The organism is Bradyrhizobium sp. Unk1 (genome assembly GCF_059512345.1).
In genome coordinates this window covers 57,672-109,440 of record NZ_JCAMOP010000025.1, presented here as the reverse complement: position 1 = coordinate 109,440, position 51,769 = coordinate 57,672, and the positions used below count along the sequence as shown (strand labels likewise).

63 protein-coding genes, 2 pseudogenes and 1 riboswitch (1 of these 66 running past the window's edge) are annotated in these 51,769 nt (G+C 64.5%); of the genes and pseudogenes, 31 read left to right on the top strand and 34 right to left on the bottom strand.

The window, feature by feature from the left end:
• A protein-coding gene (locus tag AC5ZFO_RS29010; RefSeq protein WP_282521429.1) for a class I SAM-dependent RNA methyltransferase crosses the window boundary here: on the top strand, window positions 1-244 show its end. 1,004 nt of this gene lie to the left of the window's left edge; the window shows 244 of its 1,248 coding nt (coding positions 1,005-1,248); its start codon lies beyond the left edge, outside the window; the stop codon is at window positions 242-244.
• 40 nt (window positions 245-284) lie between these two features.
• Here the strand turns inward: AC5ZFO_RS29010 and AC5ZFO_RS29005 are convergent, their stop codons facing one another.
• The 5 genes from AC5ZFO_RS29005 to AC5ZFO_RS28985 are packed head-to-tail and all read right to left on the bottom strand — an operon-like array spanning window position 285 to window position 5,221.
• Window positions 285-1,136, bottom strand: a complete 852-nt coding sequence (locus AC5ZFO_RS29005) for an ABC transporter permease (RefSeq protein ID WP_496122881.1) — start codon at window positions 1,134-1,136, stop codon at window positions 285-287.
• 2 nt (window positions 1,137-1,138) lie between these two features.
• Window positions 1,139-1,987, bottom strand: a complete 849-nt coding sequence (locus AC5ZFO_RS29000) for an ABC transporter ATP-binding protein (RefSeq protein WP_282521431.1) — start codon at window positions 1,985-1,987, stop codon at window positions 1,139-1,141.
• Window positions 1,984-3,030: an ABC transporter substrate-binding protein gene (locus tag AC5ZFO_RS28995; RefSeq protein ID WP_282521432.1), complete on the bottom strand. Its 1,047-nt coding sequence runs from the start codon at window positions 3,028-3,030 to the stop codon at window positions 1,984-1,986. The genes AC5ZFO_RS29000 and AC5ZFO_RS28995 overlap by 4 nt, the downstream gene beginning before the upstream one ends.
• Before the next feature lie 38 nt (window positions 3,031-3,068).
• Window positions 3,069-4,289, bottom strand: coding sequence for a CaiB/BaiF CoA transferase family protein (locus tag AC5ZFO_RS28990; RefSeq protein WP_282521433.1), 1,221 nt, complete (start codon window positions 4,287-4,289; stop codon window positions 3,069-3,071).
• Window positions 4,286-5,221: a hydroxymethylglutaryl-CoA lyase gene (locus tag AC5ZFO_RS28985; RefSeq protein WP_282521434.1), complete on the bottom strand. Its 936-nt coding sequence runs from the start codon at window positions 5,219-5,221 to the stop codon at window positions 4,286-4,288. The genes AC5ZFO_RS28990 and AC5ZFO_RS28985 overlap by 4 nt, the downstream gene beginning before the upstream one ends.
• Before the next feature lie 169 nt (window positions 5,222-5,390).
• Here AC5ZFO_RS28985 and AC5ZFO_RS28980 point away from each other — a divergent pair, with 169 nt between their 5' ends.
• The gene (locus tag AC5ZFO_RS28980) at window positions 5,391-6,221 is read left to right on the top strand and encodes a GntR family transcriptional regulator (protein ID WP_496122880.1); all 831 of its coding nucleotides are present in this window, start codon (window positions 5,391-5,393) and stop codon (window positions 6,219-6,221) included.
• A gap of 48 nt (window positions 6,222-6,269) precedes the next feature.
• Here AC5ZFO_RS28980 and AC5ZFO_RS28975 read toward each other — a convergent pair whose 3' ends face one another.
• Window positions 6,270-6,872 (bottom strand): hypothetical protein, encoded by a 603-nt coding sequence (locus AC5ZFO_RS28975; protein ID WP_282521436.1) that lies wholly within the window; start codon window positions 6,870-6,872, stop codon window positions 6,270-6,272.
• Window positions 6,873-7,116: 244 nt separating this feature from the next.
• On the opposite strand from AC5ZFO_RS28975, the gene AC5ZFO_RS28970 reads away from it, so the two are divergent.
• Entirely contained in the window at window positions 7,117-8,175 is a 1,059-nt protein-coding gene (locus AC5ZFO_RS28970; RefSeq protein WP_282521437.1) for a class I SAM-dependent methyltransferase, read from the top strand.
• A gap of 28 nt (window positions 8,176-8,203) precedes the next feature.
• Here the strand turns inward: AC5ZFO_RS28970 and AC5ZFO_RS28965 are convergent, their stop codons facing one another.
• The gene (locus AC5ZFO_RS28965; RefSeq protein WP_282521438.1) at window positions 8,204-8,425 is read right to left on the bottom strand and encodes a VOC family protein; all 222 of its coding nucleotides are present in this window, start codon (window positions 8,423-8,425) and stop codon (window positions 8,204-8,206) included.
• 13 nt (window positions 8,426-8,438) lie between these two features.
• Window positions 8,439-8,552, bottom strand: a pseudogene (locus AC5ZFO_RS28960) (VOC family protein); the annotation flags it as partial.
• 221 nt (window positions 8,553-8,773) lie between these two features.
• Here AC5ZFO_RS28960 and AC5ZFO_RS28955 point away from each other — a divergent pair.
• Window positions 8,774-8,923 (top strand): annotated as a pseudogene (locus AC5ZFO_RS28955) (enoyl-CoA hydratase/isomerase family protein); the annotation flags it as partial.
• 13 nt (window positions 8,924-8,936) lie between these two features.
• A complete protein-coding gene (locus AC5ZFO_RS28950) occupies window positions 8,937-9,560 on the top strand; it encodes an enoyl-CoA hydratase/isomerase family protein (protein WP_496122879.1) in 624 nt (207 codons plus the stop codon).
• A gap of 32 nt (window positions 9,561-9,592) precedes the next feature.
• Here AC5ZFO_RS28950 and AC5ZFO_RS28945 read toward each other — a convergent pair whose 3' ends face one another.
• Both AC5ZFO_RS28945 and AC5ZFO_RS28940 read right to left on the bottom strand, forming a co-directional pair.
• Window positions 9,593-10,225, bottom strand: a complete 633-nt coding sequence (locus AC5ZFO_RS28945) for a hypothetical protein (RefSeq protein ID WP_282521440.1) — start codon at window positions 10,223-10,225, stop codon at window positions 9,593-9,595.
• A 178-nt stretch (window positions 10,226-10,403) separates the two neighbouring features.
• Complete coding sequence (locus tag AC5ZFO_RS28940; protein WP_282521441.1) at window positions 10,404-11,267, bottom strand: DUF1194 domain-containing protein; 864 nt, start codon at window positions 11,265-11,267, stop codon at window positions 10,404-10,406.
• A gap of 263 nt (window positions 11,268-11,530) precedes the next feature.
• Window positions 11,531-11,608: riboswitch (Fluoride riboswitch) on the top strand.
• 52 nt (window positions 11,609-11,660) lie between these two features.
• Between AC5ZFO_RS28940 and AC5ZFO_RS28935 the strand changes: the two genes are divergently transcribed.
• From AC5ZFO_RS28935 to clpS, 5 genes are read left to right on the top strand one after another with little or no spacing between them, the layout of a single operon-like run.
• A complete protein-coding gene (locus AC5ZFO_RS28935; protein WP_282521442.1) occupies window positions 11,661-12,908 on the top strand; it encodes an MFS transporter in 1,248 nt (415 codons plus the stop codon).
• Window positions 12,883-13,317 (top strand): fluoride efflux transporter CrcB, encoded by a 435-nt coding sequence (gene crcB, locus AC5ZFO_RS28930; protein WP_306664389.1) that lies wholly within the window; start codon window positions 12,883-12,885, stop codon window positions 13,315-13,317. The genes AC5ZFO_RS28935 and crcB (AC5ZFO_RS28930) overlap by 26 nt, the downstream gene beginning before the upstream one ends.
• Window positions 13,318-13,323: 6 nt before the next feature.
• Window positions 13,324-13,752, top strand: a complete 429-nt coding sequence (gene crcB / locus AC5ZFO_RS28925; protein ID WP_282521444.1) for a fluoride efflux transporter CrcB — start codon at window positions 13,324-13,326, stop codon at window positions 13,750-13,752.
• Between the two features lie 2 nt (window positions 13,753-13,754).
• Window positions 13,755-14,096 carry a DUF190 domain-containing protein gene (locus AC5ZFO_RS28920; RefSeq protein ID WP_282521445.1) on the top strand — a complete coding sequence of 114 codons (342 nt, stop codon included), beginning with the start codon at window positions 13,755-13,757 and terminating at the stop codon, window positions 14,094-14,096.
• A gap of 41 nt (window positions 14,097-14,137) precedes the next feature.
• Window positions 14,138-14,443 (top strand): ATP-dependent Clp protease adapter ClpS, encoded by a 306-nt coding sequence (clpS, locus tag AC5ZFO_RS28915; RefSeq protein ID WP_014497217.1) that lies wholly within the window; start codon window positions 14,138-14,140, stop codon window positions 14,441-14,443.
• Window positions 14,444-14,486: 43 nt separating this feature from the next.
• Here clpS and AC5ZFO_RS28910 read toward each other — a convergent pair whose 3' ends face one another.
• The 4 genes from AC5ZFO_RS28910 to fabI all read right to left on the bottom strand — a co-directional run bounded on the left by AC5ZFO_RS28910 (window position 14,487) and on the right by fabI (window position 18,377).
• The gene (locus tag AC5ZFO_RS28910) at window positions 14,487-15,677 is read right to left on the bottom strand and encodes an adenylate/guanylate cyclase domain-containing protein (RefSeq protein WP_282521446.1); all 1,191 of its coding nucleotides are present in this window, start codon (window positions 15,675-15,677) and stop codon (window positions 14,487-14,489) included.
• Window positions 15,678-15,757: 80 nt separating this feature from the next.
• Window positions 15,758-16,846 (bottom strand): chorismate synthase, encoded by a 1,089-nt coding sequence (gene aroC, locus AC5ZFO_RS28905; RefSeq protein ID WP_282521447.1) that lies wholly within the window; start codon window positions 16,844-16,846, stop codon window positions 15,758-15,760.
• Between the two features lie 89 nt (window positions 16,847-16,935).
• Window positions 16,936-17,535 (bottom strand): histidine phosphatase family protein, encoded by a 600-nt coding sequence (locus tag AC5ZFO_RS28900; protein WP_496122878.1) that lies wholly within the window; start codon window positions 17,533-17,535, stop codon window positions 16,936-16,938.
• A 14-nt stretch (window positions 17,536-17,549) separates the two neighbouring features.
• Entirely contained in the window at window positions 17,550-18,377 is an 828-nt protein-coding gene (gene fabI / locus AC5ZFO_RS28895) for an enoyl-ACP reductase FabI (protein ID WP_028148205.1), read from the bottom strand.
• Between the two features lie 171 nt (window positions 18,378-18,548).
• On the opposite strand from fabI, the gene AC5ZFO_RS28890 reads away from it, so the two are divergent.
• A complete protein-coding gene (locus AC5ZFO_RS28890; RefSeq protein WP_014497222.1) occupies window positions 18,549-19,037 on the top strand; it encodes a sigma-70 family RNA polymerase sigma factor in 489 nt (162 codons plus the stop codon).
• Between the two features lie 106 nt (window positions 19,038-19,143).
• Window positions 19,144-19,914, top strand: a complete 771-nt coding sequence (locus tag AC5ZFO_RS28885) for an anti-sigma factor family protein (protein ID WP_282521449.1) — start codon at window positions 19,144-19,146, stop codon at window positions 19,912-19,914.
• Between the two features lie 432 nt (window positions 19,915-20,346).
• Here AC5ZFO_RS28885 and AC5ZFO_RS28880 read toward each other — a convergent pair whose 3' ends face one another.
• Both AC5ZFO_RS28880 and AC5ZFO_RS28875 read right to left on the bottom strand, forming a co-directional pair.
• A complete protein-coding gene (locus tag AC5ZFO_RS28880; protein ID WP_496122877.1) occupies window positions 20,347-21,312 on the bottom strand; it encodes a DnaJ C-terminal domain-containing protein in 966 nt (321 codons plus the stop codon).
• A 108-nt stretch (window positions 21,313-21,420) separates the two neighbouring features.
• Entirely contained in the window at window positions 21,421-21,828 is a 408-nt protein-coding gene (locus AC5ZFO_RS28875) for an RT0821/Lpp0805 family surface protein (RefSeq protein WP_282521450.1), read from the bottom strand.
• 113 nt (window positions 21,829-21,941) lie between these two features.
• Between AC5ZFO_RS28875 and pdxH the strand changes: the two genes are divergently transcribed.
• Genes pdxH through AC5ZFO_RS28860 form a run of 3 tightly spaced genes read left to right on the top strand, consistent with a single transcriptional unit; the run spans window position 21,942 to window position 24,149 of the window.
• Window positions 21,942-22,583, top strand: coding sequence for a pyridoxamine 5'-phosphate oxidase (gene pdxH / locus AC5ZFO_RS28870; protein WP_282521451.1), 642 nt, complete (start codon window positions 21,942-21,944; stop codon window positions 22,581-22,583).
• A 25-nt stretch (window positions 22,584-22,608) separates the two neighbouring features.
• Window positions 22,609-23,361, top strand: a complete 753-nt coding sequence (locus tag AC5ZFO_RS28865; protein ID WP_282521452.1) for an SDR family NAD(P)-dependent oxidoreductase — start codon at window positions 22,609-22,611, stop codon at window positions 23,359-23,361.
• 17 nt (window positions 23,362-23,378) lie between these two features.
• Window positions 23,379-24,149 carry a class I SAM-dependent methyltransferase gene (locus tag AC5ZFO_RS28860; RefSeq protein ID WP_282521453.1) on the top strand — a complete coding sequence of 257 codons (771 nt, stop codon included), beginning with the start codon at window positions 23,379-23,381 and terminating at the stop codon, window positions 24,147-24,149.
• Window positions 24,150-24,234: 85 nt separating this feature from the next.
• On the opposite strand, the gene AC5ZFO_RS28855 is transcribed toward AC5ZFO_RS28860, so the two are convergent.
• Both AC5ZFO_RS28855 and AC5ZFO_RS28850 read right to left on the bottom strand, forming a co-directional pair.
• Entirely contained in the window at window positions 24,235-24,453 is a 219-nt protein-coding gene (locus AC5ZFO_RS28855; RefSeq protein WP_028148212.1) for a hypothetical protein, read from the bottom strand.
• A gap of 186 nt (window positions 24,454-24,639) precedes the next feature.
• Window positions 24,640-25,617, bottom strand: coding sequence for a magnesium transporter CorA family protein (locus tag AC5ZFO_RS28850; protein ID WP_282521454.1), 978 nt, complete (start codon window positions 25,615-25,617; stop codon window positions 24,640-24,642).
• A gap of 340 nt (window positions 25,618-25,957) precedes the next feature.
• Here AC5ZFO_RS28850 and AC5ZFO_RS28845 point away from each other — a divergent pair, with 340 nt between their 5' ends.
• Window positions 25,958-26,644 (top strand): L,D-transpeptidase, encoded by a 687-nt coding sequence (locus AC5ZFO_RS28845; protein ID WP_028148213.1) that lies wholly within the window; start codon window positions 25,958-25,960, stop codon window positions 26,642-26,644.
• Window positions 26,645-26,680: 36 nt separating this feature from the next.
• Here the strand turns inward: AC5ZFO_RS28845 and AC5ZFO_RS28840 are convergent, their stop codons facing one another.
• Window positions 26,681-27,802: an extensin family protein gene (locus AC5ZFO_RS28840; RefSeq protein WP_282521455.1), complete on the bottom strand. Its 1,122-nt coding sequence runs from the start codon at window positions 27,800-27,802 to the stop codon at window positions 26,681-26,683.
• Between the two features lie 64 nt (window positions 27,803-27,866).
• On the opposite strand from AC5ZFO_RS28840, the gene AC5ZFO_RS28835 reads away from it, so the two are divergent.
• Window positions 27,867-29,495 (top strand): fatty-acid--CoA ligase, encoded by a 1,629-nt coding sequence (locus tag AC5ZFO_RS28835; RefSeq protein WP_282521456.1) that lies wholly within the window; start codon window positions 27,867-27,869, stop codon window positions 29,493-29,495.
• Between the two features lie 268 nt (window positions 29,496-29,763).
• Complete coding sequence (locus AC5ZFO_RS28830) at window positions 29,764-30,618, top strand: DUF1499 domain-containing protein (RefSeq protein WP_282521457.1); 855 nt, start codon at window positions 29,764-29,766, stop codon at window positions 30,616-30,618.
• A 72-nt stretch (window positions 30,619-30,690) separates the two neighbouring features.
• Here the strand turns inward: AC5ZFO_RS28830 and AC5ZFO_RS28825 are convergent, their stop codons facing one another.
• The 4 genes from AC5ZFO_RS28825 to AC5ZFO_RS28810 all read right to left on the bottom strand — a co-directional run bounded on the left by AC5ZFO_RS28825 (window position 30,691) and on the right by AC5ZFO_RS28810 (window position 36,125).
• Window positions 30,691-31,608, bottom strand: coding sequence for an MBL fold metallo-hydrolase (locus AC5ZFO_RS28825; RefSeq protein WP_282521458.1), 918 nt, complete (start codon window positions 31,606-31,608; stop codon window positions 30,691-30,693).
• A 167-nt stretch (window positions 31,609-31,775) separates the two neighbouring features.
• Entirely contained in the window at window positions 31,776-32,990 is a 1,215-nt protein-coding gene (locus AC5ZFO_RS28820; protein WP_496122876.1) for an acyl-CoA dehydrogenase, read from the bottom strand.
• 137 nt (window positions 32,991-33,127) lie between these two features.
• Window positions 33,128-34,204, bottom strand: coding sequence for a 3,4-dihydroxy-2-butanone-4-phosphate synthase (ribB, locus tag AC5ZFO_RS28815; protein WP_028148219.1), 1,077 nt, complete (start codon window positions 34,202-34,204; stop codon window positions 33,128-33,130).
• Window positions 34,205-34,394: 190 nt separating this feature from the next.
• A complete protein-coding gene (locus AC5ZFO_RS28810) occupies window positions 34,395-36,125 on the bottom strand; it encodes a cation:proton antiporter (RefSeq protein ID WP_282521460.1) in 1,731 nt (576 codons plus the stop codon).
• A gap of 67 nt (window positions 36,126-36,192) precedes the next feature.
• On the opposite strand from AC5ZFO_RS28810, the gene AC5ZFO_RS28805 reads away from it, so the two are divergent.
• Window positions 36,193-36,720 carry a DUF3124 domain-containing protein gene (locus tag AC5ZFO_RS28805; protein ID WP_404979794.1) on the top strand — a complete coding sequence of 176 codons (528 nt, stop codon included), beginning with the start codon at window positions 36,193-36,195 and terminating at the stop codon, window positions 36,718-36,720.
• Between the two features lie 88 nt (window positions 36,721-36,808).
• Window positions 36,809-38,041: an aminotransferase-like domain-containing protein gene (locus AC5ZFO_RS28800; RefSeq protein WP_028158083.1), complete on the top strand. Its 1,233-nt coding sequence runs from the start codon at window positions 36,809-36,811 to the stop codon at window positions 38,039-38,041.
• Between the two features lie 8 nt (window positions 38,042-38,049).
• Here AC5ZFO_RS28800 and AC5ZFO_RS28795 read toward each other — a convergent pair whose 3' ends face one another.
• Window positions 38,050-38,322, bottom strand: coding sequence for a helix-turn-helix domain-containing protein (locus AC5ZFO_RS28795; protein WP_282521462.1), 273 nt, complete (start codon window positions 38,320-38,322; stop codon window positions 38,050-38,052).
• A gap of 156 nt (window positions 38,323-38,478) precedes the next feature.
• Here AC5ZFO_RS28795 and AC5ZFO_RS28790 point away from each other — a divergent pair, with 156 nt between their 5' ends.
• Both AC5ZFO_RS28790 and AC5ZFO_RS28785 read left to right on the top strand, forming a co-directional pair.
• Entirely contained in the window at window positions 38,479-38,931 is a 453-nt protein-coding gene (locus AC5ZFO_RS28790) for a hypothetical protein (protein ID WP_282521463.1), read from the top strand.
• Between the two features lie 152 nt (window positions 38,932-39,083).
• Window positions 39,084-39,308: a hypothetical protein gene (locus AC5ZFO_RS28785; RefSeq protein ID WP_282521464.1), complete on the top strand. Its 225-nt coding sequence runs from the start codon at window positions 39,084-39,086 to the stop codon at window positions 39,306-39,308.
• A gap of 67 nt (window positions 39,309-39,375) precedes the next feature.
• Here AC5ZFO_RS28785 and AC5ZFO_RS28780 read toward each other — a convergent pair whose 3' ends face one another.
• From AC5ZFO_RS28780 to AC5ZFO_RS28760, 5 genes are all read right to left on the bottom strand, one after another.
• Complete coding sequence (locus AC5ZFO_RS28780; protein ID WP_282521465.1) at window positions 39,376-40,194, bottom strand: aldo/keto reductase; 819 nt, start codon at window positions 40,192-40,194, stop codon at window positions 39,376-39,378.
• Between the two features lie 205 nt (window positions 40,195-40,399).
• Entirely contained in the window at window positions 40,400-41,974 is a 1,575-nt protein-coding gene (locus tag AC5ZFO_RS28775; RefSeq protein WP_282521466.1) for an alkaline phosphatase D family protein, read from the bottom strand.
• Between the two features lie 118 nt (window positions 41,975-42,092).
• A complete protein-coding gene (locus AC5ZFO_RS28770) occupies window positions 42,093-42,512 on the bottom strand; it encodes a hypothetical protein (protein WP_282521467.1) in 420 nt (139 codons plus the stop codon).
• A gap of 108 nt (window positions 42,513-42,620) precedes the next feature.
• On the bottom strand, window positions 42,621-43,622 hold the full coding sequence (locus tag AC5ZFO_RS28765) for an NAD(P)H-dependent flavin oxidoreductase (RefSeq protein ID WP_282521468.1): 1,002 nt from the start codon (window positions 43,620-43,622) through the stop codon (window positions 42,621-42,623).
• Window positions 43,623-43,684: 62 nt separating this feature from the next.
• Window positions 43,685-44,422, bottom strand: coding sequence for an SDR family oxidoreductase (locus tag AC5ZFO_RS28760; RefSeq protein ID WP_282521469.1), 738 nt, complete (start codon window positions 44,420-44,422; stop codon window positions 43,685-43,687).
• 165 nt (window positions 44,423-44,587) lie between these two features.
• On the opposite strand from AC5ZFO_RS28760, the gene AC5ZFO_RS28755 reads away from it, so the two are divergent.
• Window positions 44,588-45,052, top strand: coding sequence for a winged helix-turn-helix transcriptional regulator (locus AC5ZFO_RS28755; RefSeq protein WP_166350493.1), 465 nt, complete (start codon window positions 44,588-44,590; stop codon window positions 45,050-45,052).
• Between the two features lie 193 nt (window positions 45,053-45,245).
• Here AC5ZFO_RS28755 and AC5ZFO_RS28750 read toward each other — a convergent pair whose 3' ends face one another.
• On the bottom strand, window positions 45,246-45,620 hold the full coding sequence (locus AC5ZFO_RS28750; RefSeq protein ID WP_282521471.1) for a PRC-barrel domain-containing protein: 375 nt from the start codon (window positions 45,618-45,620) through the stop codon (window positions 45,246-45,248).
• A gap of 152 nt (window positions 45,621-45,772) precedes the next feature.
• On the opposite strand from AC5ZFO_RS28750, the gene AC5ZFO_RS28745 reads away from it, so the two are divergent.
• The 6 genes from AC5ZFO_RS28745 to AC5ZFO_RS28720 all read left to right on the top strand — a co-directional run bounded on the left by AC5ZFO_RS28745 (window position 45,773) and on the right by AC5ZFO_RS28720 (window position 49,242).
• Entirely contained in the window at window positions 45,773-46,000 is a 228-nt protein-coding gene (locus AC5ZFO_RS28745; RefSeq protein WP_282521472.1) for a hypothetical protein, read from the top strand.
• Window positions 46,001-46,081: 81 nt separating this feature from the next.
• Complete coding sequence (locus AC5ZFO_RS28740; RefSeq protein ID WP_282521473.1) at window positions 46,082-46,633, top strand: DUF4142 domain-containing protein; 552 nt, start codon at window positions 46,082-46,084, stop codon at window positions 46,631-46,633.
• Window positions 46,634-46,839: 206 nt separating this feature from the next.
• Entirely contained in the window at window positions 46,840-47,730 is an 891-nt protein-coding gene (locus AC5ZFO_RS28735; RefSeq protein WP_282521474.1) for an SDR family oxidoreductase, read from the top strand.
• A 102-nt stretch (window positions 47,731-47,832) separates the two neighbouring features.
• Window positions 47,833-48,420, top strand: a complete 588-nt coding sequence (locus tag AC5ZFO_RS28730) for a phosphatase PAP2 family protein (RefSeq protein ID WP_282521475.1) — start codon at window positions 47,833-47,835, stop codon at window positions 48,418-48,420.
• Window positions 48,413-48,760: a DUF3147 family protein gene (locus AC5ZFO_RS28725; protein WP_496122889.1), complete on the top strand. Its 348-nt coding sequence runs from the start codon at window positions 48,413-48,415 to the stop codon at window positions 48,758-48,760. Before AC5ZFO_RS28730 ends, AC5ZFO_RS28725 begins: the two co-directional genes overlap by 8 nt.
• Window positions 48,760-49,242 carry a hypothetical protein gene (locus AC5ZFO_RS28720; RefSeq protein ID WP_282521476.1) on the top strand — a complete coding sequence of 161 codons (483 nt, stop codon included), beginning with the start codon at window positions 48,760-48,762 and terminating at the stop codon, window positions 49,240-49,242. Before AC5ZFO_RS28725 ends, AC5ZFO_RS28720 begins: the two co-directional genes overlap by 1 nt.
• Before the next feature lie 148 nt (window positions 49,243-49,390).
• Here the strand turns inward: AC5ZFO_RS28720 and AC5ZFO_RS28715 are convergent, their stop codons facing one another.
• The gene (locus AC5ZFO_RS28715) at window positions 49,391-49,549 is read right to left on the bottom strand and encodes a hypothetical protein (protein ID WP_282521477.1); all 159 of its coding nucleotides are present in this window, start codon (window positions 49,547-49,549) and stop codon (window positions 49,391-49,393) included.
• Window positions 49,550-49,723: 174 nt separating this feature from the next.
• Between AC5ZFO_RS28715 and AC5ZFO_RS28710 the strand changes: the two genes are divergently transcribed.
• The gene (locus AC5ZFO_RS28710; protein WP_282521478.1) at window positions 49,724-49,957 is read left to right on the top strand and encodes a hypothetical protein; all 234 of its coding nucleotides are present in this window, start codon (window positions 49,724-49,726) and stop codon (window positions 49,955-49,957) included.
• 141 nt (window positions 49,958-50,098) lie between these two features.
• On the opposite strand, the gene AC5ZFO_RS28705 is transcribed toward AC5ZFO_RS28710, so the two are convergent.
• The 3 genes from AC5ZFO_RS28705 to AC5ZFO_RS28695 form a co-directional block, all read right to left on the bottom strand.
• On the bottom strand, window positions 50,099-50,305 hold the full coding sequence (locus tag AC5ZFO_RS28705; RefSeq protein WP_282521479.1) for a hypothetical protein: 207 nt from the start codon (window positions 50,303-50,305) through the stop codon (window positions 50,099-50,101).
• An 81-nt stretch (window positions 50,306-50,386) separates the two neighbouring features.
• Window positions 50,387-50,518 (bottom strand): hypothetical protein, encoded by a 132-nt coding sequence (locus tag AC5ZFO_RS28700; RefSeq protein WP_256376429.1) that lies wholly within the window; start codon window positions 50,516-50,518, stop codon window positions 50,387-50,389.
• A gap of 114 nt (window positions 50,519-50,632) precedes the next feature.
• Entirely contained in the window at window positions 50,633-50,827 is a 195-nt protein-coding gene (locus AC5ZFO_RS28695; RefSeq protein WP_282521480.1) for a hypothetical protein, read from the bottom strand.
• A gap of 94 nt (window positions 50,828-50,921) precedes the next feature.
• Between AC5ZFO_RS28695 and AC5ZFO_RS28690 the strand changes: the two genes are divergently transcribed.
• A complete protein-coding gene (locus AC5ZFO_RS28690) occupies window positions 50,922-51,434 on the top strand; it encodes a DUF4142 domain-containing protein (protein ID WP_282521481.1) in 513 nt (170 codons plus the stop codon).
• Window positions 51,435-51,769: the final 335 nt, after the last annotated feature.

Sequence of the window (51,769 nt, the reverse complement as noted above, 5' to 3'; positions counted from 1 at the left end):
GCCGGAGCTGCGCGACTTCGACGCCGTGGTGTTCGATCCGCCGCGCCAGGGCGCGCAGGCGCAGGCGTTGAAGCTCGCTGCGAGCAAGGTACCCGTGGTGATCGCGGTGTCCTGCAACGCGGCAACCTTCGGCCGCGACGCCCGGCTCCTCATCGACGGCGGCTACAGGATCGAGACCGTGGTCCCGGTCGACCAGTTCCGCCACACGCCGCATGTGGAATTGGTGGCGCGGTTCGCGCGCTGATGCAGTACCTGCCGCTCACCGTCCGATTGCTTCCAGACTGCTATGCCGACGGCTCGAATTGCGGCTGCCATCGCAGCAGGTAGGACTGCAGCGAGCGCACCGCGATCGCCAGCAGGATTCCGACGAACATCATGACGAAGATGGCGACCATCATCTCGCTGGCGTTGGCGCGCGCCTCGGCTTCGATGATGAGCTTGCCGAGCCCGCGCTCGGCGCCGATGAACTCGCCGACGATGACGCCGATCAACGCGAAAGACACCGCCGGCAACAGCGAAGCGAACACCCAGGCCAGTGCGGAAGGGATCACCACCGTGCGCAGCACGATGAATTCGCTGGCGCCGAGCAGACGAGCGGCGGCGATCTGGCCGCGGTCGACCGCACGCGTTCCCTCGAAGGTGTTGAAGAACACCACGAAGAACACGACGAGCCAGGCAGTGGCGATCTTGGAGAGATCGCCGAGGCCGAAGATCAGGATGACGAGCGGCACCAGCGCGATGCGCGGTATCGAGTTGAGCGCCACGACATAGGGCCCGAACACGCGGGCCAGGAAGTCCGAACGTCCGAGAACCAGGCCGGCCGCTACTCCGCTCGCTGAGCCGAAAAGAAACCCCCACCAGGTGTTCTTCAGCGTGACGAGCGTGGCGAGCCACAAATTGTTGTCGTTGCCGTTGATGCAGGCGGCAAAGCCGGCGGGATCGGCAAAGCAGCCAAGCCGCAGGAAGCTCTGCCAGATCAACGACGGCTTGGCGACGAAATACGGATCGAGGATTTTCGGCACATAGGCCTTCGGCAACAGCGCCTTGCTCCATTCAAAGCCCCACTGCCAGACGACGAGAACCACCACGAGAATGGCCACTTGCCAGAACAGGACGGCGCTACGGCTGTTGGACATGATCATTCGGCCCTGGTGCGGCGGAATTCTTCGCCGAGGGAATGCCAGATGTGAGAGTAGAGGCGGCCGAATTCGGCGGTCTCGCGGATGGCCACGGGGTCGCGCGGCTGCGGGATGGCGACGTCGAAATCCTCCTTGAGCCTTCCGGGCCGGGCCGAGAGCAGGATGATGCGGCTCGCCAGCGTCAAGGCTTCGCCGAGATCGTGGGTCACGAACAGCACGGTCTGCCGCTCGCGTTCCCAGATCTCCAGCAGCGTCTTGTGCATCTCGAGCTTGGTGTGGGTGTCGAGCGCGCCGAACGGCTCGTCCATCAGCAGGATCTCGGGCTCCATGATCAGCGTGCGCATCAAGGCGACGCGCTGGCGCATGCCGCCGGACAGCATGCTGGGGAAGCTCTGTGCAAAGCCGGAGAGCCCGGCCTTCTCGACCGCCGAAGCGACGCGCCCGGCGCGCGCGGTCTTTCGCAGCCCCGCAATCTCCAGCCCATAGCCGATGTTCTGCTCCACGGTTCGCCAGGGAAACAGCGTGTCGCGCTGGAAGACATAGCCGACCCTGCGATTGACCTTGCCGGTCTCCACCATGTCCTCATCGATCAGGATGCGTCCGCCCGAGCGCGGCAAGAGCCCCGCGACCATGTTGAGGATGGTGCTCTTGCCGCAGCCGGACGGACCGAGCAGCGCGACGAACTCGCCCTGCTTGACCTCGAAGGAAACGTCATCGACCGCCACGAACTCGCGGCCGGACGCGTTGAAGCGCTTGGCGAGACCTCGCACCGCGATGCGGGTTCGCGCCTCCGCTCTCTCAACCTCGTCTCGCGCGAGCGCGAATCCCGGGCCTGGCGCAGCGATCATTTGTATGTCGCCCTCGCCGCCTGGAGGAAGCTCATGTCGACGACATCCTCGTATTTCGTCTCGGGAATATCCGTTCCCTTGCGGTACCAGGGCTTGGCGCCGCGTTCGAACGATGACTTGTCGATGACGCCGTCATAGGCCCAGGTCGACTTGTCGAAGCCGAGCTCGGCGCTGATCGCATCGGGGTCGATGCCCGAGAAATATTTCGGCGTGACCAGTGCCTGCACGTCCGCGAGCGGCGTCGCCTTCACGAAGGCCATCGCGCGGTGGATCGCGTTCACATAGGCCTGCACCATCGCCTTGTCCTGCTCGATCGTGTCCTGGAGCGTGTAGATCACGAGCACGGGCAGCGTCCCGCCGAAATCCTTCTCGAATACGCCGGGCTTGGAGGTGTCGTAGATCGTTCGGCCAAAGCCCTTCTTCTCGACCTCGACGATCCAGCTTGGCGGCGCCATGATGGCGTCGAACTGCTTGGTCTGCAGCGACGGAAACATCGTGTTGGGTCCGCCGCCGGCGACCCAGTTCACCCTGTCGCCGAGCCCGCGCGTTTCGAACACATAGGTGCCGAACACCCAGGTGCCCGACCCGATCGCGGTGGCCGCGACGATCGGCTTGGCGCCGTCAGGCCGTTTGTGCTCGGCGAGCTTCTCGACCGAATTGATACCGCCGTCGTAAAGATCCTGCCGGACCACGATATTGGCGTAGGAGCACACCATCTCGGTCGCGAGCAGGATCTTGCAGGGCTTGCCGCGCGCAGTGAGCTGGAGCGGATGGCTGGCATCGCCATGCGCGAACAGGGCTTGTCCCGCCGCCAGCGTCTGACGGCCGAACGTGCCGGCGTTGCCGGTGACGAGCTTGGAGTCGAGACCTTCGTCCCTGAAGTAACCCTTCAGCTCGGCAATCATGCCGATGGCGTAGACCGGCGACACCGGCCCGAAGGCGAGCGATACCTGCTTGGTCTCGGCGCGGAGCTGCCCGGGCAGCAGCGATGCGCCGGCCAATGTGGAGCCCGCGATCAGCGCCTGGCGCCTGGTAATGTTCATGTGCTCCTCCCTTGATTCTTGTTTGATCGATCCGGTCGTCAGGACGGCCCGGGCGCGATCCGGATGGTTCCTGCCTTTCGCAGCGTTTCGATTTCGCTCGACGAAATGCCGATCTCGCCCAGGATCTCGCGCGTCTGCTCGCCGATCTGCGGCGGATCGTAGCGGTTGGGCAGGCGGCGGCCGTCCATGGAGATCGGCAGCAGCGGCGTTTTTGCCTCGCCGCCGTCAGGCAGGTGAATGTTGGTCAGCCCGCCCGACTGGTTCAGATGCGGGTCGTCGAAGAGATCGCCGGGCTTGTTGACCGGCGCGTAGGGCAGATCGAGCTGCTCGAGGCGTGCCGCGAGATCGGCCTTGTCCCATTGCTTGAAGATCTTCGCGATCTCCGGGATCAGCCAGCCGCGATGGTCGACGCGGTCGTTGCTCGTCGCAAAGCGCGGATCGGCAAGCCAGGATTCGCGATCGAAGGCGCGGCAGAACGCTTCCCACTGCTCTTCACCGACGATGGTGACGAACAGCTTCGAGCCGTCCCTGGTGTCGAAGAGATCGTAGACCGGCCAGGGGCTGTCCTTGATCGAATAGGGAATCGAGGGCTGGCCGCTGACCACCTCGCACATCATGGCCTGCGCCATCAGGAACACGTTGTTCTCGTAGAGCGCGCTCTGGATGTAGCGGCCGCGCCCGGTGCGCTGCCGCTCGGCCAGCGCGGCCTGGATCGCGATCACGCCGAACATGCCGCCCATGATGTCGTTGACCGAGGCGCCGGCGCGCATCGGCCGGTCCGGCAGGCCGGTCATGTAGGCAAGGCCGCCCATCATTTGCACGGCCTCGTCGAGCGCGAGGCGATTCTCGTAAGGGCCGGGCAAATAGCCTTTGAGCGAGCAGTAGATCAGGCGTGGCGCAAAAGCGGAAACCGACTCGTAGTCGAGACCGATCCGCTTCAGCAGGCCGGGTCGGAAATTCTCGATCAGGACGTCGCTGCTCTCGATCAGCCGCCGCGCGACGTTCTGGCCTTCCGCCGTCGACGTATCCAGCGCGATGCTGCGCTTGTTGCGGCTGTAGGTGGCGAAGAAGCCGGCAGCCGGCCCCTTGAAATAGCGGGTGCGGTCGCCCTTGGGCGGCTCGACCTTGATCACGTCGGCGCCGAGATCGGCGAGGATCAAGCCGCAGCTCGGCCCCATCACCATCTGGCTGAACTCGATGACCCGAAGGCCGGCGAGCGGACGCAGCTCCGTTGCCGCCACGGGCGCCGTCGCCGTCATGCCGCCCTCCGCAGCACCTTGGGAATTCCGGCCTCGTGCAGGTGCCCGGTGAGATGTTGTGCCGGGATATGGCGGGCCAGAATCTCGCGCGTTTGCATCAGGCGATCGAGGTCGATGCCGGTCGAAAGTCCCATCCGTTCCAGCATGAACACGAGATCCTCGGTGACGATGTTGCCGCGGGCACCAGGCGCGAATGGACAGCCGCCAAGTCCTGATACCGCGGCGTCGAAACGCCGGATCCCGGCGTCGAGGCCGGCGACGGCATTGGCGAGGCCAGCACCGAGCGTGTCGTGCAGATGCAGCCGCAGCGTCATCTGCGATCCGACTTCGCGTGTGACAGCTTCGACGATCTGCCTGATCAGTTTCGGGGTGGCATAGCCGACGGTGTCGGCGAGTCCGATCTCGTCGGCACCGGCCTCGGCAAAGGCGCGCGCGACGCGGCACACGGCCGCTTCACTCACCTCGCCTTCCAGCGAGCAGCCGAAGGAGGTGGCGATCGCGCCCATCAGATGCGGCCGCCGGTCCGTCGGACTGGCGTCGATCGCGGCGCGGACCGCGCGAAATCCGTCGAGCTGCTCTTCAATCGAGCGGCGCACATTGGCGCGGTTGTGCGTCTCGCTGGCGGAGATGACGAAATATATGGCGTCGACACCGGCGGCGATGGCGCGCTCGGCGCCCTTCACGTTCGGCACAAGTGCACCGATGGTCGCGGTCTTGTGCTCAAGTGCGTGCGCCATCACCGCATCGACATCGGCGAATTGCGGCACGACCTTCGGCGGCACGAAGGATCCCGCGTCGATCTCGCGCATGCCGGCAGTGGCGATCGTATCGATCAGCGCGCATTTGGCTTCGGTGGGAACGAACACGTCCAGGTTTTGCAGCCCATCGCGGGGGCCGACCTCGCAAATCAGGACATCCGGCGCATGCGCCATCAGGCTCTCCCTGGCTCGATTGTATATTATTGCGTAAAAGAACAATCCGTGGGACAGTCTGTCAAGCTCAAAATCTGCGTGCATTGCAATGACCGCCTCCGACAATTCCCGACAGCCCGCTTCAAGCAAAGGCGGTTCCGAGCGCGCTGAGCACCTCGCCGGGCTGATCATGGCGCTCGCCCGACGCGAAGGCATGAAGGCTGGCGATCGCTTGATCGAACAACGGCTTGCCGATGCGCTCGATCTCTCACGCGCACCAATCCGGCTCGGCCTCAAGGCTCTGGAAGCGGCGGGGCTCGCGCGCGGCGAGCCGCATCGCGGGTTCGTGCTGGCCAAGCATCCGACCAGCGGCGCAGCCCAGCCAGCCCTCGCGGCAGTCAGGCGCAGCGAACAGGTCTATACGTCCATCGCAGGCGACGTGCTCGCAAGCCGGCTGCCGGCTGACGTCACCGAGGCGGAGCTGATGCGCCGCTATGGCCTCAGCCGGGCCGAGTTGCAGCGGCTGCTTGACCGGATCGCCGCCGAGGGCTGGATTGCACGCCTGCCGGGTTATGGCTGGCGCTTCGCGGAGACGGTCTCGAGCCCCGAAGCTCAGGCCAAGGCCATGGCGTTTCGCGCGGTGATCGAGCCTGCGGCGATCGCGCTGCACGGCTTTGCGCTGCCGCAGGAGGTGATCGCACGCTTGCGCGAGCGCCAGCTGCGCGTGTTCGAAGGCGAGCTCGAGAAGATGACGATCGGCGAGGTCTTTCTTTCCGGTTGCGAATTCCATGAGGAGATCATCCGCGGCGCCGGCAATCCCTTCTTTCTTGAATCGCTCCGGCGCGTGAATTCGATCAGACGCCTGTTCGCCTATCGCAGCTTCGCCGACCGCGACGGCATGCGGCGGCACGTGCGCGAGCATTTGCGCCTGCTCGAGGTTCTGGAAACGCGGCGTTACGCCGAAGCGGCGGAGCTGATGGCGAAGCACCTGCAACGCCCGCTGGTGGCTGGCTTGTCGTAGGCCAACGCGGCCGCGGTCAAGCGGGCGGCGAAACGCACGCGTGAGCACTCAACGACGCAAGCCGCCCAACGCCGGCGACTCGCCGGGCAGCATCGACGAATTGATGTCGCTGTCCATGCGTCCCGATTGCTGCTGGGTGAAACCGGCGCCGAACGACAGGCTGAGGTTGGAGGTCGGCTTGAACTCGACACCCGCGAAAGCGCCGTAGCCGGGCGAGGCGCTGGAGGTGAGCGGGGCGAGCGAGCTGCCGATGCCGCCATTGTATTTCAGCGTGTCGAAACCGGCAAAGAACGTGACGGGCATGCCGCCCGCGGTCTTGGTGTTGTAACCGAACTGCGTACCGTCGTAGGAGAGCGCGCTGAAATTGCCGGCCGGCGCAGGCTGGCTGAGGCCGCCGAGGCCTAGATTGCCGCGTTCGCTTCCGACGAAGAAACCGGGACGAAAATCATAGCCTGCGTTGGCATCGCCACCCTTGAAGCTCGGAAAATTGCCGTAGCCACCGGAGCTCTGGCCGGCGCTGCCGCCAAAGCCGAAAGGCCCGCCCGGGATCCAATATTGCAGGGGCGCGACCTGCGCGTGAGCCGGCGCTCCGCCGAGGCAGAACACCACGACGAGAGTTGCGAGACCGCAGGAACGTGCAAGGCTGGACATTCAGGTGACCGTCAAAGAAGTGTGAAAATTATACGCCGGGGATCACGCGAATACCAGTGACTGGTCGCGCCATCGAGTTCCAGAATGACGTTATCCTGACGTGTTGAACCTCCCGCGCGCCGGGCTGACCCACATAGAGGACGCGCAACGCGAGCCGTCACTTCGATCGTGATCGGCCGGTCCGGTTCGGCAACGCAAAATTGCGCAGACCTTTGAAAATGCCTGACATTGCATGGAGGCTGTCATGGAGGTCAATTCCGACAGGTTGAATGCCTTTATGGGCAAGATGATCACCGAGGTCGGGGCCGCGATGAACGCATCGCTGGTCCTGCTGGGCGACAAGCTCGGCCTCTACCGCGCCCTCGCCGCCAAGGGACCCATGAACTCTGCCGAACTCGCAAGCGCCACCGGAACGAACGAACGCTACGTCCGCGAGTGGCTGGCGAGCCAGGCGGCTTCTGGTTACGTCGAATACGACTCCACGTCCGGCAAGTTCTCGATGCTGCCGGAGCAGGCGATGGCGCTTGCCGATGATGACAGCCCGGTCTTCCTCGGCGCGGTCGGCAATGTCATTGCCGCGGCGTTCCTCGACGAGCCGAAAATTACGGACGCATTCAAGTCCGGCAAGGGCGTCGGCTGGAATCGTCGCAGCGAGTGTCTGTTCTGCGGCACCGCCCGGTTCTTCCGCACCGGCTACATGCATCATCTGGTGCAGGAGTGGCTGCCCGCGCTCGAAGGCGTCGTGGACAAGCTGAAGCGCGGCGCCAAGGTCGCCGATGTCGGCTGCGGGCACGGCGTCTCGACCCGGCTGATGGCGGAGGCCTTCCCGAACTCCCGCTTCTACGGCTTCGACTATCACGAAGGCTCGATCGCAGCCGCACGAAAGGCGGCCACCGAAGCGAAGCTGGGCGATCGTGTCAGCTTCGCGGTTCACTCGGCCAAGACCTATCCGGCGGAGGGCTATGATCTCGTCTGCTTCTTTGATTGCCTGCACGACATGGGCGATCCCGTCGGCGCCATCAGCCACGTGCGCGAGACCATGGCCAAGGACGGCACCTGCATGCTGGTCGAGCCGTTCGCAGGCGACCGCCTCGAAGACAATCTCAACCCGGTCGGGCGCGTCTACTATGCGGCGTCCACCATGATCTGCACGCCGGCCTCGCTCGATCAGGAGGTCGGCCTCGCGCTCGGCGCCCAAGCCGGCGAGGCAAGGCTGCGCAAGGTCGCCAGCGAAGGCGGCCTGTCGCGCTTCCGCCGCGCCGCCGAAACACCCTTCAACCTGATCCTGGAGGCCCGGATCTGATCCAACTGCGGACGCGCGGCCCGCGATGTCAGGCCGCGTCGTCCGTTCCCATACCGAACGTGAGCTGATTGCCGTCGGCATCGACGACGTCGAAATCGCGCATACGATAGTCGCGGTCCTCCGGACGGTTGAGGAGCCTGGCACCGCGTCCCGATAGTTCGGCATAGATCTGATCGACGTCCCTGACGAAGATGCAGATGCCGCCGTGCCCGGGCCGCCGCCGCAAGCAGATGCAGGCCGACCTCGTCACGGCAGAGGCAGGCGTAGGACGGAGGCTGACCGTATTCGAAGGTGACCTCGAAGCCGAGCACATCGCGGTAATAGGCGAGGCTGGCTGTGATGTCGGACACGACGAAGACGGTGGCAGAACCGGCCATCATCGGGTGTTCGTCGGTCATTGGTTCCTCCATCCGGCAAGCAATCTCCTGCACGCAGTCTAGCATGCGCGCTGGAGGTCTTGCACGGCCCAAGCCGCACCGTAAGCTGTCGCCGGGACAAGGTGGAAGCGCCGAACGACAGCGTCCCGCCGCTGTTGCCGCCGCTCGCCGCGAAATAACCGCGCCACCACCGCGATCGATGCCGCACGTTTCCCGAAAGCATGGAGAACCCGGTGACATCTGACAATCCCGTCGCCTACGAACGCGCAGGCAACATCGCCCGCATCACGTTGTGCCGCCCGCCCGTCAATGCACTGAGCCTCGAGGTCATCCGTGCGGTGGTCGCGGCCCTGCGTCGCGCGGCGAACGATCCGGAAGCGCGCGTTGTCGTGCTGGCAAGCGCGATCGCCAAGCGCTTTTCGGCCGGCCTCGTACCTCGACATTCTGCTTGGCAAATCCGGCGCCGAGATCCGCGAATTCCTCCAGGCGCTCTATATCGACCTTTACGACGCCCAGTATGGGCTCGGAAAGCCGTCGATCGCCGCGGTCGGAGGCGCGGCGCGCGGCGGCGGCATGACCATGGCGGTGTCCTGCGACGTGGTGCTGGCAGCCGAGAGCGCGACGTTCGGCTATCCCGAGATCGACGTCGGCGTCATTCCCGCGATCCACTACGCGCATCTGCCGCGCATCGTCGGACGTCACCGCGCTTTCGAGCTGCTGTTCACCGGCCGCGTCTTCACCGCCGCGGAGGCGCGCGAGCTCGGCGTGGTGAACCGCGTCGTCGACGATGCCGAACTCAACGCCGAGGTGCTGAAGCTCGCGGCGCAATTCGCCGGCAAGTCGGCCGCCGTGCTGCGGATGGGCCGCGCCGCCTTCATGCGCCAGATCGATCTCGACTACCGGCGCAGCATCGCAAGTGCCGTGGACGATTTCTGCAATGTCGCGACGTCGGACGAAGCGCAGGAGGGTTTGAGGGCGTTCGTGGAGAAGCGGGCGCCGAAATGGTGAGGGGGCCGCAGGCCGCCCAGGGCGGCTGAGGTTCAGGCCGTCTTGTCCACGGAGGACGACGAATCCGCGGGCGGATATTTCGTCACCGGCACAGTGAAGGATTTGGAGCCGACCTGGTAGATGATCTTGCCGTTTTGTCCGTTGTCGGTCGAGATCTGCGACTGCCCGAACATGATGACGTTCCTGTAGACGTAGCCGGTGCCCTGGCGGGTGATACCGTCGGTGGTGACGCTGACCGTCGCCTCTTTGCCGTTGATGGCCAGCACGCGAAAGCTCGCGCTCTTGCCGATGTCGGCAGAATAGCCGCCCCAGCTTCCCATGAGGATGCTGTCGGAACCTGGCGGCGCCTGTTTTTGCAAAGTCGCGCTCTGCTTGCCAACGGCCGAGGAGTACAGGAGCACCAGATTCTTGCCGTCCTTGGTGCCGACCGTGACGTTGCCATAGCTTATGGTTGCACCATTGACCTCGCCGATGCCGCGCTCGGTGTGCCCGTTATGGGTGTACTCGATCTGGGCCTTGGGCCCGCGGATGTTCACGACCTTGAAACCGACGGCCTGGTTGTTGCCTGCCCAATTGCCCTTCCAGTCACCTATCAGACCGCTCTGGTGATACACCCGCTCGTTGGCGGGCGAAATCTGGCTGGTGCTCGATGTGACGATGGCCATTGGATCGCTCTGCGGATTTGTCTGACAGACCCGCTTCTGTTCGCGCGCCGGACGGCGATGTCAGAACTTTATCCGGAAACAACGGGAAACGAACCGATTAGGGCCACGCAGCAGTTAACACGTGGTTAAATTCGACCGCGTGCGGGACAGGGCAAAAGGTCTCATTCGGGGTAGCGGATCAGCGCCCCCAGCGGTCCGACCAGATCTTCTCGCCGATCAAGCAGCTGACCCGTGGCTCCTTGTCGGCAACGCGCCTCACGGGGCGCTCCGGCATACGGCCGGCGACCTCCATTAGGAGTTTGGTGCGGATGGCTTCCTTGAACTTGTCGCGATCCTTGATCGTGATGACGAAGGAGCCGGGACCGCCGATGACGCAGTCCTCGTAGTAATAGTCGAGATTGTCGATATCCATGGTCGAATAGGACGGCTCCTTGACCATGATCGGCAGGCCGTTGATGACGATGCCCTTCTCGAGCGCGGCGTCGCGCGCCGTCGTGACCGGGCCGCCATTGTTGTTGGGGCCGTCACCGGAAATGTCGATCACGCGGCGCAAGCCGCGATAGGGATCCTCGTCGAACAACGGCATCGCGAACGTGATCGCGCCGGAGATCGAGGTGCGCGAGGCGCGCCGGATCGGCGTCTTCAGGATCTCGGCGGCGACCGCGTCCGCCGTCTCCGGTCCGTCAACCAGCCGCCACGGGATGATGATCTTCTGATCGCTGGAAGCGGCCCATTCGAAGTAGGTCACCGCGATCCGGCCATTCGGCCCGAGCTTCAGCGCCTGGAGGAATTCCTTCGACTGGATCGCCTGCGCATAGCCTTCGCGCTGGATCGCGAGCTCGTCCATGTCCATGGAGTAGGAGACGTCGACCGCGAGGACCAGCTCGACATCGACCGTCTGCGCGTCCCGGTCGGCCGCTAGCCGTTGTGGCGAATTCCTGCTCGGTTCAAATTTGGGCCCTGGTGCCGCGATGCCCGCGACGTCCCCTCCGGCGAGCACGCCGGCCACCAACACAGCCCCGATCGAGAACAGCATGCGCATCGCAGTCTCCCGTCGTATGACGCGATGGTGACATGCAATCGCCTTGCCGCAAAGTCCGAAGATCGCTTGCGCTTCACATTCCGGTTAGGAATTCGCGAGTTGGGAATGCGCACGTCACGCAAAGCTGCCGCCGTGTTGCCGCGCTTGCGCCACGGGGACATGCGCGATCGCTCACACCATCATTCCGGGGCGTCCCGCAGCATCGAGCCGAGGACAGACCTTCCCCGCCCACTTGTCCGGTGCGATTTCCATGCTACGCTGACCATATAGATGGGGATGGAGTCCCCCGACAACCGCCCGTCGGCCTGTGACCGTAGTGGGCTGATGACTCCTGCTCGAGGAGGGGCAATCTCAAAGCCTCGGCCTTTGGCGGGAGCATGGACAAACCCGCCGATGGCGGGTTTTTTGTTGCCTGAAGGCGAAGGTCAGGGCGTGACGACGACGACACCGAATGCTGCGCGTGCGGGGCTGCCCAGGGGGATCTGGGTGCTCGGCTTCGTCTCGATGCTGATGGACGTCTCCTCCGAGATGATCCACGCGCTGCTGCCGGTCTATCTCGTCACCGTGCTCGGGGCCTCCACGCTCACGGTCGGCTTCATCGAGGGCATTGCGGAGGCGACCGCCTCGATCACGAAGATCTTCTCCGGCGCATTGTCCGACTGGCTCGGCCGGCGCAAGCTTCTCGCGGCGCTCGGCTACGGGCTGGCCGCGCTGACAAAACCGCTGTTCCCGCTTGCGCCCAGCGTCGGTTGGCTGATTGCCGCGCGCTTCATCGACCGCGTCGGCAAGGGTATTCGCGGCGCACCGCGCGATGCGTTGATCGCCGATATCGCACCTGCGGGCCTGCGCGGCGCGAGCTTCGGCCTGCGGCAGTCGCTCGACACCATCGGCGCATTCGTCGGACCGCTCGTGGCGATCGGCCTGATGTGGTGGACGGCAGATAATTTTGCCCTCGTCTTCTGGGTAGCCGTGCTGCCGGCCTTCCTGTCTTTCGGCCTGATCGCATTCGCGGTGAGCGAGCCGGAGCCGGACCCCAGCCGGCAGCCTACGAAGAATCCGCTGAACACCTCCGCCATGCGGCAGCTCGGATCCGTGTACTGGCGCGTCGTCGCGGTCGGCGTGGTGTTCACGCTCGCGCGCTTCAGCGAGGCTTTTTTGATCCTGCGCGCGCAGAACATCGGTCTCTCGGCGATGTGGGTGCCGGCGGTGCTGGTGCTGATGAACGTGGTCTACGCCCTGTCGGCCTATCCGGCCGGCGTGCTGTCGGACCGGATCAACCGGACCGGGCTGCTCGCGCTCGGCCTCGTCTTCCTCGCGGCCGCCGACCTCGCGCTCGCGCTGCTGCCGAGCCTTGCGGGCCTCGCGCTCGGCGTCGTGCTGTGGGGGCTGCACATGGGATTGACCCAAGGCCTGCTGTCGGCCCTCGTCGCCGACGCCGCGCCGCCAAGCCTGCGCGGCACCGCATTCGGTTATTTCAACCTGTTCACCGGGCTTGCCTTGCTGGCCGCAAGCGTGATCGCCGGCGCGCTGTGGGATGCCTACGGTCCGGCGGGCACGTTTTTGGCGGGGCTCGGCTTCGCGCTGGTCGCGCTCGTAGGGCTGCTCGCCGTCGGCGATGGTCTGGCAACGGAGGACAAATGATGATGGAGGGGTGTTCGTCGTGTTGAGCGGAGTGATCGCAATCGTGGTCGGCAGCGTTCTCGGCGGCTGCGCGCGCTATTTCGTCTCGGGCGCGATCGCGCGGCGGCTGGGCGAGACCTTTCCCTGGGGCACCATGACCATCAACATCACCGGCGCCTTCCTGATCGGCATTTTCGGCGCGTTGGCAACCCATCCCGGCTCGGTCTTCGCCGCGCCCAATCCATGGCTGTTCGCGGTGACCGGGTTCCTCGGCTGCTACACCACGGTGTCCTCGTTCAGCCTGCAAACGCTGACCTTGGCGCGCAACGGCGAGCCACTGCATGCGCTCGGCAATGTCGCGCTCTCGGTCGGACTTTGCCTTGCCGCCGTCAGTTTCGGATTTGTCCTCGCTGACGGTCTTGGAGGCTAGAAGCGGATGGCCGTTCCCTCCTCCACCGACCGCTGGCGCAGCGCAATGCTCTATGCCTGGGTTTCCTTCGGCAGCGTCCTTGGCGGCCTCGCGCGCTATTTCGTCTCCCTCGTGCTCGACACCGGCCCGGGCTTCCCCGTCGCGACGCTGTTCATCAATGCCACGGGATCGCTGATCATCGGCTTCTACGCGACGCTGACCGGTCCCGACGGCCGCGTGCTGGCGCGGCCCGAGCACCGGCAATTCGTCATGACCGGGTTTTGCGGCGGCTACACCACCTTCTCGGCCTTCAGCCTGGAGACCTTCCGCCTGTTCCACGGCGGCATGAAATACACGGCACTCGCCTATATCGCGGCATCCGTCATCTGCTGGCTGGTGTCCGTGTGGCTCGGCCATATGATGGCAAGCCGCTACAACCGCTTGACGAGGAGCTGACCATGCAAATCCCCAATCAGGCTGTTTCGCTCCGGATCTTCATCGGCGAGAGCGACCATTTCGACGGCAAGCCGCTTTATGAAGCGATCGTGACGACGGCGCGCGAGCGGCATCTCGCGGGCGCCACCGTGCTGCGCGGCCCGATGGGGTTCGGCAAGTCGAGCCGGCTGCACACCTCGAAGATCCTGCGGCTGTCGGAAGACCTGCCGCTGCTGATCGAGATCGTCGACAGCGAGGACAGCATCAACGCATTCCTGCCCATCCTGGATGGCATGATGTCGAGCGGCCTGATCACCTTGGAGAAGGTGCAGGTCCTGCAATATGGTGAGAGAGCCGCACACTGAGCACCGCGGCTGAACCGAGCCCGCCGTTTCCGGGAGGCGGAATGAACGACACCGTTACCAAGCCGAAAACTAGGACGAAGACCAAGGTCGAGCGGCCCAAGCTGCACAAGGTCATCCTAATCAACGACGACTTCACGCCGCGCGAATTCGTCACGATGATCCTCAAGGCCGAGTTCCGCATGACGGAGGATCAGGCCTACAAGGTCATGATCACCGCGCACAAGCTGGGCGCCTGCGTGGTCGCCGTGTTCACCAGGGACGTCGCCGAAACCAAGGCCACCCGCGCCACCGACGCCGGCCGCGCCAAGGGCTATCCCCTGCTGTTCACGACGGAGCCCGAGGAATAGGGCTTCATGTTGCGACGATGGATGATCTTGATCTCATCGCGCATCAGGCCATCACCACCGGCGTCTCTTCGGCGAGCCCGTACACGCGCTGTGCCTTCGAAAACCCCGCAATCGGAAATTCGCCGAGCTCGCGCCAGTCATGGCGGCAGGCGTTCGCGAAGACTTCCGAGACCACGACGGTGCGGCCGAGGCGGCCCGTGATCTTCTCCAGCCGTGCCGCGAGATTGACGGCTGGGCCGATGCAGGTGAAATCGAGCCGGTTACCGCCGCCGATATTGCCGTAGAGGATGTTGCCGACGTGGAGTGCGACGCCGAAACGGAAGCGCTCGACGACGTCGCCGACCGGAAAGGCGAGCGCCTCGACGCTGGCGCGGGATTCGCGCGCGGCCTCCAGCACGCGAGTGCAGACATGCGCAGCATCGCCGATATATTCGTCGATCGGGAACACCGCAAGCAGGCCGTCGCCCATGAATTTCAGGACCTCGCCGCCATGGCCCCGGATCGCGGCGACCTGGCAGTCGAAATAGTGGTTGAGGATCTCGACCACGGTCTCGGCCGGCAGCCGGTCCGACAATGCGGTGAAGCCGCGCAGATCCGAGAGCCAGATCGCGGCCTGCATGGTGTCGTTGTGGCCGCGGCGGATCTGGCCGCCGAGGATGCGCGCGCCGGCACGGTTGCCGACATAGGTGTCGAGCAGCATCTCGGCGGTGCGGCGCAGGCTGATGATCTCGGCGACGCGCGCGAGCGGTGTCACGATGGAGCGGATTGCCGCGATGTCGTCGTCGCTGAAGCCGCCGGGATGCCGCGTGACCCAGCTCGTCGCGTGGATCGAGCCGTCGAGATAGTGCATCGGCATCGCGAGGTAGTCGGTCACGCCTTCGGCGCGCATGTCGTCGAGGAACGGAAACCGCTTGCTGTCCGGATCGTCCATTCGTCCCCGGACCTCCAGCCCCTCCTCGAACACGATCCGGAGCGGGCTCCGGGCGAATTCGGGCGTGTCCAGGATTTCGAAATCGACGGTGCCGATCTCGACCTTCTGGCCCTGGCGCCAGATGAAGTTGCGGCCGAAGATTTCCGGATGCAGCGTGCGAATGAAGATGCCGAACCGCGACAGCGGCAGGCCGGCCGCGACCAGATGCTCGCAGACCTCGGCGATCATCTCGGAAGGGGTCCCGGACGACCTCGCACCGTCGATCAGCCAGTTGGTGATGCGCTGGATCTCGGAGTTTTGCATGTCCGCATTTGCGGACGAAGTCTTGGGGACGTCAAGCTGCGCGGTGGGCCAGTACCGCGACACGAACGCCCTGCTCGGAGCTAGCGCCCCACCTGCCCGCGATCCCGAATGAAATGATCGGCCAACACGCAGGCCATCATGGCCTCACCGACGGGCACGGCGCGGATGCCGACGCAGGGGTCGTGGCGGCCCTTGGTGAAGATCTCGGCGTCGGCGCCCTTGCGATCGACAGTGAGGCGCGGCTGGAGGATCGACGAGGTCGGCTTCACCGCGAAGCGCACCACCACCGGCTGTCCGGTGGAGATGCCGCCCAGAACGCCGCCGGCATGGTTGGAGAGGAAGCGCGTGCCATCATTGCCGGTGCGCATCTCGTCGGCGTTCTCTTCGCCGGTGAGTTCGGCCGCGCCAAAGCCGGCACCGATCTCGACGCCCTTCACGGCGTTGATGGTCATCATCGCACCCGCGAGATCAGAATCGAATTTTGCGTAGATCGGCGCGCCGAGGCCTGCCGGCACGCCTTCGGCGACGACCTCGATCACCGCGCCGATCGACGAGCCGCTCTTGCGGATGCCGTCGAGATAGGTCTCGAAGAACGCGGCCTTGTCCTTGTCCGGACAGAAGAACGGATTTTTCGCAATCTCGTCCCAGTCCCATTTGTCGCGGTCGATCTTGTGCGGACCGATCTGCACCAGCGCGCCGCGCACCTTCACATCGGGCAGCACTTTTCGCGCGATCGCGCCCGCAGCGACGCGCATCGCGGTCTCGCGCGCCGAGGAGCGGCCGCCGCCGCGATAGTCGCGCAGGCCGTATTTGGCCTCATAGGTGAAGTCGGCGTGGCCGGGCCGAAACTTGTCCTTGATCTCGGAATAGTCCTTCGAGCGCTGGTCGGTGTTCTCGATCAGCAGGCCGATCGGGGTGCCCGTCGTCACCTGCACGCCGGTCTCCGGATGCGCCATCACCCCGGACAGGATTTTGACCTGGTCCGGCTCCTGGCGCTGGGTGGTGAAGCGCGATTGACCCGGCCGGCGGCGGTCGAGATCCTGCTGGATATCGGCCTCGGTGAGCGGGATCATGGGCGGACAGCCGTCGACCACGCAGCCGATCGCCACCCCATGGCTCTCGCCGAAGGTGGTGACGCGGAACATGTGGCCAAAGGTGTTGAAGGACATCGCTGCTCGCTGGGTCGGTTCCGGCGTGTGGTAACGCGCGGGGGGCCGGGGGTCAAACCCATAGCCACCGTGAATGACGGCGAACCGGCTTAACTAAACTTCTCCAGCCACCCGTCGCGGAAGACGTAGACCGCGCCCTGCTCGATATAGAGCTCGGCCGCGCTGGCGGGCGTCTCAAGGCCGAGCGAAACCATCAGGGCCCGGCAAGTTCCGCCATGGGCGACCGCGACGGTATCGGTCCGGAGCTGGTCGTACCAGGCCCGCACGCGGACCTGCACATCGGCGTAGGTCTCCCCGCCCGCGGGGCCGACCGTCCATTTGTCGGCGAGGCGCCTGGCATAGACGTCCGGATCGGCCGCCTCGCTCTCGGCCAGCGTCAGCCCTTCCCAGCTGCCGTAGCCGATCTCGCGCAGGCGATCGTCGAGCGCGTAGTCCGCCGGCGGCAGTTCGAGTTTGCCGCGCGCGAGTTCCATGGTCTGGCGTGCACGCCCGAGCGGGCTCGACACGTAGGGTAACGTTGCCTTGTCCTTGCCGTCGCGCTTGAAGAGATCCGCCAGCACGCCGCCGGCCTGCACGGCCTGACCGCGTCCACGCGCGTTCAGCGGAACGTCCTTGGTGCCCTGAAGCCTCCCGAGCGCATTCCACTCGGTCTCACCGTGGCGAAGATAATAGATCGTGGGCACGGGCATTCCAGATTTATAAGCTAGTCCTTGCCGCCGAACGAGATGTCCGGCGCGTCCGGGCGCTTCATGCCGAGCACGTGATAGCCGGAATCGACGTGATGCACCTCGCCGGTGACGCCGCGCGCGAGATCGGAGAGGAAATACAGCGCGCTGCCGCCGACGTCTTCGATCGATACGTTGCGCCGCATCGGCGCGTTGTTCTCGTTCCACTTCAGGATATAGCGGAAGTCGCCGATGCCGGACGCCGCGAGCGTCTTGATCGGGCCCGCCGAGATCGCGTTGACGCGGATGTTCTTCTCGCCGAGATCGGCGGCGAGATAGCGCACGCTGGCCTCCAGCGCCGCCTTCGCCACGCCCATCACGTTGTAATGCGGCATCCACTTCTCGGCGCCGTAATAGCTGAGCGTGATGAGCGAACCGCCATCGGTCATCAGCTTCTCGGCGCGCTGTGCCACGGCCGTGAACGAGTAGCAGGAGATCAGCATCGACTTGGAGAAATTCTCCGGCGTGGTGTCGACGTAGCGGCCGTCGAGCTGCTCGCCGTAGGCGATCGCATGCACCAGGAAGTCGATCTTGCCCCACTTCTCCTTCAGCACTGCGAAGGCGGCGTCGATGGTCGCGGCATCAGTGACGTCGCAATGGCCGAGCACGAGGCCGCCGATCTCGGCGGCGAGCGGCTCGACGCGCTTCTTGAGCGCATCGCCCTGATAGGTGAAGGCGAGCTCGGCGCCGGCTGCGTGGCATGCCTTGGCGATGCCCCAGGCGATCGAGCGGTTGTTGGCAAGGCCGAGGATCACCCCGCGCTTGCCCTGCATCAGTCCCTGCATCAGACCTGAATCCTGCGACATTTTTGAGCGTCCCGTCGAGCTCTCGTTGAGGTCTGGAGGTACACCAGCCCTCCCCTGCGGTACAGTCCTAATACGCGGCGTTAACGCTGTTTCGAGCGCCGGAATAGCCGTTCCGTTCGGGTGTTATGATGATTGAGGCGCTCGCGCCGGACACCAGGACGTCAAGACGGCATGAGTGCGTTTCGCCAGAGTGTGGAAGCCATGATCCCGGCGTTGCGCCGCTACGCCCGCGCGCTCACGCGCGATGCGGATGCGGCCGACGACCTGGTGCAGGATACGCTGGTGCGGGCGCTGCGTTCGGAGCGCCTGTTCCTCGGCGGCGATGTCAGGAGCTGGCTCTATACGATCCTGACCAACCTCAACAAGAACCGGCGGCGCTCGCTGGCAAGACGCCCGCAATTCACGCAGCTGACGGAGAACAATCCGGATGCCAGCGGGACCGAGGCCGAAGGGCGCGACATCGAGAAGGCGCTGGCGACGCTGGTCGAGGAGCAGCGCTCGGTGCTTCTGCTGGTGATGCTGGAGGGCATGAGCTACCGCGAGGTCGCCGACATCCAGGGCGTGCCGATCGGCACCGTGATGTCGCGCCTGGCGCGGGCGAGAGCCCACGTCAAAGCCTCGCTGGAAGGTGAGCGCCCAGCGCTCAAGCGGGTGAAATGATGGCAGGGTTGATGCATCGCGCAGATCGCTTCCGCTGCATGGAGTGGGAAGCAACGCAGTTGAACCGCGTAAGATTTTTTGGGCCGCAGAGCCAGAGACGATCGATATGAACGACCACAGGATTCCAGTGACCGAGGACGAACTGCACGCCTATGTCGACGGCGAGCTGCCGGCCGAGCGCCGCGCCGACGTCGAGGCCTGGCTTGCCGCGCACCCTGAGGATGCCGAGCGCGTGCAGTCCTGGCAGACCATGGCCGAGATGCTGCACGCCCGCTATGACGGCGTCGCGCAGGAGCCGGTGCCGGCCCGGCTGGAGCTCGAGCGGCTGGAGCGCCGTCCCCGGCAATGGTTTTATGGCGCCGCGGCGGCTGTGCTGGTCGCCTTCGTGGCCGGCGGCACCGCCGGCTGGGTGGCGCATGGCGCCGCCAGCGCTCCCTCGACCTTCCAGAGCTTCACGGCGGACGCGCTTGACGCCCACCGTCTCTATGTCGTCGAGGTTCGCCACCCCGTCGAGGTCGGCGGCAACGAGCGCGACCATCTCCAGGCCTGGCTGACCAGGCGCTGCGGCTGGACCGTGTTCGCGCCGAACCTGGAGGCGAGCGGGCTGAAGCTCGTCGGCGGCCGGCTCTTGCCGGGGCCGAACGGTCCGGCGTCGTTCCTGATGTATGAGGGCGCCTCGGGCGAGCGGTACACGATCTACACCGCCAAGACCGAGAACGGCGCGACTCAGATGCGCTACGCCAAGGCCGACAAGGACGGCGCGCTGTTCTGGGCCGAGCGCGGCGTCGGCTACGTCGTCAGCGGCGGCAGCGATCGCGATCGCCTGACCAAGGTCGCGCAGGCGGTCTACGACCAGGCCGAGAAAAACGGTACCTGAGCAACCGCTTGAAAGCGGTGCCTCGATTCCGACATTGAAAATTTGGAATCAAGACATGGGTGCGTCTCATTATCGCACCGGATGCTCACGAGAAAATGAGTAGCGTTCGATCCGCCGATCGACGCGGGCGGCCTCGATTGGGGTTTTTGGTACCGCGCTGGTCCCCCTCTCGAGGCCGCACCTATTTATCGACTGCCCCGCCGGACAGCCGACACGTCGAACCACATGAGCCGAGCGGCGTTATCACGCCTCAGGCATATGACGAGCATCATCTGTTGAGAGATGCTCTGGTCCTTTGGGAGACCCCCTTCAGTTGCGATCTCGCCCTAAAGCGCGATGGCTCGCGCTTCAGCAATTTTCTCTGCGCATGATCTTTTCGGAGAACGGCTGAACGCCTCGCGCTCACGCGGCCCTCCGGGTCCGGATCATGCTTTAGCCAAGCCCGCTACGTGGATTGTAGGGGTGTTGGTCCCGCCACTTCTCCATCAATGCCTCAAGCTCGGCGTCGTTCCCGTCCGGTAGCATAATCCTGATGGTGACGAAGAGATCCCCGGTTCCGCCAGTTTTTGGCAATCCCTTGCCCTTGAGGCGGAAGGTCCGGCCGCTGGAGGTGTTTTTCGGGACCGACAGTTCCACGGCATTGCCGAGGGTCGGCACGCGGACCTTGCCGCCGAGCACCGCCTCGTAGAGCGTGACCGGCAGGTCGATCCTGAGGTCGGCACCCTCGATCTTGAAGAACGGGTGTGGCGCGATGCTGATCGTGATCAGGAGATCGCCCGGCGGATGGCCCCGAGCGCTCTCGCCCTGCCCCCGCAACCGGATCTGCTGGCCCTCGGTGACGCCGGCCGGAATCTTGACGTTGAGCTCCTTGCCCGTCGGCAGCCGGACGCGCTTCTCGCCACCCTTGACCGATTCTTCCAGCGAGACGGACATGGCGACATTGACGTCGAGATCGAGGCCGATCCCGCCGGTGTCGAATTCGAACTGCCCGGCGCCGCCGGCCCCGGGCCGCGCACCACGCGTCCCGCCGCCGAACATGCTGTTGAGGATGTCCTCGAACGCGCCGCCGCCCTGACCAGGGCCCGCGCCGCCACTGCGGAACGTATAGCTTTCGAACCCGCCGGGACCCGCACGGCCGCGCGGCCCGCCGCCACCCGGAAAACCCTGGAAGCGCGGCTTGCCGTCGGCGTCGATCTCGCCGCGGTCGAACTGCTTGCGCTTGTCCTCGTCGCCGATGATCTCGTTCGCCGAATTGATCTCGGAGAAGCGCTCGGCGGCCTTGGGGTCATCCTTGTTGCTGTCGGGATGGTGCTTCTTGGCAAGCTTGCGATAGGCGCTCTTGATCGCGGCAGCGTTGGCGCTCCGCGGCACCCCCAAGACCTCATAGGGGTCGCGCATCCGTCACGTCTCCTTCAGGAAATCGAATTGTTCAAAGGGCTCCCCGCCCCATCTGCTGGTCATGTGGGAGGCGAGTGGCATTTTTGCAACTAGCCGCAGAGCCGATTCCTAGCTCCGCCACGGCTTTAGCGTATGAATCTCCCAACGGCCACGGCTGCTTTGGCAGCCGGCGCCCTGGAGCCAGCTTTCGGTGCTGCCATTGACGTAGCTCGCCAGGAAGTCCCGGCACTTGCGGCCGTCCTCGGCGGCGTAGGACTGCGCGATCGGCGTCACCGAGCCGCGCGCTCCGGTTTCCGGGTTCTCCCAGTGCTGGCTGGAATCCTTGTCGCCCTTGCTCAGCACGTCGGAGGCGGCGTTACGGGCGAAGGCAAGATCGGTGTCGGTCGGCGGGGCTTCCTTTGCCGACCGCGCGATCGAGCCGGTCAGGTCGCTGTCGTCGGCCTTGGCGTAGGCGCTGGTGTCGTTGCGGGAAAAGCTGCAGCCGCCGGAGCCGAACCCGATCAGAATCATTGTCATGACAAAGCCGGACGGCCGGATCGCCGATAGGCCAACGCGTCCCCATGCCCTATATAGGGCGGTAGCGGACAACAACGCGTTTTGGGCCGCGGGACGCAATTCGGACTCCGGACATGACCGACACGACCTCGATGAAACACCAGACACCCTTAACATCCGGTGATTTCACCGCCGCCGACGAGCCATTTGCGCTGTTCGAGGCCTGGCTGAACGAGGCGATCAAGAGCGAGCCGAACGATCCGAACGCCATGGCGCTCGCAACCGTCGATCCCGACGGACTGCCTGACGTGCGCATGGTCCTGATGAAGGGCTTCGATGCCGACGGTTTCGTCTTCTACAGCCACATCGCGAGCCAGAAGGGCCGCGAAATCGCCGCAAATCCTAAGGCGGCGTTACTTTTTCACTGGAAGTCGCTGCGCCGTCAGGTCCGCATCCGCGGCAACGTGACGCCGGTGACCGACGCCGAGGCCGACGCTTACTTCGCCACCCGCCCCAAGCAGGCGCAGATCGGCGCCTGGGCGAGCAAGCAGTCCGAGGCGCTGGAAAGCCGCTTCGCCTTCGAACAAGCCATCGCCAAAGTCGCGGCCAAGCACATCATCGGCGAGGTGCCGCGGCCGCCGGGCTGGAGCGGCTGGCGCATCACGCCCTCGCGTATCGAGTTCTGGCACGACCGCCCGTTCCGCCTGCACGACCGTATCGAATTTCGCCGTGACGCGGCCGGCCAGCCATGGTCCAAGACGCGGATGTATCCCTGAGCTCAGGCCGACCTGAAAGATGTCCATGCCGCATTCGTCCAATGCGCCGCGCCGCACGCTGCTCCTGACCGGAGCGAGCCGCGGCATCGGCCACGCCACCGTGATCCGCTTCTCGTCGGCGGGCTGGCGCGTCATCACCTGCTCGCGGCATCCCTTCCCCGAGGACTGCCCGTGGGACGCCGGCCCCGAGGATCACATCCAGGTCGACCTCGGCAACCCCCAGGACACCGCGCGCGCGATCACCGACATCCGCAACCGGCTCGAAGGCGGCATGCTGCATGCACTCGTCAACAACGCCGCGATCTCGCCGAAGGGTCCGGGCGGCTCGCGGCTTGGCTCGGTCGACACCGACCTCGATACCTGGACGCACGTCTTCCACGTCAATTTCTTTGCGCCGATCATGATCGCGCGGGGATTGATCGAGGAGTTGAAGGCGGCCAGGGGCTCGGTCGTGAACGTCACCTCGATCGCGGGCTCGCGCGTGCACCCCTTCGCGGGCGCCGCCTATGCCACATCGAAAGCTGCGCTTGCATCCCTGACGCGCGAGATGGCCTCCGATTTCGGCCGGGTCGGCGTCCGCGTCAACGCGATCGCGCCGGGCGAGATCGACACCTCGATCCTGTCACCGGGCACCGAGAAGATCGTCGACCAGCAGATCCCGATGCACCGGCTCGGCACGCCGGACGAGGTCGCCAAGATCATCTACGTGCTGTGCACGGACACCAGCTCCTACGTCAACGGCGCCGAGATCCACATCAACGGCGGCCAGCACGTGTAAGGCCAGGCAGGCGAAGCATGGGCCGGTTCGCGAGCACTGCCTCACTCTACGAGCATTTGCGGCCGCCCTACCCGAGCGAATTCTTTCACAGCGTCGCGCACAAGCTTGGTCTCACCAAACAGGGCAGCCTGATAGACCTCGGCACCGGACCCGGACTCCTGGCGCTCGGCTTCGGCCCCTATGTCGGCCGCGTTGTCGGCGTCGATCCCGAGCCCGAGATGATCGAGGCGGCGCGACGCGCCGCAGCGGGCGCAGGGCGGTATATCACGCTGATCGAGGGCAAGGCCGAAACGCTTGCTCCCGACATCGGCAGCTTCGATCTCGTGACGATCGGGCGCGCCCTGCATTGGATGGATCGCGACCTGACGCTTGCACTGCTCGACCGGCTGGTCGCGCACGACGGCGCAATTGCCATCTGCGCCTCATTCTCGGCCACCGACGGCCGCAACCCGTGGCTTGACGGCTACAATGAAGCGCGCCGCCGATGGTCACCGGCCAAGCTGTGGGAGGAGGCCGGTCGGGGCACGCGGACTCACCGCGACCTCCCAGCATTCTTTCGCGGCAGTTCGTTTCAGCCCGCTGAACTCGTCTCAATCGAGACCAGCCATCTGGTCGGCCTGCACGACTTGGCGGAACGCACGCTCACCTACTCGTCGTCATCGCCGGAAGCGCTTGGCGAAAATGCCGACGCGATGCTGCGCGATGTCGGGCAGCATCTCGCTCCCTTCAGTCGCGACGGCGCCATCGCCGAGACCGTCGTCTCGACGGCCCAGATCGTGAAGCGCTAGATGATTTTCCCGCTCGAAGGGCGGGAAGCAAGGCGATCCAGACAACGCCGCCGCAGGACCTGGATCGCCTTTACCCTTCCGTTCCTCAATCGACTCGAATCCGACGCGACCGATCGCGCAGCCGCGGAGCGGCCGTGCTGAACGCAGTCGAGCAGTCGTCGTCGTTCTCACCATCGAGCAGCGGAGCACCACAGTGCCGGCACATGCGTGCCGACATCGACGACGCCTTGCCGCTCGCCAGGACCTGACGGTAATTCGCCAGATCGATGACGTTGCGGGGCGACGTTATGTGTTTTTCAACCATGGCTGTTCCTCGCGGCTAACATGCTGCTTATCGCAGACAAGTTTCGCGCAAACGTTCAGCCCACTGCTCAAATTTTACCGGAGGAATTGGGGCGGCGGGCACACATCACCGCGCGGCCTCAATCCCGCTCTATTCTGCGACACCAACCACCATGTCTCGTTGAACGGCGTAAGGTCTCGGTAGGTATCAAAGCCACTTCTTGAACTTGAAGATCCAGTACGGGACGATCGCGGCGGCGAGCATCATCACCAGCGCCATCGGATAGCCGTGGACCCATTCGAGTTCCGGCATCGCCTTGAAATTCATGCCGTAGATCGAGGCGATCAGCGTCGGCGGCATCAGGACAACGGCCATGACCGAAAACAGCTTGATGATGTTGTTCTGCTCGAGATTGACGACGCCGAGCATGGCGTCGAGCACGAAGGTGATCTTGCTGGAGAGATAGGAGGCGTGGTCGGTCAGCGAGGCGACGTCGCGCTGCATGGTCTTGAGCTGCTCACGCATGTCCTTCGACCATTTCACGCCCTCCACCACCGCGGAGAGGAAGGTGACGACGCGGCCGATCGACACCAGGCTTTCGCGAACCTTCGAGGTCAGATCGCCCTTGCGGCCGATCGAGATCAGGATCTGGGAATATTGCTTGGCGTGGCCGTGGCGCTCGCTCTCGGGCTCGAAGATGTCGTGCGAGACCTGGTCGATCTCCGCGCCGCAGCGCTCCAGGATGTCGGCGCAGCGGTCGATCACGGCGTCCAGCAGTTCCATCAGGACCATCTCGCCGGTGATCGCCGGCGCGCAGGACCGGGCCAGCTTGGCCTCGACCAGCGCAAACGGCTTGGGCTGGTCGTAGCGCACCGTCACCAGGCGATGGTCGCCGAGAATGAAGGTCACAGCCGTGGTCCGGGGCATGTCGGTGTCGGACTGGCACATCAGCGTCGCCGTCATGTAGCGCGCGCTGTTCTCGATATAGAGGCGGCTGGAGATCTCGATCTCCTGCATGTCCTCCCGGGTCGGGATCGCGATGCCCGAGAGCCGCTCCACCGCCTTGTCCTCAGCCGCGGTCGGGTTGACCAGGTCGATCCACACGGCGTGCTCCGGAACCGCCGCGAGGTCCTCGACGACCGCTTTCTTGAGGGAGGAGTCGGAGGGAACGAACACAGAAAACATGCACAACTCCAGCAGGGGGCCTGCGACAGACTGACAGCCCCTTAGCGCGATTCTGACAAGTTCATGATGACAAGCACATTAATGGAGCGTTTGCATTTGTGGCGGCGCCGTGGCCCAACCGTGGCACGGAATCGACAGTCCGGCGCCTTTTGCCCAAAAACCAGCACAGGAGCGCAAAACTTGCGGCAAAAAAGCCACAGGTTGGCTCTCGCAGCGCGGGAAAAGGTCTGAAACGCTGGAATTGTGGCAGATTTCCACGATAATAGGGGCCAACGGAGTCGTGGTTTTGAGCTTGGCTCAAGCTCCGCGTAAGCTTGTTGTTGTCGATTGGAACCAATTCATGTCGTCGCTGAAAGTTATGCTGGGTATTTTGGCCGCTGGCCTGATGCTGTCGGGCTGCATGCAGGCCACACATTTTGAAGCGACCGACACCAAGGCCTTCAAGCCGAAGGACAAGGAACTCCTCGCCAAGGTCCGGTACGAGAACACCCCGGTCGCCGAGCCGTTCCGCCGCGCCATCGTCGATTACCACCGCAAGGAATCGCCGGGCTCGATCGTGGTCGATTCCGACAACCATTACCTCTACTGGGTGTTGGATGGCGGAAAGGCGATCCGCTACGGCATCACCGTCGGCGAAGAAGCCATGGCCTGGTCGGGCATTGCCAAGGTTGGCAGCATGACCGAGTGGCCGGCTTGGCATCCGACCCCGGGCGAGATTTCGCGACTGGGCGTGCCGACCTACGTTGCACCGGGTCCGGACAATCCGATGGGCTCCCGCGCGATGTATCTCTACTCCGGCGGCAAGGACACGCTGTTCCGCATTCACGGCACCAACCAGCCGGAATATATCGGCGCCTCGATCTCGTCGGGCTGCATCCGCCTGACCAACGAGGATGCCATCGACCTCTACAACCGCGTCAAGGTTGGCACCATTGTCGTGGTGCTCGAGCCGAAGCACGGCGACTCGCCCTACAATTCGCGCCTCGCGCTCGGCGGCAGCCAGACGGGCCAGGCGGGCAGCTACTGATCGCTTCCTGCTCTCAGACATTCAAAAGCGCCGGTTTTACCGGCGCTTTTTTGTTGCCGGCTTGTGCGGCTCGGCTTTGCTGCCATTGGCGGCCGACTTGTCCGCAGGCGCCGGGGACTTCTGCGCTGCCTCGTCATCAGCTCCATCCTTGGCTGCATCCTTGGCTCCATCCTTGGCCTCAGGCCTGGCCGCGATCTCGCGCGGCGGCGCCTCCTCGGGCCGTTCCAACGGCAGCAACGGGGCGACCTGCGGCAGGGGATCCCAGACGTTCCACTGACAAATCCGGTAGTCATTGCGCCGCTGCGCCAGGTCGAGATGGATGTGGTCCTCGTGATACCAGTCCGAGCCCGGACCGAGCACGGTGGAGAAGCGCGCGCAGACCGAATGCAGCACGCGCTCGCGCACGTCGCGCGGCATGCTGCGGTCGGTCAGGCCGATCGACTGCCCGTTGGCGAGCTTGATGGCGCGAACGTCGAGCGCGTTGGCCTTGCCGTGCTCGGACAGCATCGCGCCGGCGATGCGGTTACGGCCTCTGCATTCGAAGCTGTCGAAATTGTCGAGGTCGCTGATGGTCGAGCCGAGGCTCGCCGCCAGCGGCACCATGTCCTTGCGCACCCAATCGGCGATCGCGGACGCCATGGTGCAGCGGAGGACCGCCGCCGGCTTGACCGCCACCTTGCGCTTGTCCGGCAGCACGATCGCCTCCAGCCGCACCAGATCCTCGCCGCCGCAGGCGCCGGGGCCGCGAATATCGGGAATGGACGGCGCGACTGCGATCTCCTCGGTCAGCGCCAGCCGGCAGGCCGAGAGCTGCTTCTCGGGCGGCGGCGCGGCCTCGGCGGGCTTGGTCGCGCTCGGCTTGTCGGAAGAAGGTTTTCCTTCGGTCTCCGGGGGGGCCTCGTCCGTTGCCTTGGGGGCTTCTTCAGGACGCGGTTTTGGTAGCGGTATCCTGACGGGCATCTTGGCGGAATGAACCGTCGCGCGCGGCCGTGGTGTACCAAAGCCAAAGATATCGAGCGGCGCAGCATATTTTCGCGCCTCTGCCCTCTCGGCCAGCACAAGCGACAGCCCCAGCGCGGCGGTAACCATTGCCGCGCCCGCGGACATATAGCCGCGACAAGACCATTTGCGGCGAAAGTCCGGCAGGCTAAAACTCATGACAATTCTTTGGCCCAGCGCTGAGAGCTATAAAAAGTCCAGCCCACCTCGGAGGAATGTCTGAATGCTTGGTTTGATGCAAGATTGGCCCCTGCTCTGCCACCGGATCATCGAACACGCCGCCAGGATTCATGGCAAGCAGGAGGTCGTTACGAGATCGGTCGAGGGACCGATCCATCGCACCACCTACGGCGAAATCCACAAGCGGGCGCTCAAGGTCTCGCAGGTGCTGGAGCGAGACGGCATCAAGCTCGGTGACCGTGTCGCAACGATCGCCTGGAACACCTGGCGCCATCTCGAGGTCTGGTACGGCATCATGGGGATCGGCGCCATCTGCCATACCGTCAATCCCCGCCTTTTCCCCGAGCAGATCGCCTGGATCATCAACCATGCGCAGGACCGCATCGTGATGACCGACCTCACCTTCGTTCCGGTCCTGGAGAAGATCGCCGACAAGCTGCCAAGCGTGGAACGCTACGTCGTGCTCACCGACAAGGCGAACATGCCGCAGACGACGCTGAAGAACGTGGTCGCCTACGAGGACTGGATCGCGGAGGCCGACGGCAAGTTCGAATGGAAGGACTTTGACGAGAACACGGCAGCCGCGATGTGCTACACATCCGGCACCACGGGCGATCCGAAGGGTGTTCTGTATTCGCATCGCTCCAACGTGCTGCACGCGCTGATGGCGAACAATGTCGATGCGCTCGGCACCAGCGCGTCCGAGACAATGCTGCCGGTGGTGCCGCTGTTCCATGCCAATAGCTGGGGCATCGCCTTCTCGGCGCCCTCGCAAGGCACCAAGCTGGTCATGCCCGGCGCCAAGCTCGACGGCGCCTCCGTCTACGAGCTGCTCTCGACCGAGAATGTGACGCACACGGCGGGCGTGCCCACGGTGTGGCTGATGCTGCTGCAGCACATGGCCGCCAACAATCTGAAGCTGCCGGACCTGAAGATGGTGATCTGCGGCGGCTCGGCGATGCCGCGCTCGATGATCAAGGCCTTCCTCGACATGGGCTCGAACGTGCGCCACGCCTGGGGCATGACCGAGATGAGTCCGATCGGCAGCGTCGCGGCACTGAAGCCGCCGTTCCAGAATGCGACCGGCGATGCGCGGCTCGACGTGCTGCAGATGCAGGGCTATGCGCCCTTCGCGGTGGAGATGAAGATCACCGACGATGCCGGCAAGGAGCTGCCCTGGGACGGCAAGACCTTCGGCCGTCTCAAGGTCTCCGGCCCCGCCGTTGCCAAGGCCTATTACCGCGTCGACAGCAACATCCTCGACGAGGAAGGCTTCTTCGACACCGGCGACGTCGCGACCATCGACGAGGCCGGCTACATGCGGATCACCGACCGCTCCAAGGACGTGATCAAGTCCGGCGGCGAGTGGATCTCCTCGATCGACCTCGAAAACCTCGCGGTCGGCCATCCCGCCGTGGCGGAGGCCGCCGTCATCGGCATCTATCATCCCAAATGGGACGAGCGGCCGCTGCTGATCGTGCAGCTCAAGCAGGGCCAGCAGGCCAGCCGCGAGGACATCCTGAAGTTCATGGACGGCAAGATCGCCAAATGGTGGATGCCTGACGACGTCGCCTTCGTCGACGGCATTCCGCACACCGCGACCGGCAAGATCCTGAAGACCGCACTGCGCGACCAGTTCAAGGATTACCGCTTCCCGAACGCGGCGGCGTAAAAGGTGCCACCCTCCCCTGGAGGGGGAGGGGCGGCTCGCATTTGAGCGCAGCGAAAATGAGAGACGGGGTGGGGCGACAGTCTCTCCACGGGGATGGTGCCCGTGTGGAGGGATCACCCCACCCCGCTCGCGCTTCGCGCGATCGACCCTCCCCCTCCAGGGGAGGGTGAACGACCCTTGAATTTGCCCCCGGGCCGTGGTCTCAACGGCCCATCGTCGCGCCAAATCGGCCGATACCGCCCCTAAAACCCCGGCAGAGCTTCACCCGATGGCCCGCAGGTTTTCCGCTCCCTATCAGTCGGAGCCCGTGTCCAGCCTCGCGAGCTGGGCGCGTAATCTGGCCGTGTTCGCGGTGGTGGCGGTGGTGGTCTCGATCATCATCGTCCGCTTCGACTTCCTGGAGATGAAACCGGCGCTGATGACGTTCTTCGGCGGGCTCGCGATCGCCGGTCTCTCGATCCTGTTTGGGCTCGCGGGCTTTGCCGCGATCTGGCAGAACGGCTCGCGCGGCATGGGGCGCATCCTGCTCGCCTTCCTCATCGACGGCGCGATCCTCGCTTATCCCGCTTATCTCGCTCTGCAATACCGCAAGCTGCCGCCGATCTACGACATCACCACCAACCCGATCGACCCGCCACGCTTCGACGCGCTCGCGCATCTGCGCACCGGCGATGGCACCAACACCGCGGTCTATGCCGGCCTCTATTCGGCCGAGCAGCAGCGCCAGTTCTATCCCGACATCGAGCCGATCGAGCTCGAGATCCCGGTCGATCGGGCCTATGCGATTGCGCGCCAGCTCGTCATCAAGCGCAAATGGCTCGTCATCGACGAGCGCGAGCCGCAGCCGCCGCGCCGTATCGGCCGCATCGAGGCGGTGGCGCGGACGCCGATCATGGGATTCCGCGAGGACATCTCGATCCGGGTCGTGCCCGACGGCGACGATTCCCGCGTCGATATCCGCTCGGCGTCGCGCTATTTCGACAGTGATCTCGGCAGCAACGCCGCGCGCGTCAAAAAATTCATCGACGATCTCAACACCGCGGCCGATGCCGACGCGCTGAAGCCGGTGAAGAAGACGCCGGTCGCGCCGCCGAAGGCGCCGGCGAAGACGGTGAAGAAGTGAGATCGGCGAATGGGGAGTAGCAAATAGCGAGTGGAAAGCACCTATTCGCTGCTCCCTATTCGCCATTCGCCCCTAAGCCATTCGATACGTTCCACCGATTACGGGATCGCCATCCGTCGTCACCACGCCGCGCGCGACCAGATCTTCCAGATGCGCCAGAACGGAATAGCCGGCGGCCGTCGTCAGCCTGGGATCGATGCCGATATAGATCGCGCGCACCATGGTCGGGATATCGGCCTCGCCCTTGGCCAGGCGGTGCAGGATCGATGCCTCGCGCGCCTTGCGGTGGCGGATCAGGAAGCGCACGAAGCGCTGGCCGTCCGGGATCTCCGGGCCGTGGCCCGAGAAATACAGATCCTCCTCGCGCACGGCGAGGCGGTCGAGCGACTCCATGTAGTCGATCATCGAGCCGTCGGGCGGCGCCACGATCGAGGTCGACCAGCCCATCACGTGATCGCCGACGAAGTTGAATTTCCGTTCGGGCCAGGCGAAGGCGAGATGATTGGCGGTGTGGCCGGGCGTCGCCACGGCCTCCAGACGCCAGCCATCGCCTTCGACGACGTCGCCATGGGCGAGCCTGGTATCGGGCGCGAAATCGCGGTCGGCGCCGGACTCCGGATTGTGCTTCTCGCTCTCGAAGCGCGGGCGCGAGGCACGGTGCGGGCCCTCGGCATAGACAGGCGCGCCGGTCGCCTGCTTGATCCGCGCGGTGTTCGGCGAATGGTCGCGATGGGTGTGGGTGACGAAGATATGGCTCACCGTCTCGCCGCGCACGGCATCGAGCAGCGCCGCCGCATGCGCCTCGTCGTCCGGGCCGGGATCGATGATCGCGACGTTGCCTTGGCCTACGATGTAGCTGACCGTGCCGGTGAAGGTGAACGGGCTCGGATTGTTACAGAGCACGCGCCGCACGCCGGGACGGACTTCCTCGACGACACCGGCCTTGAGCGGAAAGTTGCGGTTGAACGGGATGTCGTCGTTGTCGGACATGGGACTTCCTGTGCGTGCCGCCACACTCTTCGTCATACCCCGCGAAAGCGGGGTATCCAGTACGCCGCGGCACCAGTGGCGAAAGCAAGGTCTCCGGAATACTGGATCGTCCGCTTTCGCGGACGATGACAGCGCAGCAAGACAGCCACCACGGAATTCCGAGGCGACTAGAAAAACGCCTGGATGCCCGTGATCGCACGTCCCAGGATCAGGGCGTGGACGTCGTGCGTCCCCTCGTAGGTGTTGACGGTCTCGAGGTTATGGACGTGGCGCATCACGTGGTACTCGGCCGAGATGCCGTTGCCGCCGTGCATGTCGCGCGCGACGCGGGCGATGTCGAGGGCCTTGCCGCAATTGTTGCGCTTCATGATCGAGATCATCTCGGGCGCAAACTTGCCCTCGTCCATCAGACGGCCGACGCGAAGCGAACCCTGGAGGCCCAGCGCGATCTCGGTTTCCATGTCCGCCAGCTTCTTCTGCACGAGCTGGGTCGCGGCGAGCGGCTTGCCGAACTGCTTGCGGTCGAGCGTGTACTGGCGGGCGCGGTGCATGCAATCCTCGGCGGCGCCGAGCGCACCCCAGGAGATACCGTAGCGGGCGCGGTTGAGGCAGCCGAACGGGCCCTTGAGGCCGGAGACGTTGGGCAGCAGGGCGTCCTCGGGAACCACGACGCCGTCCATCACGACCTCGCCGGTGATGGAGGCGCGCAAGCTGAGCTTGCCGCCGATCTTCGGCGCGGAGAGCCCCTTCATGCCCTTTTCCAGCACGAAGCCGCGGATCTGGTTGTCGTGCTCGGCCGACTTTGCCCAGACCACGAACACGTCGGCGATCGGCGCGTTCGAGATCCACATCTTGCTGCCGGTCAGGCGATAGCCATCCGCGACCTTCTCGGCGCGGGCCTTCATGCCGGCCGGATCGGAACCGGCGTCAGGCTCGGTGAGACCGAAGCAGCCGACCCATTCGCCGCTGGCGAGCTTCGGCAGGTACTTCTTGCGCTGGTTCTCGTCGCCATAGGCGTAGATCGGATACATCACCAGCGAGGACTGCACCGAGTTCATCGAGCGATAGCCGGAATCGACCCGCTCGATCTCGCGCGCGACCAGGCCGTAGGCGACGTAGCTCGCATTGGCACAGCCATATTCCTCAGGCAGCGTAATGCCGATCAGGCCGAGCTCGCCCATCTCGTTGAAGATCTCGCGGTCGGTCTTCTCCTCGAGATAAGCCTTGGTGACGCGCGGCAGCAGCTTGTCCTGGGCATAGGCGCGCGCGGTGTCGCGCACCATGCGCTCGTCTTCGGTGAGCTGCTCGTCGAGCAGGAACGGATCGTCCCATTGGAAGGAAGCCGCAGCCGGCTTGTCCTTGGTCTGAGGGCGCACGCTCATGAAACGTCCTTTCGTCTGGTTCCGTCAAAATTTGCCCGACAAACTAAAGCGCCGCGGCAACAAGTGCAATTGCGTTGCAGATGGATGGGTCTGCGTAAATCCCGGGGATGCGTAGCGCGCGCCCCGGGATGACAGCGCTAGCTTTCGAGCTGCTCGTTGGCGACGATCTCGATGCCGAAGCCTGACAGGCCCTTGTAGTCGTGCACCGATGAGGTGAGGTGGCGGATCGAGGTGACGCCGAGATCGCGCAGGATCTGCGCGCCGACACCGACCTCGCGCCACTGGCGGTTGCGGTCCGCTTCGCTCGCGCTCTCATCGGGCAACGGGGCAACGGGGACACCGGCGGCGCCGTCGCGCAGGTAAACCAAGACGCCACGGCCGGACTTCTTGAAGTGCTCGAGCACTGCCGCCATGCGCTTGTGGCCGGTGAAGATGTCCTTGACGATGTTGGGCTTGTGGAAGCGCGTCAGCACGTTCTTGCCGTCGCCGACGCCGTTATAGACGAACGCGACGTGGGCGATGGAATCGAACGGCGAGCGGTAGGCATAGCCCTGGAGCGGCCCGATCGGGCTGTCAGTGACAAAGGTCGAGACCCGCTCGATCAGCTTCTCGCGTACCTGGCGGTAGGCAATCATGTCGGCGATGGTGACATGCTTGAGCTTGTGCTGGGCCGCGAAGCGGGCGACCTGCTCGCCCTTCATCACGCTGCCGTCGTCGTTCATCAACTCGCTGATGACGCCGACCGGCGGCAGGCCGGACAGCTTGCAGAGGTCGACCGCGGCCTCGGTATGGCCGGAGCGCAAGAGCACGCCGCCGTCCTTGGCGATCAGCGGGAAGATGTGGCCCGGACGGGCGAAATCGTTGGCGCCGACATTGGGATTGGACAGCGCGCGGCAGCACGAGGCGCGCTCTTCGGCCGAGATGCCGGTGCCGCCGTCGGGCTTGTAGTCGATCGAGACCGTGAATGCGGTGGTGTGCGCGGAATCGTTGTGGGCCACCATCGGATCGAGCCGGAGGCGGCGCGCGTCCTCGGTGGTCACGGGCGCGCAGACGATGCCGGAGGTATGGCGGATGATGAACGCCATCTTCTCGGCGGTGCAGAGCGAGGCGGCGACGATCAGATCGCCCTCGCCCTCGCGGTCCTCGTCGTCGGTGACGACCACGAGCTCACCCCGGGCAAAGGCCTGCAAGACTTCCTGAACGTTATCGGGCATTTCCCAATCTCTATCGGTTATGGCCGGGAGGCTTCGCCGGACGCCTTAGCCGGACTTGGCCCCAAGCGCTAGTGTCCTGGACGCAACCGCATATGCCTGACGGTGGCCCGGCCCGCGGGTCTGAGGCTTGCACCGAAGATACCAGGGATATAGGCGCACACGGCCCGGACGGAAAGCGGCAGCGCCGCCTTCAGGGCAGCACTTCGCGCCGCTCGCCGAGCCGGACATCGAGTTCGGCCCGCTTGTCGGGCAGCAGCCCGGCCTGGGCGGCTTCGATCACGGTAAACAGCTCATGAGCGTCGCTGAGCCGGGTCACGGTGACGTAGCTGGCGCCGGCCGCGTAGAGCTCGCCCACATCCGACAAGAGATCGGCCGTGGCAACGATCATGGCGGTCGGGTTGAGGGTGCGGACGTGGCGGACCAGCTTCTCGTTGCTGGCGCCCTTGAGAAGGGCGTCCGGCACGCTGAGGATGATCATCTCGGACTTGCCGACGCCGGCATGGAGCAGCGTGTCGGCGCTGCTGATGTCGCCATAGATCACGTGCAGGCCGCGCGACAGCAGCGTCTTGTACACATTGGGATTGAAGTCGATCACGGTAATCTGCTCGAGCAGCACCGGCGCCTGCCGTTCGATCTCGGCCAGCAGCGCGCTCGCCGCACGGAAAAAGCCGAGGATGACGATGCGGCGGGCCTCGCCATGGCCGCCCTCCTGCCCCTCCTCGGCATGGCCGTTGCCATGGTCGAGGTCGCGCAGGCCGATCCGCTTCAGGCGGCCGATCGCCCAGCGGGTGATCTCGTCGCTGCGGGTCATCACGAAGGTCGAGAGCACCGCCAGCACCACGAAGGCAAAGGAGGCTGCGTTCGCCGTTTCGGCCGCGATGTGATGGTCGGCGACGCCGGTCTGGATCACCACCAGCGAGAACTCGGAGATCTGCGCGAGGTTAAGGGCCGGCAACAGGCTGGCGCGCAGGCCCTGCTTCATCAGATAGAGCGGGGCGAAGGTGGTGACGAGGCGGCTCACCACCGTGAACGCCGCGATCATCAAGGCAAGCCCGATCACGGAGAGGCCCGGCACGGGAATGGTCATGCCGAGCGCGACAAAGAACAGCGTGATGAAGAAGTCGCGGAGCGTGGTGACCTTGGCGGTGACGTCGAGGGCGTAAGGGAAGGTCGACAGCGAAACGCCGGCGATCAGCGCACCCATCTCGCGCGAGAGCGAGAGCCGCTCCGCGGTCTCGGCGACGAGGAAGCACCAGGCGAGTGCGCCAAGCAGGATCAGCTCGGGGCGGCGGGCAATCTGATGGAATAGGCGCGGCAGCACGTAGCGGCTGACCAGCAGCGCGGCGGCGACCAGCACCGCGACACGGCCGATCGACAGCAGGATGACGCTGACCTCGAGATTGGCGAGGCTCGGCTGCACCGCCAGGAACAGGATGGCGAAGATGTCCTGGAGCACCAGGACGCCGAGCGTGATGCGACCAGGCAGCGTGTCGAGCTCGCGCTTCTCGTAGAGCACCTTGACGATGATCACGGTGCTCGACAGCGCGCAGGCGACGCAGAGATAGACCGCATCGAAATGCCCACCGCCGAGCGACAGGCCGATGCCGACGAAGAACAGCACCCCGAGCAGGCAGCCCCCGATGAGCTGGCCGCCTGCCGCGAACAGGATCACCTTTCCCGCCCGCACGATCTTCTTCAGGTCGATCTCGAGGCCGATCATGAACAGCATGAAGATCAGGCCGAGCTCGGAAATGACGCTGATCGATTCCTGTGATTTGACCCAGCCGGCACCGAATGGACCTATGCAGAAGCCGGCGATAAGGTAGGCCAGGATCAGCGGCTGCCGGGAGAAATGGGCGAGCAGGCCCAGCATCCAGGCAAACAGAATACAGAGAGTGATGTCGCGAATGAGTTCGTGCATACCAAATTGGTCCGTTTTGCCGCACCCTAGAGCCAGGTTGCGGCGCGGCAAGCGAGCAATTCGTCACATGCGAGCAGGGTTTTTCGCAGCAATGCTGCTATGTCCCCTCGCCTCTGCCGCGCCCGCAGCCGCGCAATCCAAGGTCAATATCGAACAAAACTTTGCCGATTCGCTCACCACACTGCCGAAGGAGGAACTCGCCGTCTCCGGCGGGTTCTATGTGCCCGCCTATTCCAGCGTCGCGATGAGCCAGGGCAAGCTGCGAGTCGACTTCTCGGTGACGCTGAGCGTTCACAACGCCTCCGAGACCCAGCCGCTGGTGGTCAAACGCATCGCCTATTTCGACACCGCAGGCAAGCAGGTCGAGACCTACCTGAAGGGTCAGGTGGCGCTGAAGCCTCTGGCCACCGTCTCGATCTTCATTCCGACCGACGACGTGCGCGGCGGGACCGGGGCCAATTTCCTCGTCGACTGGGCCGCAACAGGCGAGATCGCCGAGCCCGTGGTCGAGGCCTTGATGGTTGGCGGCGTCGCCAATGCGCATTACGCTTTCATCAGCCAGGGCCGTCCGACCCGGACGGCCACAAAGAAGTAGAGGCCGTCCGACGAGGACGGCCGGCAAGAAGTAAGGCACGCCGGCGCAAGGCCGGCCGCTCAACAAGAACAAAACGAGGAACGCCCCCATGACGTCCAGCTTCGATTTCGCGCCCCTGTTTCCCGCAGGGCTGCCGGCCCCTTCCGCGCGCTGGACGGGCCTCGCCAAGTACAGTTTCGTCGGCGGTAACAACGACTCCGAGCAGTTGCCGCTCGACGGCCTGATCGAGGCGACCAATTCCGCCCTGCAAAAGGAAGGCCGCTCGCTTGCCACTTACGGGTTGGCACACGGGCCACAGGGATATTTGCCCCTGCGCGAATTCCTGGTGACAAAACTGAAGCGCGACGCCGGCATCAACTGCACGGTCGACGACCTCCTGATCGTCTCCGGCTCGCTGCAGGCGCTCGACCTCGTCAATGCGACGCTGCTGACGCGCGGCGATACCGTGATCTTCGAGCAGGACAGCTATCAGGGCTCGTTGACCCGACTGGCACGGCTCGGGGTCAACGTCGTCGGCATCCCCCTCGACAAGGACGGCATGCGTATGGACGTGCTGGCCTCGACGCTGGCCGATTTGAAGAGCCGCGGCATCCGGCCGAAATACATCTACACCATCCCGACCGTGCAGAATCCGACCGGCAGCATCATGCCGGAAAGTCGTCGCGCTGAACTGGTGCGGCTCGCGGCCGAATATGGCGTGCCCATCTTCGAGGACGATTGCTACGCCGATCTCGTCTGGTCGGGACAGCGGCCACCGGCCATCCACGCGATGAGCCCGAACGGCGGCGTGATCCATATCGGCTCGTTCTCGAAATCGATCGCACCGGCGCTGCGCGTCGGCTTCATCGTCGCGCCCTGGGATGTGATGTCGCGGATGCTGGCGCTGAAGACGGACGCAGGCTCCGGCGCGCTGGAGCAGATGGTGCTGGCCGCCTACTGCAAGCCGCATTTCTCGACCCACGTGCCCGCGTTGACGAAGGCGCTGCGCACGAAGCTCGACACGCTGATGGAGGCGCTGAACGAGCAGTTCGGGACGGCGGCCGAGTTCGAGGAGCCCAAGGGCGGCATTTTCCTGTGGGTGAAGCTGCCCGACCAGGTCGATACGCTCAAACTGTATCAGGCAGCGCTCGCCGCCGGTGTCTCGATCAATCCGGGGCCGGAATGGTCGACCAACAAGCCCCATTCCAGCTCGCGGCTCAGGCTGTGCTTTGCGAGCCCCTCACATCAGCAGATCCGTGAGGGCGTCGCAGTGCTGGCCGAGGTCTGCCGCAAGGAGTTCGGCGTGCCGGCCCGCAGCGCCAATGTGGAGAAGCGGGCCTAAGGCTCGCTCTAGGCCACCCGAGGCTGGCTGCCGTGGATGGCGGAGGCCAGCCGCAGCAACAGTACGATCGAGACGTTGCCCTTGCCGGCCTCGATCTGGGCGATGTAGCGCTCCGAAATCCCGGAGCGGCGGGCAAGCTCCCGGCGCGACAGCTCGCACCGCGCGCGCGAGGACCTTAAGCGCTCGCCCAGCTCGGCCAGGAACGCGGTCTCGGAATAAGGCGGCACGGCACAGCTCCCCGGCAGTACCTCGCCCGCGAAATCCATGACTTGATTCAGCATCGCTCTCACCAACTTCGCCTTCGGGAGCGCCATCCTAGCCTTGATACGACCGGCCTCATTGATGCGGATCAAATTCGCGCGCGAATGGCAGCTCGCGTGGACGATCGCGCGCGGGATGCTACACTTGCACTTGTTCGAGGCGGGGTTTTTCAGGACATGACGCGTTGTCTAGGCTGCTGGATCGCGGCGGTGGTGCTGTGGATTGCGTTCGCGCCCGCGGCCGGCGCCGAGACGCTTGCGGCAACGGTCGAGCAATGGGGCCTGCTCGGCTCATGGGCGGTCGATTGCGCGGCCCGGCCCGACCGCAACAAGGGCTCGCTGTTGACTTACGAGATCAGGAAGGACGGCCGGGTGATGTACCGTCGCGATTTCGGCGAGGCCAAGGACGAGAACGAAGTGGTGTCCGCCACGGTCGACGCCGAGGGCCTGCTCAATGTGATGGTTTACTTCCCCTCGCTGCACCAGACGCGTGAGTTCGGGCTGCTGCTGGCGAAGGATGGCAGCCTGAGCGCGATCTACAATCGCAGCGAGCGCGGTGTGTACACGATCAGGGACGGCAAATACGTCGCGACAGGCGCGCCGACACCAGCGCAGCAACGCTGCGATTGACCATCGCGGCTGAGCATGATCTCTCGCAAGACCGCTTCACATTTTTCCGGATTATCTCTGTCTGAACATCCATTCAGAATTCTCTTCCAGTTTCTCCGGAACGTTCGCACAGATGCGCCGTTCTCATGTGCATTGCATTGGAGGAGGACATCATGAAGAAGCTTGGTTATGTGGTTGCGGCTCTCGGCGCGCTCGTCATCGCGGCACCGACGCTGGCAAGTGCCGAAACGGTGGTGATCAAGCGCGGTGGCCATCACGGCCCGTACGTTGCCCGCGCCGAATACGGCATGCATCGTGACCACGGCTGGCATCGCGGCTGGCATCATCGTGACCGGGTGGTGGTGGTCAATCGCGGTCACCGGCACCACTGGGATTGATGCGTAATGCATCATGGAAATGGCCCCTCCCGGGGCCATTTCTTTGCGTCCGAAAAGCGTGCTGGCGCTAATCCCACGCCGGCGCAAAGCCTGGATTGACGCAACGCCTGTCCTTGGGCAACGCCGCGATCTTGTTGCGGTCGAAATCGTCGAGCGTGATCTTCAACGCATCGAGGTTGGCCTGCTGGCTTTCGCGGCGCGAGGCCTTCGGGATCGCAGCGACACCGTTCTGGTCGAGCAGCCATTTCAGCGCGACCTGCGCGGCGGTCGCGTTGTGCCTGGCACCGATCTCGGCCAGCACCGGATCCGACGCGATGCGTCCCTGCGCGAGCGGGCAATAGGCGACCAGCGGGATCGACCTGGCGTTGAGATAGGCCAGCACCTTCGATTGATCGAGCATGGCGTGATATTCAATCTGGTTGCAGGCGATCGGGGCCTTGATGTCCTCGACCGCAATCTTGAGCAGCGCCGTGGTGAAATTGGCCACGCCGATCGCCCGCGTACGCCCCTCCTCCTTCAGCTCCATCAGGGTCTCGAACACCGCGCCCCAGTTCGCGGATTTCGATGGCCAGTGCACGAGGTAGAGATCGACATGGTCGAGCCGGAGCTTGGTCAGGCTGGTGTCGAAGGCGCGGCGGATCGCATCGGGGTTGAGATTCTCGTGCCAAACCTTGGTCGTGACATGCAGCTCGCCGCGCGGCAGTCGGGCCGCGGCGAGCGCCGCACCGATCGGCTCTTCATTGGCGTACATCTCGGCGGTGTCGATGTGGCGATAGCCGATCGACAGCGCGCTCTCGACCGCCGCGCGGCAGGCATCGCCCTGCATGCGGAAGGTGCCTAGGCCGAGCTTGGGCATGCTGATGCCCTGTGTCTTCAGATGATCCATGGGTCAACTCCTGACGTATTTCAGCCGCCGAACACGCGGTGGGGCCGCGAGGGTAAACTCTTCGGTGATGGAAAAGAGGTGGCGGGAGCAATCAGTATAGCGCGGGAGGCGTGCGGCGGCCAATCAAGATCGGGTTAGCTTTGGATACGCAAACCCTTCCCCACCGTCATGCCCGGGCTCGTCCCGGCCATGACGACGGAGAGAGTCACGAATGCTGCGCCACCACGGCCGGGCGCGCCTGCGGCTGCGGCACGATGTCGACCGACCAGAGGTCGCGGTTGTCGACGTCTTTCAAGGTCACGGTCATCACGCCGCTCGCACCGTCGATGTCGACCCTGCCGAAGAACTGCAGGCCGAAGCACGGCGCGAGGTTCTCCCCCTGCGCCTCGCTGCAGCCGTTCTGGTACATCGCGACCGGGCCAAACGTGTTGTCGAGCTCGCCCGGACCCCAGGTGCCGGCATGGAGCGGGCCGGAGACGAACTCCCAGAACGGCTCAAAATCCTGGAATTGCGCCCTGTTCGGATCGTAATAATGCGCGGCGGTGTAGTGCATGTCGGCGGTGAGCCAGACGATGTTGCGGATGCCCGCGCGCTTGATCGAGGCCAGCAGATCTGCGATTTCGTGCTCACGCCGATCGGGCGCTCCATTGCCGAGCGCGACGGCATCGAGGCTGACGAGGCCAATCGGCAGGTCGGCCGCGATCACCTTCCAGGTGGCACGCGAAGCGGCGAGCTCCCGCTTCAGCCAGGCGAGCTGCTCGGCACCGAGAATCCAGCCGCGATGGTCCTCGCCCTTGTTCCAGCTGTCATCGCGGTAGCTGCGCATGTCGATCATGAAGACGTCGAGCAGCGGACCGTAAGCGATCTTGCGATAGACCCGGCCCTGTCGTGCGCCGATGTCGCGGATCGGCATGAAATCGAAGAAGGCGCGACGGGCGCGCGAGACCAGGCGCGGTGTGCCGTCGTCTTCATAGCCGGCGTCGTCGTAGCTGCCGGTCGGCGACCAGTCGTTGGTGACCTCGTGGTCGTCCCACTGTGCGAACATCGGGACGTTCGCATGGAACGCGCGAAAATGCTCGTCGAGATGGTTGTATTTGTAGTTGCCGCGGAATTGCGCCAGCGTGTGCGCGGCCTCGGCTTTCTCCTCGGTCACCAGATTGCGCCAGGTCTCGCCGTTCGGCAGCTTCTGCTCGGAGGGAATCGTGCAGTCGGCGTAGATGTGATCGCCGGAGTGGATGAAGAAGTCCGGGCGATTGTCCAGCATGGTGCGATAGCTGCGATAGCCGCCGCGCGAGATGTCGATGCCCCAGCCCTGCCCCGCGACGTCGCCCGACCACACGAACGAGATAGATTGCCCTGCGGCCGGCGCGGTGCGGAAATGGCCGACGCGGCTTTCGCCGGCAATGCCGGTGGCGATGTCGTCGAAACGCACGCGATAGAAGATGTCCTGCCCGGACGGCAGATCGTTCAGCAGCAGTTTTGCGGTGAGGTCGGCATCGGGCAGCGCGTCGCGCGAAGCTGACGCCATGATCGTCTTGAAACTCTCGACGGTCGCGCATTCCACCTGCATTCGCGCGGGCCGGTCGGCGCGCGCCCAGATCACGGCGGAGCCATCCGAGACATCGCCGGACTGAATGCCGCCCATGATTTGCGGGCGATCGGCGGCGCGGCTGATCGATGGCTTTGCGAGTGTGCCGAGCGCGGCAACGGCGAGACTTGAAGTCGAGCGGACCAGGAACTGCCGCCGGGTCCATGCGCGCGAGGCGCGGAGCGTTGCCATTCAGGAAACCTTCGTCGAATCGCGACGGAAGGTGCCTGCGCTCCTTGACCCCTATCCTGACGGTTTCTTGACTCCGCGCCTACGGTTTTGCGACGCGGGGATGACGGGACAGACCCGGCTAGCGCTTCCAGTTGCAAATGCCGCCGGTGCGGCACGGCCAGGTCTGGATGCGGGTGTCCATCGCCTGCGCGTCCAGCGGATTGCCGCGACGATGTGCGAGCTTGGTACGCGCTGCGCCGCGTGGCTGGGCGCTCCTGGCATGAACAGGCTTCGGCTCGGCCACGTGCACGCGCTCGGCGGCAACTTTCTTCGGCACGTCCATCGGCTCGGCGCGCGCCTGCGCCTCGTTGCCACCCTTCGCCTCCAACGCGACCGGGGCGAACTGCGTCTCGGGCCCGAGCCGCTTCGGCGACAGCACCGCCTTGGAGAGATCGAGACCAAGATATTCGTCGGGCTTGTAGTCGTCAGCGCGCGCAATGCCGCCCCATGCGAGCACGAGGGCAATGGCAACTGCAAAAGGAACGCTCTTCAGGACCACGGACGCCTCTTGAGATTGCTTATTTCAAGGGTGATTTACCCCTATTTAGGAGGCGTCACGCGCAATTCCAGCGGCCAAGTGCCGCCGTGGTTAAGAAGTTTGGCGCTGTCAGGCGACCTTTCGCGCTGCACCCGTCCCGTCCAGGAACCCCATCAGGCGGCTGCGGATGATCTGTTCCGCCTCATCCATGATGCGATCGACGAGTTCCTTGCAGGAGGGGATGTCGTGGATCAGTCCTGCGACCATGCCGCAGCTCCAGGCGCCGGCGTCCATCTGGCCGTCCAGCATGATCTTGGGATAGACGCCCGCGACCTGGTCGTGGATATCGTCGATGCTCAACTTGGCGCCCTTCTCGCGCTCGATCTCGAGCAGACGATCGACGTTGGCGTTCTTCAGCACGCGCTCGGTGTTGCGGAGAGCGCGCATGATCAGGCGGGTGTCGAGCTCGGTGGCCGCAACAAGCGCGTTCTTCACGTTCTGATGCACCGGTGCTTCCTTGGTGGCGATGAAGCGCGTGCCCATGTTCATTCCGGCGGCGCCCAGCGACAGCGCCGCGACGAGGCTGCGCCCGTCGGCCATGCCGCCGGAGGCCACGAACGGGATCTTCAATTCCTCCGCCGCGCGCGGCAGCAGGATCATGTTGGGAATGTCGTCTTCGCCGGGATGGCCGCCGCACTCAAAGCCGTCGACGCTGACGGCGTCGCAGCCGATGCGCTCGGCCTTCAGCGAGTGGCGGACCGATGTGCATTTGTGGATCACCTTGATGCCAGCGGCCTTCAGCGCAGGCATGTACTGCTCCGGGCTGCGCCCCGCCGTCTCGACCGCCTTGATGCCGCCTTCGACGATGGCCGCGATGTATTCCGGATAAGGCGGCGCCGAGAAGGTCGGCAGGAAGGTGAGGTTCACGCCCAACGGCTTGTCCGTCATGTCGCGGCAGCGCGCGATTTCCTTCGCGAGCAATTCCGGCGTCTTCTGCGTGAGGCCCGTGATGATGCCAAGCCCTCCGGCATTGGAGACGGCAGCGGCGAGTTCGGCAAAGCCGACGAAATGCATGCCGCCCTGGATGATCGGGTGCTCGATGCCGAACAGTTCGGTGATCGCAGTCTTCACGTAGGGGCCTCCCGGATTTCAGTTTGTATTGGGATCAGTCTAGTCGGACTTTTGCTCCGCGGTCACCATTTCTCTCCGAAGGGGCGGATCTCCATCTCGAAGGTCCAGGCGCTCTTCGGCTGCTGATAGAGCTGCCAATAGGCATCCGCGACAGACGACGGCGGCATCAGAAGGTCGGGATTATCAAGCGCATTCGCCCCGAGCGCTTCGAGCCGGCGCTGCCGCACCCACTCGGTGTCGACGCCGGAATCGATGATGAGATGGGCGACGTGGATGTTCTTCGGCCCGAGCTCGCGCGCCATCGCCTGCGCCACCGCGCGCAAACCAAACTTGGCGCTGGCAAAGGCGGCAAAGCCACTGCCGCCGCGCAAGCTCGCCGTCGCGCCGGTGAAGAAGATGTTGCCGCCACCGCGCGGCAGCATCAGCCGCGCCGCTTCCCGGCCCGCGAGGAAGCCGGAATAGCAGGCCATCTCCCACACTTTCCGGAATACGCGCTCGGTGGTGTCGAGGATCGGGAAATTGACGTTGGCACCGACGTTGAAGATGCAGACTTCGAGCGGCGCATGCTGGTCGGCGTCATTGAGGAAGGAGATGACCTCCTCCTCTTTGCGTGCATCGAGCGAGCGCGCGTGAATCTCGCCGCCGGCGGCCTCGATGTCCTCCACCAGCGGCGCCAGCTTGTCACCGTTGCGGCGGCCGGCGAAGACCGTGAAACCTTCCGCGGCAAATTTCTTGGCGATCTCGGAGCCGATGAAATCGCCGGCCCCGATCACGGCGGCTGTCGCATTTCGCTTGGGCAAGGTCGCCTCCTTCGGTGAGAACGGTATGTGACCGCGTCAGAGGCTATAGTTCTAAAATAGAACTGTCAAACCACGGGGGTGAATGATAGCCTTCAATAGAAATAGCGCTGATCATTCAAGTCAGTTCCTTTTTCTGACTTACTACCCTTTGCCGGAGATCGCACCATGAAGTGGGACACGCTGGATGAAGAGCCCTGCTCGCTCTCCCGCACCGTCGCCGTGGTCGGCGACCGCTGGACGCTGCTGATCCTGCGCGAATGTTTTTTACGCGTGCGCCGGTTCGAGGGATTTCAGTCCTCGCTCCAGATCACGCGGCACCTGCTCTCGGAGCGACTGAAGAAGCTGGTACGGTTCGGCATCCTGCGCCGCGTCCCCTATTCCGAGGCGCCCAAGCGCTACGAATACATCCTGACGCAGAAGGGCCTCGACCTCTACCCGATCATCATGGCGATGGTGCATTGGGGCGACACCCACATGGGCGACGAGCGCGGCCGCCCGCTGCTGCACCAGCACAAGACTTGCGGCAAGGAGTTCGACCCCGTGATGGTCTGCTCGGAATGCGGTGAGCCGCTGCACGCGAAACAGGTGCATGTGCATGCGGGACCGGGGCGGAAGGAGGCGGTGGGATAGAGTGGCGCCAGGCGCATCCTTCAACCGCCTCTGCTCAGTGCGTCTTGGTCTCTTGTCTCGCCCGACTTCTGCTCCTTCTCCGGATTGCCCTTCCAGGACTTGTCGGTCTGGGCGTGGGATCCCCAGTCATTCTGACGCCGGGGATCGTCGGTGGGCCGTTCCTTGCTCATCGGATCTCGCTTTCCATGGGAGCTTACGCGAAGGGAACACCGTAATACGAGTTGATGCCGCGGACTGCCGCGTCGTCACCCCAGTTCCAATCGCTGCGTTCGCCATATTTCGGCGCGCCTTCGAGCGTCTTGGCGGTAATCCCGGTGACATAGCCGCCGAGCTCCGTATCGTATTTCAGCGACTGCCAGGGCAGTAGATAGTGATCGTTGCCGAGGCCCAGGAAGCCGCCGAAGCCGAGCACGGCGTAGGACACCTTGCCGCTGACCTTGTCGATCATCACGCGTTCGATCGAACCGATCTTGTTGCGGTCGGCGCCATAGACCGATGTTCCCTCGACCTTGTCACTGCCGATCAATCGGCCCATCTCGCCGCGATCCAGTTCGCCTTGATTCAACATCCCGCTTCTCCACTCAGCCAATGTATGGATCAACTTGCGTGAAGGGATGATCGTTCCTGCGTGCAGGTGTGGCATCTCGCGGCCAAGCAGGAACATCACGGAAAACGCGCCGTTCTCGTATTCACATCAGGACACCTGGCGTGAGGTGAAGCATGAGCGATTTTCGCGATATCCAGCACGGCATCAACGATCCCGTCGACGGTGTCGACGTCAAGCGACAGTTCAACACCAACCAGACCCCGCATGAGCGGGCGCAGCGACACGCCGATGTGCGCGCTGTTCCGTCGGCCTCGCCGGCAGAACCGTTCCTGCCTGAGAGGTTGCGGCGCAAGCCGACCGATCCGATCAATCCGCGCACCGGTCGCAATCCGACGGATTAGGAACCTCGGTCCCGGCGCGGTGTTGGTCGGCGCAAAGACCCGCGCGGCCAGCGGCCGCGTCGCCAATCCGGAGGACCGACCATGAGACGTGCCGTCATCGCCTTTGCTTGCGTGCTTTTCACAGGCCCCGCGCTCGCCCAGTCGCTCGGCGAGAAAACCGGCATCAACTCGGCGCTCGGCGTCGCGCCCGCGACCGCCGATTTCGTCAAGGAGGTCGCCATCAGCGACATGTTCGAAATCGAATCCAGCAAGCTCGCCGAGCAGAAGGGCACTGCGCAGGAGAAATCCTTCGCCCAGCAAATGGTGACCGACCACACCAAGACCAGCAGCCAGCTCAAGGGCCTGGTCGGCGACGGCAAGGTGCAGGCGACCCTGCCGACGGCGCTCGACAGTGCGCACCAGAGCAAGCTCGACAAGCTCAAGGGCGTTACGGGCAAGGATTTCACCTCGGACTACAACTCCTATCAGGTCAGCGCGCATGAGGACGCGGTCTCGCTATTCGAGCGCTACGCCAAGGGTGGCGACAACTCGGCGCTGAAGGACTGGGCCGGCAAGACGCTGCCGGCACTCAAGCATCATCTCGATATGGCCAAGGAGCTCGGCAAGGCGCCTAGCGTCGGGCAGTCCAGGTAATCATCGCGTAAGGATGCCGGCCTCACCGGCGTCCTCATGTTAGCAACCTCTCCACTCGTCCCGCTCGTCGAGATCGCAAGGTTGCGGAGACCACCATGGCGCATCAAGGCAAGACTTCAGTATCCCGCCGGCACGTCGTTCACGCGGCGAGCGCGACGCTCGCTGCGGCTTCGCTGGCGTCTTCGTCAGCGAAAGGAAACACAGAGATGGCCGAGCACGACCTGATTGATCCCGTCACCCGCTTTCCGAAGCCGCCGTTCAAGAAGCAGTCGCAGCCCTGGCCGGGCCTTGCCGGCAAGATGGAACCTCGGCCGGACCACGGCGAGACCAGCTACAGGGGCTCCGGCCGGCTCGCCGGCCGGAAGGCGCTGATCACCGGTGGCGATTCCGGCATGGGCCGCGCGGCTGCGATCGCCTATGCGCGCGAGGGCGCCGACGTCGCCATCAACTATCTGCCGGCGGAAGAGCCCGACGCACAGGAGGTGATCGCTCTGATCAGGAAGGAAGGGCGCACCGGGCTTGCGATCCCCGGGGATCTCAAGGATGAAGCGTTCTGCAAGAAGCTGGTCGAGCAGTCCGTGCAAGGCCTCGGCGGGCTCGACATCCTCGTCAACAACGCGGCACGGCAGCAGACGCGCGCCTCGATCCTCGACGTCTCGTCGGAAGATTTCGACGCGACCATGAAGACCAACATCTACGCGCCGTTCTGGATCATCAAGGCAGCGATGCCGCATCTCAAGCCGGGCTCCTGCATCATCGGCACGACGTCGGAGCAGGCTTACGATCCCTCGCCGGACCTCTACGATTATGCACAGACCAAGGCCGCGACGATGAACTACGTGAAGTCGCTGGCGAAGCAGCTCGCGCCGAAGGGCATTCGCGTCAACGGCGTCGCTCCGGGACCGATCTGGACGCCACTCCAGGTCTCCGGCGGCGCCACGATGGAGAAGCTCGAGAAGTTCGGCGACATGACGCCGCTCGGTCGCCCCGGCCAGCCGGCCGAGCTCGCTTCGATCTATGTGCAGCTTGCCGCGACCGATGCGAGCTACGCGACGGGCCAGGTGTATGGCTCGGCGGGCGGATCGGGACAGCCGTAACGCCATCCACATGAGCGGAGCAGCGCAGACTGCCACTCAGGAACCTTCGCGGTCATCCAAGCTTTACAGGAATGTCATGAAGGATATCACGCTCGAAAACCGATGGCATTAGTTGACGTCAAACCTACCAAGATCGACATCGCGATCGCGGATGAGATCGCTGATCACACCAATTCAGGCCTCGAGCACACCGCGCAGACATTGACCTGGGCCGCCGACGAGCACGTGTTGCTCGCGCTGGCTGCCGCGGGTTGGCTCTACGCTCATCTTCGGCAGCCGCAACAGCGGCCCATTGCAAACCACGTTCTAGCTGTTTCACTGGCGACGGCCGTTCTGCCCCACGTCCTGAAATCCATGTTCGATCAGATCAGACCAGACCGGCTGACCATACGAGGGCACCGACATGGAGTTCCGATCTCGGGACAGGCGCGCGACGCCTTCCCTTCCGGTCACGCGGTTCATATGGGCGCGCTTGCCTCCGCGGCCGGCTTGCTGCCGAAAACCCCGCGTCGGTTGCTACGCGCGGTTGCGGTCGGGCTTTCGCTGACTCGGATTGCGGTGCTCGCGCATTGGGCGAGCGACGTCGTCGCGGGCTTCGTCCTTGGTGCGGCCGTGGAGCGACTGATGCGGCCATGGACGCTGACCAAACCGCGGCGCGGAAACGACGATGGCGGGCGTCGCCATGACTGAATATGTCGTGCGCTTCATCGCCGGCGGCGTGATCGTATCCGCGTTCGCAATCCTCGGTGACGCGCTCAAGCCCAAGAGTTTTGGCGGCCTCCTCGGCGCCGCGCCGTCGGTCGCGCTCGCCACGCTCGGCATCGCGGTCGTTCAGCACGGCCCGCGCTACGCTGCGGCCGAAAGCCGGACCATGATTTACGGCGCGGTCGCCCTCGCATGCTACAGCCTCGTCGTCTGCCATCTCCTGATGAGATTTCGGCTCGCGGCGCTGCCCGCCACCATCGTCGCTTTTGCCGTATGGCTCGCAGTCGCCTTCGGCCTGCTCGCGGGTCTTGGAGGTGCCGCCTGATGCTGATCAAGCTGTCATCGTCGTCGCTTCATCAGACGCGCTGGTACGAATACGGCGTTCGCTTCCTGCTCGGTGGACTGGCGACGGTTTTCGCAGGCGTCGTGGGAGCGCGGTTCGGCGCTTCAGCCGGCGGGCTCTTCCTCGCGCTTCCCGCCGTCTTCTGCGCCAGCGCCACGCTGATCGAAAGCCATGAGCGCCGCGCCAAGGAGAAGGCCGGTTTCAGCGGACGGAGGCGCGGACAGCAGGCGGCCGCGCTGGACGCCGCGGGCGCTGGCCTTGGAAGTATCGGCCTCGCAGCGTTCGCGGCCGCGTTCTACGTCACGGTATCGGCAAGCATCATCGGCGCGTTCGCCATCGCCATTCTGGTCTGGGTCCTGGTTTCGGTGTCGGCGTGGTGGCTGAGGCGGACGCTTCGCATCACCTCTCGCCGCACGGAGCACGGACGCCAGGGGCAATCAGCGAGCGGCCGCGGCCTCCCGTAGCATCAGGAAATCATGCATCGCAGCAGCGGTCTGAAGCTGATCGATGCGCGCCACGACAGAATCGCGCTGCTGTCCATCCGGCAAGCCCGACAATTCCTGCTCGAGCCGCAGCTGCTCTGCCTTGAGACGTTGCTCAAATGTATGCGGCTCAGATCGTCTTCGCATCTTCCATCCTCGGTGGTTGCAGCCCCGAGCTGTTGGCCCAGCGCTCGACTTGCTCGATGACCTTCTGATGACTCGGACGCACCGGCTTGGGCGCCTCGGGCTCTTCGGAAAGCTTGCGGGGTAACCTGACTTCCTCCGTCATGGCCTCTTCTCCCTCTCCGAGAGAATGCGCCACCGTCAGAGTTGTTTCAATAATAACTTATTGATTTTAATGGGTATTTTTACTCATCTGGTGATTTTTCCGACTCTTGTGGAACTCGCGCCAGACTCGTTCGTTGAGCAAACTACTCAACTTACTCACTTTGCGTGATCGACCATGAATGACCTTCGCGCCGAGCGCCTCCAGATCATGCTCTCCCCGGAAGAGCTGGCCGCCATCGACGATTTCCGGTTCAAACATCGGATGCCGACGCGGGCGGCAGCGGTCCGCGAGCTCCTCAAGTTCGGATTGGCCGCCGTGGGCGTTGATGCAGTGGCCGGCGTGAAGTCGAGCAGCTTCGGGGTGTTCGGCCGCGGACCCGACGGACACACCGAAGGCGGCAACGACTGATCGAACGTCCCTCGCCAAGCAAAACGACCCCGGCACAGTGGTGCCAGGGCCGTCCTTGGAGATTGCTTCCGGCTCACCGGGGGTATGACAACCGGAAGCAGCCTGTCGACGCTTCGCGCGGGGATTCGTTCCTCGCGAGAACTAGCCGGTCGGCGCGTCGCCGGAATCGTCCGGCATCACGCCTGAGCCCGGCGTCTTGGTGTTATCGTTGAGCTTGGGATCGCGCGTCGCCTCACGCGACGGCGAGCCCTTCGGATCCGTCTTGTGCACGGTTTGCGCGCGTTGCTTGTCGCGCGGTTGATCTTCCGCCCGCTTGTCCTTGACGATGCCGTGGTCGGAATGCGCCATGATGTCCTCTCGCCTCTCCAGATGTCCTGAAGCGCTTACGCGCCGGCACAACGAATGTTCCAGCGCGCGAGGCCCGCAGCGCTAACTATGCGTGGCGTGGATTGCCGCCGATGCATTCTCCAGATGCACCTGCCGCACCGTCGTCACTGTCGCGAACGCGACCGAGACGCCAAAGGCGAGAATGAGCGAAAGAAGAGCCAGACGTGGAGCCATCGCAAAACCTCCTTCTGGAATAATCAACGCGATCGACTGTTCGTGGATGATCCTGGATTGTTTGCTTGCATTCCGTGAGCGGTCTCACATGCAGATTGACGAAGATGCGAGCGTTCACGCATCCTGCGTTCGGAGGACGCGGACCTTTACGGGCGGGATTTCACCATCCAGCCAGTCCTGCTCGGTCGCCAATGCCGTCCAGGCATCCGCCATACGCAAATAGCGCTTGTGGGCGGGCTGCCCTTCCGCGCGCTCGGCGAGCTGAAGGCAATTGTCGGCGTTATCCCTGAACATGTCAGACTGTTTCATACAGAAGATGTGGGGACGGAACTCTCGCTCTGCAATCGCCCTTACCGGATGGTAACGCCAGGGAACTTCGCACGCCATCGGTCATTGGAGATGCATGAGGATTCTCGTCGCGATCATCCTGGCTTTCGTCAGCACCTCGGCGTTCGCCGACAGTAGGGGCGAGCGAACGGCCGGCGACCGCGTGCCGACCGCAACCGATGTCATCAACGGCCTCTACACTTTCAGCCGTTTCCAGCAGGGCCTGCTGGAGAGCACCGACCTGAAAGGCAATGCGGAGGTGAAAAATCTCGCGGCCCTGCGCGCCGAGGAAGCAGGCAAGCGCGACAAGATCCTGAAGCAGATTCAGGACGCGATCGGTGCGGAGCCGCACGCCGGCAAGACGACGTCAGTGAGCGCAAGCCTCGCCGAGCCAGAAAGCGCGGATGGACCAACTTACGTCAGAAGCTTCTATGCCGCGCAAATTCCCGAATATGACTCCGCCATCAGTCTCCTCGAGCGCTATCTGAAAGCGCCCGACAATCCTGCGCTCGCGGCCTTCGCGCGCGAGCAATTGCCGATGCTGCGCACGCAGGTCAAAGATGCGGAGCGCACCATGGCGGACAAATAGCAGCCCTATTTGTCTTCCGGGTGTTGCTGCTGGTTGTCCGGCCGCACCGTACGGTTACTCTCAGGCATCTTGTCCCGGCCGGCATCGCCGTTGTCGTCCCTGCCGCCCGAGGTCGAGGTGCCGCTGCCGCTGGGGTTCGATCTGGTCGCGGTCCCCGTGGTCTGCGAATCAGCGTGTGGCGTGGCGGAGCTTGCGGCGGGGTCGCCGGTCACAGCCCCGCGCCAGCTGGGCGGGCCAGCTTGGCACCAGCTTGGGGCTGGGAGCTCTGGTGCAGGCCAGAATGCCAGCGGCCAGGGCGGCTTTTTCCTGAACGGGATGGAACCATCGTCACTCCT

What these genes read in the sequence shown, in the direction of transcription:
- AC5ZFO_RS29005 (WP_496122881.1), bottom strand. Translation starts at nt 1,136, where the DNA reads ATGTCCAACAGCCGTAGCGCCGTCCTGTTCTGGCAAGTGGCCATTCTC.
- AC5ZFO_RS29000 (WP_282521431.1), bottom strand. Translation starts at nt 1,987, where the DNA reads ATGATCGCTGCGCCAGGCCCGGGATTCGCGCTCGCGCGAGACGAGGTT.
- AC5ZFO_RS28995 (WP_282521432.1), bottom strand. Translation starts at nt 3,030, where the DNA reads ATGAACATTACCAGGCGCCAGGCGCTGATCGCGGGCTCCACATTGGCC.
- AC5ZFO_RS28990 (WP_282521433.1), bottom strand. Translation starts at nt 4,289, where the DNA reads ATGACGGCGACGGCGCCCGTGGCGGCAACGGAGCTGCGTCCGCTCGCC.
- AC5ZFO_RS28985 (WP_282521434.1), bottom strand. Translation starts at nt 5,221, where the DNA reads ATGGCGCATGCGCCGGATGTCCTGATTTGCGAGGTCGGCCCCCGCGAT.
- AC5ZFO_RS28980 (WP_496122880.1), top strand. Translation starts at nt 5,391, where the DNA reads ATGGCGCTCGCCCGACGCGAAGGCATGAAGGCTGGCGATCGCTTGATC.
- AC5ZFO_RS28975 (WP_282521436.1), bottom strand. Translation starts at nt 6,872, where the DNA reads ATGTCCAGCCTTGCACGTTCCTGCGGTCTCGCAACTCTCGTCGTGGTG.
- AC5ZFO_RS28970 (WP_282521437.1), top strand. Translation starts at nt 7,117, where the DNA reads ATGGAGGTCAATTCCGACAGGTTGAATGCCTTTATGGGCAAGATGATC.
- AC5ZFO_RS28945 (WP_282521440.1), bottom strand. Translation starts at nt 10,225, where the DNA reads ATGGCCATCGTCACATCGAGCACCAGCCAGATTTCGCCCGCCAACGAG.
- AC5ZFO_RS28940 (WP_282521441.1), bottom strand. Translation starts at nt 11,267, where the DNA reads ATGCGCATGCTGTTCTCGATCGGGGCTGTGTTGGTGGCCGGCGTGCTC.
- AC5ZFO_RS28935 (WP_282521442.1), top strand. Translation starts at nt 11,661, where the DNA reads ATGGCGGGTTTTTTGTTGCCTGAAGGCGAAGGTCAGGGCGTGACGACG.
- crcB (WP_306664389.1), top strand. Translation starts at nt 12,883, where the DNA reads ATGGTCTGGCAACGGAGGACAAATGATGATGGAGGGGTGTTCGTCGTG.
- crcB (WP_282521444.1), top strand. Translation starts at nt 13,324, where the DNA reads ATGGCCGTTCCCTCCTCCACCGACCGCTGGCGCAGCGCAATGCTCTAT.
- AC5ZFO_RS28920 (WP_282521445.1), top strand. Translation starts at nt 13,755, where the DNA reads ATGCAAATCCCCAATCAGGCTGTTTCGCTCCGGATCTTCATCGGCGAG.
- clpS (WP_014497217.1), top strand. Translation starts at nt 14,138, where the DNA reads ATGAACGACACCGTTACCAAGCCGAAAACTAGGACGAAGACCAAGGTC.
- AC5ZFO_RS28910 (WP_282521446.1), bottom strand. Translation starts at nt 15,677, where the DNA reads ATGCAAAACTCCGAGATCCAGCGCATCACCAACTGGCTGATCGACGGT.
- aroC (WP_282521447.1), bottom strand. Translation starts at nt 16,846, where the DNA reads ATGTCCTTCAACACCTTTGGCCACATGTTCCGCGTCACCACCTTCGGC.
- AC5ZFO_RS28900 (WP_496122878.1), bottom strand. Translation starts at nt 17,535, where the DNA reads ATGCCCGTGCCCACGATCTATTATCTTCGCCACGGTGAGACCGAGTGG.
- fabI (WP_028148205.1), bottom strand. Translation starts at nt 18,377, where the DNA reads ATGTCGCAGGATTCAGGTCTGATGCAGGGACTGATGCAGGGCAAGCGC.
- AC5ZFO_RS28890 (WP_014497222.1), top strand. Translation starts at nt 18,549, where the DNA reads ATGAGTGCGTTTCGCCAGAGTGTGGAAGCCATGATCCCGGCGTTGCGC.
- AC5ZFO_RS28885 (WP_282521449.1), top strand. Translation starts at nt 19,144, where the DNA reads ATGAACGACCACAGGATTCCAGTGACCGAGGACGAACTGCACGCCTAT.
- AC5ZFO_RS28880 (WP_496122877.1), bottom strand. Translation starts at nt 21,312, where the DNA reads ATGCGCGACCCCTATGAGGTCTTGGGGGTGCCGCGGAGCGCCAACGCT.
- AC5ZFO_RS28875 (WP_282521450.1), bottom strand. Translation starts at nt 21,828, where the DNA reads ATGACAATGATTCTGATCGGGTTCGGCTCCGGCGGCTGCAGCTTTTCC.
- pdxH (WP_282521451.1), top strand. Translation starts at nt 21,942, where the DNA reads ATGACCGACACGACCTCGATGAAACACCAGACACCCTTAACATCCGGT.
- AC5ZFO_RS28865 (WP_282521452.1), top strand. Translation starts at nt 22,609, where the DNA reads ATGCCGCATTCGTCCAATGCGCCGCGCCGCACGCTGCTCCTGACCGGA.
- AC5ZFO_RS28860 (WP_282521453.1), top strand. Translation starts at nt 23,379, where the DNA reads ATGGGCCGGTTCGCGAGCACTGCCTCACTCTACGAGCATTTGCGGCCG.
- AC5ZFO_RS28855 (WP_028148212.1), bottom strand. Translation starts at nt 24,453, where the DNA reads ATGGTTGAAAAACACATAACGTCGCCCCGCAACGTCATCGATCTGGCG.
- AC5ZFO_RS28850 (WP_282521454.1), bottom strand. Translation starts at nt 25,617, where the DNA reads ATGTTTTCTGTGTTCGTTCCCTCCGACTCCTCCCTCAAGAAAGCGGTC.
- AC5ZFO_RS28845 (WP_028148213.1), top strand. Translation starts at nt 25,958, where the DNA reads ATGTCGTCGCTGAAAGTTATGCTGGGTATTTTGGCCGCTGGCCTGATG.
- AC5ZFO_RS28840 (WP_282521455.1), bottom strand. Translation starts at nt 27,802, where the DNA reads ATGAGTTTTAGCCTGCCGGACTTTCGCCGCAAATGGTCTTGTCGCGGC.
- AC5ZFO_RS28835 (WP_282521456.1), top strand. Translation starts at nt 27,867, where the DNA reads ATGCTTGGTTTGATGCAAGATTGGCCCCTGCTCTGCCACCGGATCATC.
- AC5ZFO_RS28830 (WP_282521457.1), top strand. Translation starts at nt 29,764, where the DNA reads ATGGCCCGCAGGTTTTCCGCTCCCTATCAGTCGGAGCCCGTGTCCAGC.
- AC5ZFO_RS28825 (WP_282521458.1), bottom strand. Translation starts at nt 31,608, where the DNA reads ATGTCCGACAACGACGACATCCCGTTCAACCGCAACTTTCCGCTCAAG.
- AC5ZFO_RS28820 (WP_496122876.1), bottom strand. Translation starts at nt 32,990, where the DNA reads ATGAGCGTGCGCCCTCAGACCAAGGACAAGCCGGCTGCGGCTTCCTTC.
- ribB (WP_028148219.1), bottom strand. Translation starts at nt 34,204, where the DNA reads ATGCCCGATAACGTTCAGGAAGTCTTGCAGGCCTTTGCCCGGGGTGAG.
- AC5ZFO_RS28810 (WP_282521460.1), bottom strand. Translation starts at nt 36,125, where the DNA reads ATGCACGAACTCATTCGCGACATCACTCTCTGTATTCTGTTTGCCTGG.
- AC5ZFO_RS28805 (WP_404979794.1), top strand. Translation starts at nt 36,193, where the DNA reads ATGCGAGCAGGGTTTTTCGCAGCAATGCTGCTATGTCCCCTCGCCTCT.
- AC5ZFO_RS28800 (WP_028158083.1), top strand. Translation starts at nt 36,809, where the DNA reads ATGACGTCCAGCTTCGATTTCGCGCCCCTGTTTCCCGCAGGGCTGCCG.
- AC5ZFO_RS28795 (WP_282521462.1), bottom strand. Translation starts at nt 38,322, where the DNA reads ATGCTGAATCAAGTCATGGATTTCGCGGGCGAGGTACTGCCGGGGAGC.
- AC5ZFO_RS28790 (WP_282521463.1), top strand. Translation starts at nt 38,479, where the DNA reads ATGACGCGTTGTCTAGGCTGCTGGATCGCGGCGGTGGTGCTGTGGATT.
- AC5ZFO_RS28785 (WP_282521464.1), top strand. Translation starts at nt 39,084, where the DNA reads ATGAAGAAGCTTGGTTATGTGGTTGCGGCTCTCGGCGCGCTCGTCATC.
- AC5ZFO_RS28780 (WP_282521465.1), bottom strand. Translation starts at nt 40,194, where the DNA reads ATGGATCATCTGAAGACACAGGGCATCAGCATGCCCAAGCTCGGCCTA.
- AC5ZFO_RS28775 (WP_282521466.1), bottom strand. Translation starts at nt 41,974, where the DNA reads ATGGCAACGCTCCGCGCCTCGCGCGCATGGACCCGGCGGCAGTTCCTG.
- AC5ZFO_RS28755 (WP_166350493.1), top strand. Translation starts at nt 44,588, where the DNA reads ATGAAGTGGGACACGCTGGATGAAGAGCCCTGCTCGCTCTCCCGCACC.
- AC5ZFO_RS28750 (WP_282521471.1), bottom strand. Translation starts at nt 45,620, where the DNA reads ATGTTGAATCAAGGCGAACTGGATCGCGGCGAGATGGGCCGATTGATC.
- AC5ZFO_RS28745 (WP_282521472.1), top strand. Translation starts at nt 45,773, where the DNA reads ATGAGCGATTTTCGCGATATCCAGCACGGCATCAACGATCCCGTCGAC.
- AC5ZFO_RS28740 (WP_282521473.1), top strand. Translation starts at nt 46,082, where the DNA reads ATGAGACGTGCCGTCATCGCCTTTGCTTGCGTGCTTTTCACAGGCCCC.
- AC5ZFO_RS28735 (WP_282521474.1), top strand. Translation starts at nt 46,840, where the DNA reads ATGGCCGAGCACGACCTGATTGATCCCGTCACCCGCTTTCCGAAGCCG.
- AC5ZFO_RS28730 (WP_282521475.1), top strand. Translation starts at nt 47,833, where the DNA reads ATGGCATTAGTTGACGTCAAACCTACCAAGATCGACATCGCGATCGCG.
- AC5ZFO_RS28725 (WP_496122889.1), top strand. Translation starts at nt 48,413, where the DNA reads ATGACTGAATATGTCGTGCGCTTCATCGCCGGCGGCGTGATCGTATCC.
- AC5ZFO_RS28720 (WP_282521476.1), top strand. Translation starts at nt 48,760, where the DNA reads ATGCTGATCAAGCTGTCATCGTCGTCGCTTCATCAGACGCGCTGGTAC.
- AC5ZFO_RS28715 (WP_282521477.1), bottom strand. Translation starts at nt 49,549, where the DNA reads ATGACGGAGGAAGTCAGGTTACCCCGCAAGCTTTCCGAAGAGCCCGAG.
- AC5ZFO_RS28710 (WP_282521478.1), top strand. Translation starts at nt 49,724, where the DNA reads ATGAATGACCTTCGCGCCGAGCGCCTCCAGATCATGCTCTCCCCGGAA.
- AC5ZFO_RS28705 (WP_282521479.1), bottom strand. Translation starts at nt 50,305, where the DNA reads ATGGCGCATTCCGACCACGGCATCGTCAAGGACAAGCGGGCGGAAGAT.
- AC5ZFO_RS28700 (WP_256376429.1), bottom strand. Translation starts at nt 50,518, where the DNA reads ATGGCTCCACGTCTGGCTCTTCTTTCGCTCATTCTCGCCTTTGGCGTC.
- AC5ZFO_RS28695 (WP_282521480.1), bottom strand. Translation starts at nt 50,827, where the DNA reads ATGAAACAGTCTGACATGTTCAGGGATAACGCCGACAATTGCCTTCAG.
- AC5ZFO_RS28690 (WP_282521481.1), top strand. Translation starts at nt 50,922, where the DNA reads ATGAGGATTCTCGTCGCGATCATCCTGGCTTTCGTCAGCACCTCGGCG.